This is a genomic window from Streptomyces sp. NPDC001536 (assembly GCF_042894505.1).
In the GTDB taxonomy this organism is placed as follows: Bacteria; Actinomycetota; Actinomycetes; order Streptomycetales; family Streptomycetaceae; genus Streptomyces.
Map to the genome: position 1 here is coordinate 169788 of NZ_JBIAVQ010000009.1, position 56736 is coordinate 226523.

General features: G+C 70.2%; 51 protein-coding genes (2 of these 51 running past the window's edge). 32 read left to right on the forward strand and 19 right to left on the reverse strand.

Annotation, left to right across the window (positions count from 1 at the left end):
* Window positions 1–2033, forward strand: partial view of an MMPL family transporter gene (locus ACFY0U_RS24780; RefSeq protein ID WP_388639621.1) — the 3' portion only. It extends 379 nt beyond the left edge of the window; only the last 2033 of its 2412 coding nucleotides appear in the window; its start codon lies off the left edge, out of view; it ends in the stop codon at window positions 2031–2033.
* A gap of 5 nt (window positions 2034–2038) precedes the next feature.
* Here the strand turns inward: ACFY0U_RS24780 and ACFY0U_RS24785 are convergent, their stop codons facing one another.
* On the reverse strand, window positions 2039–2761 hold the full coding sequence (locus ACFY0U_RS24785; protein ID WP_388639233.1) for a TetR/AcrR family transcriptional regulator: 723 nt from the start codon (window positions 2759–2761) through the stop codon (window positions 2039–2041).
* An 89-nt stretch (window positions 2762–2850) separates the two neighbouring features.
* Entirely contained in the window at window positions 2851–3261 is a 411-nt protein-coding gene (locus ACFY0U_RS24790; RefSeq protein ID WP_388639235.1) for a VOC family protein, read from the reverse strand.
* 131 nt (window positions 3262–3392) lie between these two features.
* On the opposite strand from ACFY0U_RS24790, the gene ACFY0U_RS24795 reads away from it, so the two are divergent.
* The 5 genes from ACFY0U_RS24795 (at window position 3393) to ACFY0U_RS24815 (ending at window position 8602) form a co-directional block, all read left to right on the forward strand.
* Window positions 3393–3827 (forward strand): hypothetical protein, encoded by a 435-nt coding sequence (locus ACFY0U_RS24795; protein WP_388639237.1) that lies wholly within the window; start codon window positions 3393–3395, stop codon window positions 3825–3827.
* A gap of 180 nt (window positions 3828–4007) precedes the next feature.
* The gene (locus ACFY0U_RS24800; protein ID WP_388639239.1) at window positions 4008–4400 is read left to right on the forward strand and encodes a hypothetical protein; all 393 of its coding nucleotides are present in this window, start codon (window positions 4008–4010) and stop codon (window positions 4398–4400) included.
* Window positions 4400–6874: a DUF4132 domain-containing protein gene (locus tag ACFY0U_RS24805; RefSeq protein WP_388639240.1), complete on the forward strand. Its 2475-nt coding sequence runs from the start codon at window positions 4400–4402 to the stop codon at window positions 6872–6874. Before ACFY0U_RS24800 ends, ACFY0U_RS24805 begins: the two co-directional genes overlap by 1 nt.
* Window positions 6875–6984: 110 nt before the next feature.
* Window positions 6985–7614, forward strand: a complete 630-nt coding sequence (locus tag ACFY0U_RS24810; protein WP_388639242.1) for a Uma2 family endonuclease — start codon at window positions 6985–6987, stop codon at window positions 7612–7614.
* Between the two features lie 226 nt (window positions 7615–7840).
* On the forward strand, window positions 7841–8602 hold the full coding sequence (locus tag ACFY0U_RS24815; protein ID WP_388639244.1) for a hypothetical protein: 762 nt from the start codon (window positions 7841–7843) through the stop codon (window positions 8600–8602).
* Here the strand turns inward: ACFY0U_RS24815 and ACFY0U_RS24820 are convergent.
* The 7 genes from ACFY0U_RS24820 to ACFY0U_RS24850 all read right to left on the reverse strand — a co-directional run bounded on the left by ACFY0U_RS24820 (window position 8599) and on the right by ACFY0U_RS24850 (window position 13804).
* Complete coding sequence (locus tag ACFY0U_RS24820) at window positions 8599–8907, reverse strand: hypothetical protein (RefSeq protein ID WP_388639245.1); 309 nt, start codon at window positions 8905–8907, stop codon at window positions 8599–8601. The genes ACFY0U_RS24815 and ACFY0U_RS24820 overlap by 4 nt on opposite strands.
* Complete coding sequence (locus ACFY0U_RS24825; protein ID WP_388639247.1) at window positions 8907–9512, reverse strand: hypothetical protein; 606 nt, start codon at window positions 9510–9512, stop codon at window positions 8907–8909. The genes ACFY0U_RS24820 and ACFY0U_RS24825 overlap by 1 nt, the downstream gene beginning before the upstream one ends.
* 121 nt (window positions 9513–9633) lie before the next feature.
* Complete coding sequence (locus ACFY0U_RS24830; protein ID WP_388639248.1) at window positions 9634–10395, reverse strand: succinate dehydrogenase iron-sulfur subunit; 762 nt, start codon at window positions 10393–10395, stop codon at window positions 9634–9636.
* Complete coding sequence (gene sdhA / locus ACFY0U_RS24835) at window positions 10395–12149, reverse strand: succinate dehydrogenase flavoprotein subunit (RefSeq protein WP_388639250.1); 1755 nt, start codon at window positions 12147–12149, stop codon at window positions 10395–10397. The genes ACFY0U_RS24830 and sdhA overlap by 1 nt, the downstream gene beginning before the upstream one ends.
* Window positions 12150–12171: 22 nt before the next feature.
* On the reverse strand, window positions 12172–12654 hold the full coding sequence (locus tag ACFY0U_RS24840) for a succinate dehydrogenase hydrophobic membrane anchor subunit (RefSeq protein ID WP_046261722.1): 483 nt from the start codon (window positions 12652–12654) through the stop codon (window positions 12172–12174).
* Window positions 12655–12659: 5 nt separating this feature from the next.
* Entirely contained in the window at window positions 12660–13040 is a 381-nt protein-coding gene (gene sdhC / locus ACFY0U_RS24845) for a succinate dehydrogenase, cytochrome b556 subunit (protein WP_266888806.1), read from the reverse strand.
* 188 nt (window positions 13041–13228) lie between these two features.
* Entirely contained in the window at window positions 13229–13804 is a 576-nt protein-coding gene (locus ACFY0U_RS24850; protein WP_388639252.1) for a 2-oxo-4-hydroxy-4-carboxy-5-ureidoimidazoline decarboxylase, read from the reverse strand.
* 209 nt (window positions 13805–14013) lie between these two features.
* On the opposite strand from ACFY0U_RS24850, the gene ACFY0U_RS24855 reads away from it, so the two are divergent.
* From ACFY0U_RS24855 to ACFY0U_RS24870, 4 genes are all read left to right on the forward strand, one after another.
* A complete protein-coding gene (locus tag ACFY0U_RS24855; RefSeq protein WP_388639622.1) occupies window positions 14014–15636 on the forward strand; it encodes a glycoside hydrolase family 20 protein in 1623 nt (540 codons plus the stop codon).
* Between the two features lie 118 nt (window positions 15637–15754).
* A complete protein-coding gene (locus ACFY0U_RS24860; protein WP_388639254.1) occupies window positions 15755–16438 on the forward strand; it encodes a DUF4328 domain-containing protein in 684 nt (227 codons plus the stop codon).
* 422 nt (window positions 16439–16860) lie between these two features.
* Entirely contained in the window at window positions 16861–17364 is a 504-nt protein-coding gene (locus ACFY0U_RS24865; protein ID WP_388639256.1) for a hypothetical protein, read from the forward strand.
* A gap of 74 nt (window positions 17365–17438) precedes the next feature.
* Window positions 17439–17987, forward strand: coding sequence for a hypothetical protein (locus ACFY0U_RS24870; RefSeq protein ID WP_388639257.1), 549 nt, complete (start codon window positions 17439–17441; stop codon window positions 17985–17987).
* Window positions 17988–18139: 152 nt separating this feature from the next.
* On the opposite strand, the gene ACFY0U_RS24875 is transcribed toward ACFY0U_RS24870, so the two are convergent.
* On the reverse strand, window positions 18140–18625 hold the full coding sequence (locus tag ACFY0U_RS24875) for a DUF1877 family protein (RefSeq protein ID WP_388639259.1): 486 nt from the start codon (window positions 18623–18625) through the stop codon (window positions 18140–18142).
* A 194-nt stretch (window positions 18626–18819) separates the two neighbouring features.
* Here ACFY0U_RS24875 and ACFY0U_RS24880 point away from each other — a divergent pair, with 194 nt between their 5' ends.
* A complete protein-coding gene (locus ACFY0U_RS24880) occupies window positions 18820–19197 on the forward strand; it encodes a hypothetical protein (RefSeq protein ID WP_388639260.1) in 378 nt (125 codons plus the stop codon).
* Window positions 19198–19274: 77 nt separating this feature from the next.
* Here ACFY0U_RS24880 and ACFY0U_RS24885 read toward each other — a convergent pair whose 3' ends face one another.
* Entirely contained in the window at window positions 19275–21881 is a 2607-nt protein-coding gene (locus tag ACFY0U_RS24885) for an FG-GAP-like repeat-containing protein (protein WP_388639262.1), read from the reverse strand.
* A gap of 319 nt (window positions 21882–22200) precedes the next feature.
* On the opposite strand from ACFY0U_RS24885, the gene ACFY0U_RS24890 reads away from it, so the two are divergent.
* From ACFY0U_RS24890 to ACFY0U_RS24915, 6 genes are all read left to right on the forward strand, one after another.
* On the forward strand, window positions 22201–22635 hold the full coding sequence (locus ACFY0U_RS24890; protein WP_388639264.1) for a hypothetical protein: 435 nt from the start codon (window positions 22201–22203) through the stop codon (window positions 22633–22635).
* Window positions 22632–23852 (forward strand): DUF4241 domain-containing protein, encoded by a 1221-nt coding sequence (locus ACFY0U_RS24895; RefSeq protein ID WP_388639266.1) that lies wholly within the window; start codon window positions 22632–22634, stop codon window positions 23850–23852. The genes ACFY0U_RS24890 and ACFY0U_RS24895 overlap by 4 nt, the downstream gene beginning before the upstream one ends.
* A 181-nt stretch (window positions 23853–24033) precedes the next feature.
* The gene (locus ACFY0U_RS24900) at window positions 24034–24651 is read left to right on the forward strand and encodes an RNA polymerase sigma factor (protein WP_361548314.1); all 618 of its coding nucleotides are present in this window, start codon (window positions 24034–24036) and stop codon (window positions 24649–24651) included.
* 51 nt (window positions 24652–24702) lie between these two features.
* A complete protein-coding gene (locus ACFY0U_RS24905; protein WP_388639268.1) occupies window positions 24703–25401 on the forward strand; it encodes a hypothetical protein in 699 nt (232 codons plus the stop codon).
* 297 nt (window positions 25402–25698) lie between these two features.
* Window positions 25699–26361, forward strand: a complete 663-nt coding sequence (locus ACFY0U_RS24910; RefSeq protein WP_388639269.1) for an RNA polymerase sigma factor — start codon at window positions 25699–25701, stop codon at window positions 26359–26361.
* Complete coding sequence (locus ACFY0U_RS24915) at window positions 26361–27404, forward strand: hypothetical protein (protein ID WP_388639270.1); 1044 nt, start codon at window positions 26361–26363, stop codon at window positions 27402–27404. The genes ACFY0U_RS24910 and ACFY0U_RS24915 overlap by 1 nt, the downstream gene beginning before the upstream one ends.
* Window positions 27405–27601: 197 nt before the next feature.
* On the opposite strand, the gene ACFY0U_RS24920 is transcribed toward ACFY0U_RS24915, so the two are convergent.
* Entirely contained in the window at window positions 27602–28408 is an 807-nt protein-coding gene (locus tag ACFY0U_RS24920; RefSeq protein WP_388639271.1) for a L,D-transpeptidase family protein, read from the reverse strand.
* Window positions 28409–28547: 139 nt separating this feature from the next.
* On the opposite strand from ACFY0U_RS24920, the gene ACFY0U_RS24925 reads away from it, so the two are divergent.
* Together ACFY0U_RS24925 and leuE are read left to right on the forward strand one after the other, a co-directional pair.
* On the forward strand, window positions 28548–30128 hold the full coding sequence (locus ACFY0U_RS24925) for a methylmalonyl-CoA mutase (protein ID WP_388639273.1): 1581 nt from the start codon (window positions 28548–28550) through the stop codon (window positions 30126–30128).
* 18 nt (window positions 30129–30146) lie between these two features.
* Entirely contained in the window at window positions 30147–30791 is a 645-nt protein-coding gene (gene leuE, locus ACFY0U_RS24930; RefSeq protein ID WP_388639274.1) for a leucine efflux protein LeuE, read from the forward strand.
* 19 nt (window positions 30792–30810) lie between these two features.
* Here leuE and ACFY0U_RS24935 read toward each other — a convergent pair whose 3' ends face one another.
* Complete coding sequence (locus ACFY0U_RS24935) at window positions 30811–32211, reverse strand: FAD-dependent oxidoreductase (protein ID WP_388639623.1); 1401 nt, start codon at window positions 32209–32211, stop codon at window positions 30811–30813.
* A gap of 86 nt (window positions 32212–32297) precedes the next feature.
* Here ACFY0U_RS24935 and ACFY0U_RS24940 point away from each other — a divergent pair, with 86 nt between their 5' ends.
* Entirely contained in the window at window positions 32298–32954 is a 657-nt protein-coding gene (locus ACFY0U_RS24940; protein WP_388639276.1) for a TetR/AcrR family transcriptional regulator, read from the forward strand.
* A gap of 62 nt (window positions 32955–33016) precedes the next feature.
* On the opposite strand, the gene ACFY0U_RS24945 is transcribed toward ACFY0U_RS24940, so the two are convergent.
* Together ACFY0U_RS24945 and ACFY0U_RS24950 are read right to left on the reverse strand one after the other, a co-directional pair.
* Window positions 33017–33904, reverse strand: a complete 888-nt coding sequence (locus tag ACFY0U_RS24945; protein WP_388639278.1) for a class I SAM-dependent methyltransferase — start codon at window positions 33902–33904, stop codon at window positions 33017–33019.
* A gap of 64 nt (window positions 33905–33968) precedes the next feature.
* Window positions 33969–35087, reverse strand: a complete 1119-nt coding sequence (locus ACFY0U_RS24950; RefSeq protein ID WP_388639280.1) for an acyltransferase family protein — start codon at window positions 35085–35087, stop codon at window positions 33969–33971.
* Window positions 35088–35307: 220 nt separating this feature from the next.
* Between ACFY0U_RS24950 and ACFY0U_RS24955 the strand changes: the two genes are divergently transcribed.
* Window positions 35308–36771 carry a glycosyltransferase family 29 protein gene (locus ACFY0U_RS24955; protein ID WP_388639282.1) on the forward strand — a complete coding sequence of 488 codons (1464 nt, stop codon included), beginning with the start codon at window positions 35308–35310 and terminating at the stop codon, window positions 36769–36771.
* Window positions 36768–39089: a glycosyltransferase gene (locus ACFY0U_RS24960; protein ID WP_388639283.1), complete on the forward strand. Its 2322-nt coding sequence runs from the start codon at window positions 36768–36770 to the stop codon at window positions 39087–39089. The genes ACFY0U_RS24955 and ACFY0U_RS24960 overlap by 4 nt, the downstream gene beginning before the upstream one ends.
* Window positions 39090–39139: 50 nt before the next feature.
* Here the strand turns inward: ACFY0U_RS24960 and ACFY0U_RS24965 are convergent, their stop codons facing one another.
* The 3 genes from ACFY0U_RS24965 to ACFY0U_RS24975 all read right to left on the reverse strand — a co-directional run bounded on the left by ACFY0U_RS24965 (window position 39140) and on the right by ACFY0U_RS24975 (window position 42585).
* A complete protein-coding gene (locus tag ACFY0U_RS24965; RefSeq protein WP_388639285.1) occupies window positions 39140–40117 on the reverse strand; it encodes a hypothetical protein in 978 nt (325 codons plus the stop codon).
* 138 nt (window positions 40118–40255) lie between these two features.
* Window positions 40256–41599, reverse strand: a complete 1344-nt coding sequence (locus ACFY0U_RS24970) for an alpha-2,8-polysialyltransferase family protein (protein WP_388639287.1) — start codon at window positions 41597–41599, stop codon at window positions 40256–40258.
* Window positions 41599–42585 carry a glycosyltransferase family 2 protein gene (locus ACFY0U_RS24975; protein WP_388639289.1) on the reverse strand — a complete coding sequence of 329 codons (987 nt, stop codon included), beginning with the start codon at window positions 42583–42585 and terminating at the stop codon, window positions 41599–41601. The genes ACFY0U_RS24970 and ACFY0U_RS24975 overlap by 1 nt, the downstream gene beginning before the upstream one ends.
* A 198-nt stretch (window positions 42586–42783) precedes the next feature.
* On the opposite strand from ACFY0U_RS24975, the gene ACFY0U_RS24980 reads away from it, so the two are divergent.
* From ACFY0U_RS24980 to ACFY0U_RS24995, 4 genes are all read left to right on the forward strand, one after another.
* Entirely contained in the window at window positions 42784–44106 is a 1323-nt protein-coding gene (locus tag ACFY0U_RS24980) for a DUF6716 putative glycosyltransferase (RefSeq protein ID WP_388639290.1), read from the forward strand.
* A gap of 140 nt (window positions 44107–44246) precedes the next feature.
* Window positions 44247–45467, forward strand: coding sequence for a cytidylyltransferase domain-containing protein (locus tag ACFY0U_RS24985; RefSeq protein ID WP_388639292.1), 1221 nt, complete (start codon window positions 44247–44249; stop codon window positions 45465–45467).
* Between the two features lie 14 nt (window positions 45468–45481).
* Window positions 45482–46423 carry an N-acetylneuraminate synthase family protein gene (locus tag ACFY0U_RS24990; RefSeq protein WP_388639294.1) on the forward strand — a complete coding sequence of 314 codons (942 nt, stop codon included), beginning with the start codon at window positions 45482–45484 and terminating at the stop codon, window positions 46421–46423.
* Window positions 46424–46482: 59 nt separating this feature from the next.
* Window positions 46483–47553 carry a hypothetical protein gene (locus ACFY0U_RS24995; protein ID WP_388639296.1) on the forward strand — a complete coding sequence of 357 codons (1071 nt, stop codon included), beginning with the start codon at window positions 46483–46485 and terminating at the stop codon, window positions 47551–47553.
* A gap of 33 nt (window positions 47554–47586) precedes the next feature.
* Here ACFY0U_RS24995 and ACFY0U_RS25000 read toward each other — a convergent pair whose 3' ends face one another.
* Entirely contained in the window at window positions 47587–48255 is a 669-nt protein-coding gene (locus tag ACFY0U_RS25000) for a class I SAM-dependent DNA methyltransferase (RefSeq protein ID WP_388639298.1), read from the reverse strand.
* 552 nt (window positions 48256–48807) lie between these two features.
* Here ACFY0U_RS25000 and ACFY0U_RS25005 point away from each other — a divergent pair.
* The 6 genes from ACFY0U_RS25005 to ACFY0U_RS25030 form a co-directional block, all read left to right on the forward strand.
* The gene (locus tag ACFY0U_RS25005; RefSeq protein ID WP_388639300.1) at window positions 48808–50028 is read left to right on the forward strand and encodes an amidohydrolase; all 1221 of its coding nucleotides are present in this window, start codon (window positions 48808–48810) and stop codon (window positions 50026–50028) included.
* A 285-nt stretch (window positions 50029–50313) separates the two neighbouring features.
* Window positions 50314–51351, forward strand: a complete 1038-nt coding sequence (locus tag ACFY0U_RS25010; protein ID WP_388639302.1) for a BMP family protein — start codon at window positions 50314–50316, stop codon at window positions 51349–51351.
* A gap of 243 nt (window positions 51352–51594) precedes the next feature.
* Window positions 51595–52647 (forward strand): BMP family protein, encoded by a 1053-nt coding sequence (locus tag ACFY0U_RS25015; protein WP_388639304.1) that lies wholly within the window; start codon window positions 51595–51597, stop codon window positions 52645–52647.
* A gap of 392 nt (window positions 52648–53039) precedes the next feature.
* The gene (locus tag ACFY0U_RS25020; protein ID WP_388639624.1) at window positions 53040–54686 is read left to right on the forward strand and encodes an ABC transporter ATP-binding protein; all 1647 of its coding nucleotides are present in this window, start codon (window positions 53040–53042) and stop codon (window positions 54684–54686) included.
* Complete coding sequence (locus ACFY0U_RS25025) at window positions 54683–55801, forward strand: ABC transporter permease (protein ID WP_388639306.1); 1119 nt, start codon at window positions 54683–54685, stop codon at window positions 55799–55801. Before ACFY0U_RS25020 ends, ACFY0U_RS25025 begins: the two co-directional genes overlap by 4 nt.
* Window positions 55801–56736, forward strand: the 5' portion of a protein-coding gene (locus ACFY0U_RS25030; protein ID WP_388639307.1) for an ABC transporter permease. 327 nt of this gene lie beyond the right edge of the window; 936 of the gene's 1263 nt are visible here — the first part of the coding sequence; its start codon is at window positions 55801–55803; its stop codon lies beyond the right edge, outside the window. Before ACFY0U_RS25025 ends, ACFY0U_RS25030 begins: the two co-directional genes overlap by 1 nt.

A 56736-nucleotide genomic window follows, 5' to 3' on the forward strand; every position in this document is an offset into this window, starting at 1 on the left:
TCGAGCAGGCCAACGCCGTACCCAAGGAGCTCGTCGAGGACGTCGTCGACACCGCGCAGGCGGCCGAACGCGACGGACTCCAGGTCGAGTTGGGCGGCCAGGCGATCACCCGGACCCAGGAGCCGCCGACCGGCATCGCCGAGATGGTCGGCATCGTCGCCGCGGCGATCGTGCTCTTCCTGGCCTTCGGCTCGCTCTTCGCGATGCTGCTGCCCCTGGTGGTCGCCATCGCGGCCCTCGGCACCGGCCTGATGGCGACCTCGCTGCTCAGCCATGTCACCGACGTACCCGAAGTCGCCCCGCTGCTCGGCTCGCTGATCGGCCTCGGCGTCGGCATCGACTACGCCCTGTTCATCGTGACCCGGCACCGCCGCGGCATCCTGCGCGGCATGAAGCCCGAGGAGTCGGCGGTCGTCGCGCTCAACACCTCCGGGCGCGCGGTGCTGTTCGCGGGCGGCACGGTGTGCATCGCGCTCGCCGGCATGCTCGTGATGAACATGCGGTTCCTGGACGGCGTGGTCATCGCGACCTCGCTGACCGTGGTGCTGAGCGTGCTGGCCGCGATCACCCTGCTGCCCGCGCTCCTCGGCTTCCTCGGCATGCGCGTCCTCAGCCGCCGCCAGCGGCGCAAGCTGGCCGAGGCGGGACCGGAGCCGGAGCACACGAGCGGACTCGCGGCGCGCTGGTCCTCGTACGTCCAAAAGCGCCCCCGCGCGGTCGCCGGACTGGCCCTCGTGGTCATGGTGATCCTGGCGCTGCCCGTGCTCTCCATCCGGCTCGGCGCCACCGACCAGGGCAACCACCAGGAGTCGACGACGACCCGGCAGGCCTACGACCTGCTCGCCGAGGGCTTCGGGCCCGGCTTCAACGGCCCGCTCCAGGTGGTCGTCTCCGAAGGCGACGCCCAGGGGCTGGTCTCGCGGATCGAGGCCACCGAGGGCGTGGCGCGGGTGGCCGCCGTGCCGCCCGCGAACGGTGTCACGCTGATCCAGGTCGTCCCGACGACCTCACCGCAGTCGGAGAAGACCGACCAGCTCATCGACCGGTTGCGCGACGACGTGATCCCCGCGTCCGGGGCCGAGGCCCATGTCGGCGGTGTCACGGCCGTCTTCAAGGACTTCGCGTCCGTGACCGGCGAGCGGCTGCCGTACTTCATCGCGGCGATCATCTCGCTGGGCTTCCTGCTGCTGCTCGTCGCGTTCCGCTCGCTGGTGGTGCCGCTGACCGCCGCCCTGATGAACCTGATCGCGGCCGCCGCGTCCTTCGGCGTGCTGGTGGCGATCTTCCAGTGGGGCTGGGGGACGGAGCTCATCGGCATCGGCAAGGAGGGCCCGATCACGGCGTTCCTGCCGGTCATCATGCTCTCCCTGCTCTTCGGCCTCTCGATGGACTACCAGGTGTTCCTGGTGAGCCGGATGCACGAGGAATGGGTGCACACGAAGGACAACGCGCGCGCGGTCCGGGTGGGCCTGGCGGAGACCAGCCGGGTCATCAACTGCGCGGCCCTGATCATGATCTGTGTGTTCTCCGCGTTCGTCCTCAGCGGTGACATGGAGGGCGCGATGGCGGGCATCGGCCTGGCGGCCGCGGTCGCCCTGGACGCGTTCATCCTGCGTACGGCGCTGGTGCCGGCCGCGATGCATCTGCTCGGCAAGTCCAACTGGTGGCTGCCGGACGGGCTGGAGCGGCGGCTGCCGCATCTGGCGGTGGAGCCCAGGGAGGAGGCCGTCGTGGAGGCTCCCGTGGCGGACGACGGCCCGTCCTCCGTCGTCCACGGCTTCGTCCGGGACACCGACGGCGAGCCGGTCGCGGGGGCGGCGGTGACGCTGCTGTCGAGGGGTGGCCGCCAGCTGGACCGGGTGGTGTCCCTGGCGGACGGCTCGTACATCGTGTCGGTGCCGGCCCCGGGAACGTATCTGCTGTCGGCCTCGGCGCCCTCGTACGGCTCGCGCGCGGGTCAGGTGGTCGTGGGGGAGGGGCCGCTGGTGTACGACGTGGAGCTGGCGGAGGGTGAGCTCGACGCCGTCAATTGAGGTGACTAGGGCTTCTTGCCGGGGTCGGGCAGCATCCTCGTCATCCCCGGCAGGAAGTCCGTGAACAGCTCGTGCACCTCGCGCACGAGCGGCCGCAGCACCCGGAACCGGGCGAGCGCGACACCGCGCGCGGTGAGCCGGGCACCGCGCTCGGCGAGCCGGTAGCTCCGCTCGCGCCCCTCGGTCCGGTCGAAGATCCAATAGAGCACGAGCCCCATCTGCGAGAGCCACATCAGCTCGGGCAGCACGTCCCGCAGATCCTCCGGCACCTTGGTCTTCGTCCCGGCCAGCACGTCGCGGTGCACGCTCACGGCCTCCACGCGCGCGTGCTCCGACTCGGGGGAGAACGGGCTGAGCGGGCTGTCCGGGTCGGCGGCGTTCTTGAAGAACTGCACCGCGAACTCGTGGTACGGCGTGGCGATGTCCAGCCACGCCCGCAGCACACCCGCGAGCCGCGCCTCCAGATCGGTCTCCCGCTCCAGGATCTCGCGGACGGCCACCTGGTGCTCGGCGGCGATCCGGTCGTAGAAGCCCTGGATCAGGTGTTCCTTGCCCTCGAAGTAGTAGTAGGCGTTCCCTACGGAGACGCCGGCCTCCTTGGCGATGGCCCGCATGGTCGTCTTGTCGTAGCCGCGCTCCTGGAACAGCCGCATGGCCGTCTCCAGGATCAGGGCGCGGGTCTGTTCGGACTTGCTGGGCGTACCGCCCTCTTCGTTGTTCGCGGGCACGCGATGAGCCTAACCAGTCGCGCGGACCGCGCTGCCACGTGCTCCGGCTCAGCGTGCGGGGCCTGCAGCGCGGGAGGGCGCGGGCCGTGTCACGGTCGGCGTCCCAGCTCCGGCCGCTTGCGGTAGTCCGTGAACCCCAGGACGTTGCCCCACGGGTCGGCGATCTCGACGGTCCAGCCGGTGGCCGTGGAGAAGGGCCCGTCGAGCAGGGCGATGTCCGCGTTCCGCAGTTCCCGTGCCGCCACGCGCGCGTCCGGCACCTCCAGCCACACGCGCGGGGAGGGCCACGGCGGCGGACGGTGCCCGAACCCGTCCTCCCGCCTGAGCAGGATCCCCGGCGTCTCGCCCCCGACCCTCAGCACCGCGATCCCGGCCTCGTCGAGCCGGAACGCCACCGCGAACCCGGCGCGCTCGTAGAAGCCGACGGCTTCGGCGAGGTCGCCCACCGGCAGCAGGACGTTGTCGAAACCGAGCAGCTCGTACGACTGTTCATCTGACATGCCATCACATTAGGTGCGGGGCCGACGGTTGCCCGGCGGGCTTTCCGCGGGGTCACTCATTGGGCCGAGACAGGGGTCCTCGCGTCGGTACGCTGAGCCGTCTTCAGTGCCGCGTGGCGTAGGGGGCGGGAATGGTTGTGGGAACAGAGGCCTTCCTCGACGAAGTGCGAGTGGCTTTCGCGGACGTCGCCGGGAGACTGGGCCTGAGCGGCCCCGGCGAGGGGGAACGGGACCGGCACCTCGCCGTCGCGACCTACACGGGCTCCGGCGTGCGGTACCGGATCGTCCTCGGGCTGTGGGACGGCGACGTCGAGACGCACGCCTGCCGCGAGACGGGACCGACCGAGTGCAAGGTCGGCATCGGGAAGCTGGCGCTCGCCGCGGGGGTGGCCGACAGCCGGGTCTCCTTCGGCGCCCGCAGTCTGCGCCAGCTGAGGAAGTCGCTGGCCGGGCAGGTCCGTTGCGTCGAGCTGGTGCATCCGCTGGTCTCGGGGGAGCCGGAGGCGGCGGTCGCGCTGATGCGGGCGGCGGGGGCGCGGGAGTGGAGCAGGCCTGCGCTGCGGTGACGGGCGGAGCCGGAGCCGGGGGCGGGTGGCGGGGGGTGCCGGACGGGTTCGGGAGCGGGGCGGCGTGCGGTGCCGGACGGGCCCGGAGCGGGGCGGCGTGCGGTGCCGGGCGGGCCCGGAGCGGGGCGGCGTGCGCCGGCGCCGGGGCCGTTGTCAGTGGTGGGTCGTACTGTCGGCGGCATGGGAATCGTGACGTTCGTCGACGAGACGACAAGCGGGGGCCGTAGCGACGGCTGGGGGCTGGAGATCGCCGAGGAGCGGCTCAGCGTACGGGAGTTGATCCGGCGCCGGGTCTTCCAGGAGGTCGCCGAGTACAACGCCCGTACGCCGGAGGTCTTCCACGGCCTGGTCCAGCCCGAGGACACCGAGCGCGTCCTGAACGGCTACGCCCTGCGCACACCCCGCCGCATAGACCCCGAGAAGCAGACCGCGCTGGCGCTCAAGGCGTTCGCCGGCAACGGCTTCCTGGTGCTCGTCGGCGACCGCCAGGTCACCGAGCTCGACGAGGAGATCGAGCTGGTGCTCGGCACGGAGGTCACGTTCCTGAAGCTCGTCGCGCTGGTGGGTGGCTGATGGTGGGGAACGTCCAGCGGTACAAGGACCTGATCGGCAAGCGCTCCGCCGACGGGCAGCCGGAGGCGCTCGCCGCCGACATGCTCAAGGCGGCGGTCGTCAACAACGGCAACTGGACCGGCCTGTGGAGCGGCGTCCTGGACCGGCTCTGCGAGCTGCCGCCCGAGACGCGGGCGCGGGTCGCCGACGGCCTGGTGACGCAGTACCACTCGCAGGAGGCCGGCCCGGACGCCCGGAGCAATGCCCTGGCGCTGCTCGGGGTCGTCTCCCGAGGACTGGAGCCCGACGACCGGCTCACGGCCGAGCGCCTGAAGCGGCTCGACGACCTCGGCCGGCAGCACTCCTTCTGGTACGGATCGCGCTACGAGGGCCTGGTCGAGGCCGAGTTGGCCGCAGGCCGCCCGCTCGCACCGGCCGTGGTGGCCGTCTTCCGGCGTACGGCCTCCAGCACCACGTACCGGGACGCCACCCTGAGCAAGGTGGTCAGGAAGCTCACCCACCCCGCCCTCAACGTCGGCGAGGAATGGGCCGAACAGGCCCTGAGCGACGCCGGGGACGACGCCGACTGGCAGGCCCTGCTCGCCCACGTCGCCACCGCCACCAGCGCCAAGCCCACCGCGAAGTGGGACGCGCCGGCCCGCGCGCTCATCGAGGCCCTCGGAGCCGACCGCGTCCGCGAGGCGGCCCTGTCGTGGCTCGCCCTCGTCGGCCGCCCCCGCACCTTCCCGCTGGAGGGCTGGGCGTACGGACCGGACGTCAACGGCGCCTACGACCCCTACAACGCCGACGCCCTCCGCGGCCTCGCCTGGCTGCTCTCCCTGCTCCCGCCCCACCCGGACACGGCCCGGGCCCTCGGCGCCCTCGTCGAGACCTCCCTCAAGAAGGTCGCCGGCCTCGGCCCGCGCAACCCCAAGGTCGCCAACGCCGGCGTCACCGCCCTCGCCCGGATCGACAGCGAGGCCGCCCTCGCCGAACTGGCCCGGCTCGCCACCCGCGTCACCTTCAAGGGCACACTGAAGCTGCTCAACGGCGCCCTGGACGCACGGGCCGAGGCGATGGGGCTCAGCCGCGAGGAGATCGAGGAACTGGCGGTGCCCGCCTACGGGTTGACGGAGGTGGGACGGGCCGAGCACCCGCTCGGGGACGTCACATGTCTGGTCGAGGTCCACGGCACCAAGGCGGTGCTGAGCTGGCGCAACGCGAGCGGCAAGGCCGTCAAGAGCGTGCCCGCCGCCGTCCGCCGGGACCACGCCGACGACCTCAAGGATCTCAAGGCGGCCGTCAAGGACATCGACAAGATGCTCTCGGCCCAGAGCGAGCGCCTGGACCGCCAGTTCCTGGCCCGCCGCACCTGGCCCTACGCCGCGTGGCGTGAGCGCTACCTCGACCACCCCTTGGTAGGCACCCTGGCCCGCCGCCTCCTGTGGAAGGTGGACGGCAGGACGGCCGGCTACACCGACGGCGCCCTGCGCACCCTCACGGACGACCCGGTGGACAGCGGCACCGAGGTCTCCCTCTGGCACCCGGTCGACCACGAACCCGCCGAGATCGTCGCCTGGCGCGACTGGCTGGAACGGCACGGCATCACCCAGCCGTTCAAGCAGGCCCACCGCGAGGTGTACCTGCTGACGGACGCGGAACGCGCGACGGGCACCTACTCCAACCGCTTCGCCGCGCACTTCCTGCGCCAGCACCAGTTCCACTCCCTGGCGGCGGTCCGAGGCTGGCGCAACAAGCTCCGCCTCAGCGTCGACGACGAGGCGCCCCCGGCCACCCGCGACCTCCCGCAATGGGGCCTGCGCGCCGAGTACTGGATCGAGGGCGACGGCGGCGAGCACTACGACGACATCACCGAGTCCGGCAGCTTCCTGCGCCTGCGCACCGACCAGGTCCGCTTCTACCCGATCGACGCCCCGGAGAACTCCGCGCACTGCTGCGGCGGCGAGTACCGCATGTGGCTGCGCGACGGCCAGGACCCGGTCGAGGCCCTGCCCCTGGACTCGATCCCCCCTCTCGTCCTCTCCGAAGTCCTGCGCGACGTCGACCTGTTCGTCGGCGTGGCCAGCGTCGGCAACGACCCCACCTGGCAGGACGGCGGCCCCGACGGCCGCTTCCAGGAGTACTGGACCTCGTACGGCTTCGGCGAGCTGGGCCAGAGCGCGGAAACCCGGCGCGTCCTCCTGGAACGCCTCATACCCCGCCTCGCCATCGCCGACCGCTGCACCCTGGAGGGCCGCTTCCTCCAGGTAAAGGGCGACCGCCACACGTACAAGATCCACCTCGGCTCCGGCAACATCCTCCGCACCCCGAACGACCAGTACCTCTGCATCGTCCCGAAGTCCAACGCGTCTGCCCCACAGGCGGGTTACCTCCCTTACGAGGGGGACCGCATGCTGGCGGTGATCCTGAGCAAGGCGATGATGTTGGCGGCCGACACAAAGATCACGGACCCGACGATCCTGAGCCAGCTCTGAGACGGGCGCCGGGAGGTAAGGCATCGGATCACTCGTCTAGGTGAGGCAGCTGTCATTTGCCCCTGGGTACGCTGAATCGTCAGGCGAGACTCCGTCCCATGGGAGCACCGATGAGCGCCGTATCCGACGACGAGCAGGACGACGAGTCGGCGTACCGCTGGCCGATCCCGCCCCCCGAGGGCTGGACCGCTGACGACCTCGACCGGATTCCGGGCCTCCCGCCGCACACGGAGTTGATCGACGGGAGTCTCGTCTTCATGAGTCCGCAGACCGCATTCCACGCACGCTGTATGCGTCTGATGGAGAACAGCCTTCTCGAGTGGGCACCGGATCACCTGGATGTAATGCGGGAGATGGCGATCAAGTTGGACGCGAAGAACCGGACTGAGCCGGACGTCCTGGTTTTCCCGCTGGAGGCGAACACCGGATCCAAGCAGACCTGGTACAACGCCGACGACATCCTCCTCGCAGTCGAGGTCGTCTCCGCCGACTCCCGCGAGCGCGACCGCGAGGTCAAACCCCGCAAGTACGCGGCAGCGGGGGTCCCGAACTTCTGGCGCGTGGAGGAGGACGACAGCAAGGGCCTCCCCGTCGTCTACGTCTACGAACTCGATCCCGCCACCAAGTCCTACGGACTCACCGGCATCTTCCACGACCACCTCAAGGTCTCCGCTCCGTTCGACATCGAGATCGACCTCACGGCGATCGATCGACGCCCTGGCGGCTCATCGAGCGGATGACCGCACCCTCCCTCCACCTCGTTTGACAGCGCGCCTCATACTGAACACCGCATAGGGGCGTATGGGGAGGGTGGGCTTCGTGCGAAGGGCGCTGGCGGTGCATTTCGCGCCGTGCGCGCTGTTCGTCACGGGGGTGCTTGCGCTGGTGCGGGCGGGGAGCTTTTCGAGAGGGAGCGATTGGGGAGCCGTATGGCCGCAGAGTCCGAGCGCGGCACTCGGAACACTCGTGACGATCGCTGCCTGTGCCGCATTGCTGGGTCTGTTGCTGCAGCCGTTCCAAGTCCGCGCGGTGCGGGTGCTGGAGGGCTACTGGGACCGGTGGTCGCTCACCGCCCGACTCGCGGGGGCGCTTGTCAGAGTGCAACGCAGGCGGTGGCAGGCGTTGCGACGGCGGGCCGACAAGCCGCCGGCCGGGGAAACGGAATTGCGGGTAGGGGCTGATGCTCACCGGCGTCTCGCCGCGCATCCGCCGGTGGGAGTCCTGCTGCCCACGGCCCTGGGAAACGCCTTGCGCGCTGGAGAGTTGAGCGCCGGTGAGCGTTACGGGCTGACGACGTTGACCTCCTGGCCGCGCATTTTCCTCCAGGTGTCCGACCGTATGGCCGACGTACTTCGGTCGACCCGCGATGCCCTCGACAGCGCTGTGAATCTCTGCTGGGCCTTTCTCGCGCTCGCCGGGATGGGCGTCGCGGCCTTGTACGACGATCCGTCCGCCTGGTGGTGGTGCGGCGCTTGTCTGGTGCTGGCGGCTGTGTCGTACAAGGGCGCGGTGATCGTGGCGCAGACGTACTCCGGTCTGATGCACGTGGTGTACGACCTGCACCGCTTTGATCTGCTCGACGCGCTGCACTATCCGCTTCCGGAGGATCCGGACAGCGAGGAGGCCGTGTTTGCCGAATTGTCGGACGAGTTCGACGGGTATCGGCGGCGCGGGCGTTCGTACGGCCATGTATCCAGACCCGATCGGAAAGATCCGACGGAGAACTAGCAGTCGTCGAGGACGGCCTTGACCTGCTTGAGTCGGTCGATGAGCCCTTTGTCCCGGCATAGTGCCACCACGGCGGGCGGCAGACACCCGAGGGGGCAGGCGGGTTTGTGCCCCACGTCACCGGCCCCGGACGCGGCCAGATGTGCTGTGACTGCGGCCTTCATGTCCCCGTGCTGCTCGAAGATCGCGTCCCATTTCGCGACGTCCTTTTGCGTGTAGGAGCCCTGGAAGGTCACCTGGCAGTCGATGTGAGGACACTTGTAGGTCGGTGTCTTGTGACCCGGCAGCGTCACGTCGTAGAGCATCAGTCCGTGCCTCCGTCCAGTGATTTCGGCGTGGGTTTCGGATCGGGCGGCTCGTACGTCTCCTGAGAGAGGCGGTAGATCCACCAGGCCTCGACGACGGCTCCCGCCAGGGCGAGGCCAACGGAGATCCACCGCACGACGTCGCCGTTGTCGCGGGGCAGCAATGCGCTGGTCACGGCAAGGGTCAACAGCATGGTCCCGGTGTTGAAGGCGATCACTGCCCGGCGGACGCGAATCGTCCACTCGCCGAAGTGTTCGCTGCGTTCCTCCCAGTCCCGGGTGGCCTTGGCGGATTCGCCGTACCAGGCTCTGATCGTTTCCTCGTTGTACAGATACTGGCGGGCGTTCGCGCCTATCTGGATGGTCGCGATCAACGCAATGGACGCCGTGAGGACGAGGAGCAGTGTCACCTCGGGCCACTTGAAGTGCTTTTCGCCCTCCACTATGAGCACGCCGAGCAATGCGAGCGACGCGCCCGCGAGCAGAGGTGCGGCCACCGTCTGCGTCGATGTGGTCGCCTCCGCGTAGCCGAGGGGATAAGGCGCCCTCGGCAGCAATGTTGGTTCCACGCTCTTCGACATGAACCGCCCCCAGGCCTTGGGCATTTGTGCACGGAGCATGACAGGCGGAGCCAGTGGTTCAGTAGGCGGGAAATCCAGCCAAAAACACCAGAGGGCCCCGTTCCCGAAGTGACGGAAACAGGGCCCTGAGGCAGACCTGCGAAGATCAGAACCGGCGCGTGATCAGTGCCTTCTTCACCTCGGCGATCGCCTTCGTGACCTCGATGCCGCGCGGGCATGCGTCCGTGCAGTTGAAGGTCGTGCGGCAGCGCCACACGCCGTCACGGTCGTTGAGGATCTCCAGGCGCTGCTCCCCGGCCTCGTCGCGCGAGTCGAAGATGAAGCGGTGGGCGTTGACGATGGCGGCCGGGCCGAAGTACTGGCCGTCGTTCCAGAAGACCGGGCACGAGGACGTGCAGGCCGCGCAGAGGATGCACTTCGTCGTGTCGTCGAAGCGCTCGCGGTCCTCCGCGGACTGGAGGCGCTCACGCGTGGGCTCGTTCGTGTCCTTCGTGATGAGGAAGGGCATGACGTCGCGGTACGCCTGGAAGAACGGCTCCATGTCGACGACCAGGTCCTTGAGGACCGTCAGGCCCTTGATGGGCTCGACCGTGATCGGCTTCTCGGGGTTGATGTCCTTGATCAGGGTCTTGCAGGCAAGGCGGTTCTTGCCGTTGATCCGCATCGCGTCCGAGCCGCAGATGCCGTGGGCGCAGGAACGGCGGAAGGTGAGCGTGCCGTCCAGGTCCCACTTGATCTTGTGGAGGCCGTCGAGGACGCGCTCCTTGGGGTCGATCTCCAGCTGGAAGTCTTCCCAGGTCGCCTCGGCCGAGATCTCCGGGTTGAAGCGACGCACGCGGAACGTGACCGTGATGTAGGGAGAGGCCGCGGACTCCGCCTCGACCTTGTCCAGAACAGGGGTTGCCATCAGTACTTACGCTCCATCGGCTGGTAGCGGGTCTGGACGACCGGCTTGTAGTCGAGACGGATCGACTCGGCGCCGTCGTCGCCCACCTCGCGGTACGCCATGGTGTGGCGCATGAAGTTGACGTCGTCGCGGTTGGGGTAGTCCTCGCGGTAGTGACCGCCGCGCGACTCCTTGCGGGCCAGGGCGGAGACCGCCATGACCTCGGCGAGGTCGAGCAGGTTGCCGAGCTCGATCGCCTCCAGCAGGTCCGTGTTGAACCGCTTGCCCTTGTCCTGGATCGCGACGTTCTTGTAGCGCTCGCGCAGCTCCGCGATCTTCTCGACCGCCGTCTTGATCGTCTGCTCGGTGCGGAACACCATGACGTTGGCGTCCATGGTCTCCTGGAGCTCGCGACGGATCACGGACACCCGCTCGGTGCCCGTCGACGCGCGCAGCCGCTCGACCTGCTCGACCACGAGCGACGCCGGGTCCTCCGGCAGCTCGACGAAGTCCGCCGTCTGGCTGTACTCCGCCGCCGCGATGCCCGCCCGACGCCCGAACACGTTGATGTCCAGGAGCGAGTTCGTGCCCAGACGGTTGGCGCCGTGCACCGAGACGCACGCCACCTCGCCGGCCGCGTACAGACCGGGAACCACGGTCGTGTTGTCGCTCAGCACCTCACCCTCGACGTTCGTCGGGATGCCGCCCATGGCGTAGTGCGCGGTGGGCTGGATCGGGATCGGGTCCGTGTACGGCTCGATGCCCAGGTAGGTGCGGGCGAACTCCGTGATGTCCGGGAGCTTCGCGTCCAGCTGCTCCGGGGGAAGGTGCGTCAGGTCCAGGTAGACGTGGTCACCCTCGGGGCCGCAACCCCGGCCCTCGCGGATCTCCGTGTAGATCGACCGCGATACGACGTCCCGGCTCGCCAGGTCCTTCATGACCGGCGCGTACTTCTCCATGAAGCGCTCGCCGTCCTTGTTGCGGAGGATGCCGCCCTCACCACGGGCGCCCTCCGTCAGCAGGATGCCCATGCGCCAGATGCCGGTCGGGTGGAACTGGAAGAACTCCATGTCCTCCAGCGGCAGACCGCGACGGTAGACCGCCGCCTGACCGTCACCGGTCAGCGTGTGCGCGTTCGACGTCACCTTGAAGAACTTGCCGGTGCCGCCGGACGCGTAGATCACGGCCTTCGCCTGGAAGACGTGGATCTCACCGGTGGCGAGCTCGTACGCCACGACACCGGCCGACTTCTTGACGCCGTCGACCTCGGTGATCAGCTGGTCCAGGACGTAGAACTCGTTGAAGAACTCCACGCCCTCCTTGACGCAGTTCTGGTACAGCGTCTGGAGGATCATGTGGCCGGTGCGGTCCGCGGCGTAGCAGGACCGGCGGACCGGGGCCTCACCGTGGTTGCGGGAGTGACCGCCGAATCGGCGCTGGTCGATCGTCCCGTCGGGCGTCCGGTTGAACGGCAGGCCCATCTTCTCCAGGTCGAGGACCGCGTCGATGGCCTCCTTCGCCAGGATCTCGGCGGCGTCCTGGTCGACCAGGTAGTCACCGCCCTTGACCGTGTCGAAGGTGTGCCACTCCCAGTTGTCCTCCTCCACGTTGGCCAGCGCGGCGGCCATGCCGCCCTGCGCGGCGCCCGTGTGGGAGCGGGTGGGGTAGAGCTTCGTGAGCACGGCGGTACGGCTGCGCTTCGTCGACTCGATCGCGGCGCGCATGCCGGCGCCGCCCGCGCCGACGATGACGGTGTCGTACTTGTGGATCTTCATCAGGAATTCCTCAGCCCCGTGCCTAGCGGATGTTCGGGTCGAAGGTGAAGATCACCAGCGTGCCCAGCAGGATGGTGAACACCGTGGCGGTGTAGAGCAGGCCCTTCAGCCAGAGCCGGGTGTTCGCGCGCTCCGCGTAGTCGTTGATGACCGTGCGCAGGCCGTTGGCGCCGTGCAGCATCGCGAGCCACAGCATCAGCAGGTCCCAGACCTGCCAGAACGGGGACGCCCAGCGGCCGGCCACGAAGGCGAAGCCGATCTTGGAGACGCCGCCGTCGAGCACCAGCTGGATCAGCAGGTGGCCGAGGACCAGGACGACCAGCACGATGCCGGACAGGCGCATGAACAGCCAGGCGGCCATCTCGAAGTTGCCGCGGGTGGACCGCGGGGTCTTCTTGGTGCGCTTGCGCGGGGCCTCGATGAGGGGAGCCGGGTTGTCGACGTCGTAGAGGGACTCGCCCTCGACGGGGCCGATACCGGACGCGGTCTTCTCGGTGATGGACATACGCGTCAGCTCCCGAACAGTTCACGAGCGGCGTGACCGAGGACGGGGTAGATCGCCCCGATCATCAGCACGACCCACAGGCCGACGACCGACCAGAGCATCTGCTTCTGGTAGCGCGGGCCCTTCGACCAGAAGTCGACGGCGATGACGCGCAGGCCGTTGAGTGCGTGGAAGAGGATGGCGGCGACGAGGCCGTACTCCAGACACGCGACGAGCGGGGTCTTGTAAGTGGCTACGACCCTGTCGTAGTCCTCGGGGGAGACACGGACGAGAGCAGTGTCCAGCACGTGAACGAACAGGAAGAAGAAGATGAGGACGCCGGTGACTCGATGAGCCACCCAGGACCACATTCCTTCCCGGCCGCGGTACAGCGTTCCAGCCGGCACGGAAGTCCCTCCGGGAGCGGGGATTGGGGCCGCCGGCTTGTGCTGTCGGTCTGGCCCGGCCGGGTACGGTCCACCGGCCCCCAGCATGTTATCGATGCGGCGGTGTCTGGCTTACGCCGGGCCTATCGGTGTGATCAAAGTGGCACGCGGATGGGTGAGTGGTGCGGCTAATGGGGTGGGGTGTCCTGTTATTTGCCGGGTGCGGGCTCGTTGTGGCTGGTCGCGCCGTTCCCCGCGCCCCTAAGTGCTTCTGCCAACCGTCCTTTTGCAAGGCGCCGCAGTTCCTCCGCCGCCACCACCCGCTCCTCCTCCGGATCGTTTGTCAATCGTGACCGGATTCCTGCCAGTACGTGGTCCAGGGCTTCGCCCTTTGACAGGCCGTCCAGGCAGATGACGAAGGAATGGCCGAACTTCGCCTCATATGCCGCGTGTGCCGCGCTCAGGGCCATATGGGCGGCTTCGTACATTCCGTCCGGCAGTGACGGCAGCGTTTCTCCCGCCAGCGCCTCCGACAGGTCGCCCGGGGACAGGTCGTACGCCGCCTCGTCCGACGCGGCCTGCAAGGACTCCAGGTCCGGGTACGGGCGGTGGTCTGCGACCCGGCGGGCCCAGCGCAGGCTGCGGAGGCATGCCAGAAGGAGGCGGTGGGCTTCGTCGGGGGACGCGGTGTTGAAGGCGTCCAGCAGAGTCGGCGACCGTGGGGTGCGGGTCTGCTCGGGCAGGGCCGGTATGGCGACTCGGCCGGGAAGGTGTGTGGGCGTCACGTGTGTTTCGGCAGGGGAAGCTGTGTGAGGTGTGGCGTCACGTTATCGAGAGTGGGCATGACGTGTCTGACGGACAACCGAATTTCACTCGAACGGCAGAGTTTCGGAACGTCGGGTGGACACTTCCGGCCACCCCTCATGTCTAGGTTGGCCACGTGAGCCAGCACAGGCGCCGGCCGTCGGCGGAGAAGGTACGGCAGACACGGCAGATGAGGACACGCGTGGTCGTCGTCGCCGCGGTGGCGGCGACCGTCACGGCGGGGGTGGGGCTCGGGCTGTGGGCCTCCGGGGACGACGGGGCCGGCGGGCCCGCGGGATCCGCGCTGCCGACGTCCTCCGTCGGGGCCTCGGCGGCCGCGCCCAGCGCTCCCCGGGAGACACCCAGCCCGTCCCCCACCCGCTCCTACGCCCTCTCGCGGACCCCGCGCACGATTCCCGCCGTCCAGGCCCACACCCCGGCGCGCGGCCCCGGCTGGCGGCCGCAGCGCGGGGCGCGGGTCGTGGTGAGCGACGCGGGACTGGCGGAGGAGGGGCGGCTGGTCGCGGGTGAGCTGGGGCTGACGTACGCGGGGGAGCGGGGTGACGACAAGGCCGGAGACCTGCGGCTGGCCCTCGACGAGGGCGAAGGGGGCGATCCGGAGTCGTACACCATGACCGTGCGCGGGGGGCGGGTCAGCATCAGCGGGCCCGCCGACTCCGGGGTCTTCTACGGGACCCGCACCCTCAAGCAGGCGGTGCACGGCGGCGGTACGGCGCCGGAGGGCGTCGTACGGGACGCGCCGGCCAAGCCGGTGCGCGGGTTCTCCCTCGACATCGCGCGCAAGCACTTCACCGCGGGCTGGATCGAGGACCGGGTCCGGGAGCTGGGCGATCTGAAGTTCAACCAGCTGCAACTGCACTTCTCCGACGACCAGGGGTTCCGGATCGAGTCCGACTCGCACCCCGAGATCGTGTCCGCCCAGCACCTCACCAAGGCCGAGGTCCGGAAGATCGTCCAGCTCGCCGCCCAGCGGCACATCACCGTCGTACCGGAGATCGATTCCCCCGGACACCTGGGTGCCGTGCTCGCCGCGCATCCCGAACTGCAACTGCGGAACGTCTCCGGGGTCGCCACGCGCGGCGCGATCGACATCTCCAAGGAGGGGTCCGCCGCGATCGTCGACGATCTGCTCGACGAGTACGCCGACCTGTTCCCCGGCGTGCCCTGGCACCTCGGCGGCGACGAGTACCAGGCGCTGGTGGTGAGTGACCCGGAGGCGTCCTACCCGCAGCTGGCGGCCGCCGCGAAGGAGGCGTACGGGGCCGGCGGGACCGTCGCCGACCTCACCACCGGCTGGCTCAACGACCGCGCCGACACCGTCCGCGCCCACGACAGGACCCCGTTGGCCTGGAACGACGGCTTCTTCCGGGGGACGTCCGTGCAGCCCGACGCCGACATCCAGGTCGCCTACTGGACCGGCAAGGAGATCGGGGCGCGGCAGCCCGTGGAGTATCTGAGCGCGGGGCGTGAACTGGTCAACTACAACGACGAGTTCCTCTACTACGTCCTCGGGCAGCCCAACAACTTCGTCTATCCGACGGGACAGCGGATCTACGAGCTGTGGACGCCGCGGGTGGTGCGGGGCACGCTGGCGGTCCCGGCGAGGTACGACGACCAGATCCGCGGCGGGTACTTCGCGGTCTGGTGCGACCTCGCGAACTCCCAGACCCAGGAGCAGGTCGCGGCCGGTGTCCGGATGCCGCTCAGGGCGCTGACCCAGAAGCTGTGGGACGAGGGGAAACCGGCGCTGTCCTGGGCGGACTTCAAGGCGCTGGCCGATCGGCTGGGCTGAGAGTGACGAGTGGACTTACGGGGCTGGTGAACCGTATCTTCCGCTTGCCGTGCGTGAGGCTCTGGGGAGGGCTGGGTGCGGCGTTCCGTTTTCTCAGTACTCGGGGGGCAGCCTCACCATGATCGAAAATCCGCATGCCCGGCTCGACGCCGTACCGGCCGTCTGGCTGCGATCGCCGATCGGGCTCGGACGGGCCGCCGTCGCGGGGCTCGGTGTCGTCATCGCCACCGACCTGTTCGCGGTCTGGGCGGACGTCGTCATGCGCGACGTGACCGGTGACCTGGCGAGCGGCGTGGCGGTCGGCGACCGCGCCGACCGCGCGGACCGGCTCTACTCCGTCGCCGGCACCGCCCAGACGGTCGCGCTGCTCACGACCGCCGTGCTGTTCCTGTGCTGGTTCCACCGGGTGCGGGTCAACGCCGAGGTGTTCCGGCCGGACGGCCACAGCAAGACGCGGAGCTGGGCGGTCTGGGGCTGGATCGTGCCGATCGTCAACCTCTGGTTCCCGCGCCGGATCACCCTCGACATCTGGGACGCCAGCAGCCCCTGGGGCGCGCCCCGGCCGCACGGGCTGGTCAACACTTGGTGGACGTTCTGGGTCATCTCCCTGCTCTCCGGACGGGCCGCGTCCCGTGCGTACACCCGTGCCGAGAGTGCCGAGGAGATCCAGGAGGCGGCGGGGCAGATGCTGTTCGCGGACGTCATCGACATCGTGGCCGCCGCGCTCGCGATCGTGGTCGTCCTGCGGCTGACACGGATGCAGAACGAGAAGGCCCACGAGGGGCCGCCGGTCTTCGCCTGAGACACGGGCTCGCGCCGCCGCCCGAGGGGCTGGCTCGCGGCGGCGCTGGGGGGCCGGGCTCGCGTCGCGGGCTGAGGGGCTCGCTTCGTCGCCGGATGGGCTGGCCCTCGGCTCCGCCCGGAGGGGCGCCCCGTCCCCGACTGGGGCCGCGGCCTTCGTCTACGTCTGAGGTGCCTTTCCCCACCAGCCTGAGGCATCGACGCTCGTCGCCGGGCCCGTGCCCGTCTCCGGCTGGGGGATCGGCGCCCGTCTTCGGCCGAGGGGCCCTCCGCCCCGCCTGACGTGCCGGTCCTCGTGGCCGCCTGAAAGGCCTGCACATGTGCATGTCTCAAGGGGTGGATTGTCCGATACGGCTGCGAACTGCCGTACGACTGTGGTGTATTCGGCCCGAGCCGCAGCCGAGACGCCGGGGGGAGCCGGAGATGGGCTACTGGGGGTATTTCGTGGTGGGTCGCAGTGAGCGGCCATTGGGGGAGATGGAGGCTTTGGCGGGGGCCGAGGGGCTGAGCCTGCGGGTGGAGGCGTCCGGGGGATGGCAGGTGTGGGAGTACCCGAGCGGGGAGGGGGACGTCGGGTCCATGAACTCCCTGGCCCGGGAGACCGGGGCGCCCGCGCTCTTCGGGTACGTGATGGACAGCGACTGTGTCGTCGTGGAGGCGGCCGGGCCGCGGAGCGGGGCGTGGACGACGTGTCTGGCGCGGACCGCGATGGCCGAGTACATCGGCGGCGGCAAGGAGGGACTCACGCTGGAGGACTACTTCCTGGAGCCGCCGGACGCCGCCGAGCGAGCCGTCTCCTGGGCCGAGGAGGCCGGGCACGACGTGGCGGCCGAGCGGGTGCTGGAGGTGCTGACCGCGGACCCCGACCCGTTGGCCGAAAACCTGTTCTTCCGGCTGCTCGACCGACTCGCCGTGGTGCCCCTGTGACACTCCGGCGCCGTCGCACGCAGTAAGGGGAAGTGCGGGCTCCGTCAGGGAAGCCGCAGGCGAGGGAGGCGTGGATGAGTCTGGTGGAGCTGATCGCTCAGGCCGACGAACGCGGACTGGCCGCCAGCGGGTTGGCTTGTTTGGATCGGTGCGTGCCTCTGCTGGGCGGTGACGACGAGCTCCTGAGACCGCTGTGGGCGAGCCTCGCCGACACCGGCGACTGGGGTGCGGGTCTGGAGGTCGCGCGCGGCAAGCTCGGGGGCGGGGAGGAGTCCGCCGAGGACGAGGCCGCGGCACTCGCCCGCCGGATGCTCGACGCCGCGCCCGCCGCGCCGGACGCCGCCGAGGTACGGGTGTGGGCCGACGCCTGCTCCGTCGCCTCGCTCCAGATCCACCGGCTCCTGGACCCCGTCGCCGCCGACGCCCCGCTCGGCGCCTGCCGCGAAGGCCGCACGCAGGGCATGCCCCCGCTCGTCGCCGCCGAACTGCGCCGCCAGGTCACCGTCCTGGAGGTACTCGCCGGGCACGGCACGGCGGGATTGCGGCGGGCCCTGGAGGTGTCGGTGGAGGGCCGGCGGGTGCTGCGGGCGGTGGTGTCGCGGCGGGCTCGGGGGCGGAGCTGATGCTCTGAAGGGTGAACGGCCCGGCCACTTGGCCGCTGCGAGGCTCGACGGGTCGGCCCCCCGGTCACCCAGCCCCACCAGCCCCCGGTCACCCCGCCCCTGGTCACCCGACCCCCGGTCCCCGGCCCCTGGTCACCCGACCCCCGCGCAGCTCACAACACCAGCCACTTCACCACCGCATCGCCATACTCCGCCGTCTGCCCATAGAACGCCGTCAGATCCCGGTGCGCCGCCGCGAACGCGCCCCGCAGCTCCGGCTCCGCGTCCTGCCCGTCGTACGGCTTCAGGAGGTCGTCGCGCGCGTTGCGCCACAGCGTCTCGAAGTCGGCGGTGGCGAGATAGGTGGCGACGCGGTTCGTCTGGGCGGCGGTCAGCAGCAGGAAGGGGGGTGAGGAGGGGTCGCGGTGCGGTATCCGGCGGCCGCCGAGGATCACCTGGGTGTGCGGGCCCTCGCCGGTCAGGGCGTCGGCGTACAGGTGGTCTTGGTCGAGGTAGCCGCCGTCCAGCACCTCCTCGCGGTGGCGGCCGATCCGCTCCCGTACGGCGTCCCAGTCGTCCTCGAAGAGCTTCTCCAGCCAGGCCGGGCTGTTGCGCAGAGCGGCGGGCGGAATGGCGCGGAAGTGGAAGTACATGCTCATCAGTGACAGGAGCGCACGGGAGCGGCGAACCGTCACTCCCGGGCAAAACGCGCACCTGAGAGCGGACTGTGTCCGTCGTGGGGCGGAGGTGGGGCGGTCCTGCGCCGGTATCGGGGACCGGGCCGGAAACGGGTGACGAACCGGCACCCCCGCACGCTCATGGGAGTGTGACGACCCATGTGACGACACAGCAGATGACCAGGCCCCCGGCGGCGACGAAGCCGATGCGATGGGCGGCGGACGCGGTGGCGACGATGCGCGAGGGCGCGCGGGTGCGGCTCGACTACTCGGCGCAGAGTCTGTGGCGCGTCGACCGGATGGTCGAGGACCTGCGGCGCGAGGGCACGCCGTACGACGCCGTCGAGGCGGTGCTGCGCGGCTTCGGCGCGTACGCCGGTGAGGTGATCGTCCGTCAGTCCGGTGCCGAGTGGTGGGCGAGCGGGGGTGACCACTGGATCCGTACGCCTGACGGGCTGCTGTGGGATCCGATGGACGAGGCCCGGCGGTGCTTCGCCGGGCACGGCTCGCTGCGGTTGCTGTGCCGGGACGCGACGGGCGCCGCCCGGCCGTAGGGCCGTTCCTGGGACCGCTTCCCGAGACTGCCGGGGCCCCGCCCACTGCACGGGGCCCCGGCTGTCGTTCCGGTGGCCTACGGCGCCAGCGTCTGGCCCAGCCGCGCGTCGGTCGGTGTCGCCAGTGTCGTCTTGCTGTAGATCACCGCGTCCGCGTACCCGAGGCCCGTGCTGTTGCTCGGGAGGTGCAGGAGGATGCCGTCGCCGGCGTCCTCGTTGTCGGCGCCGAAGGTGAGGTCGGCGCGGCCGTAGCCGGACAGGTCGGTCAGCGAGACCGAGGAGCCGAAGCGGTCGTCGGTCTCCGTGGACCCGGGGATGCCCGAGGTGTCCTGCGAGACCGCCACCGAGCCGGCGCCGGTGAGGCCCGACGCCGTGCCCTTGACCAGGATCGCGTTGCCCGCGTTGGTGCGGTTCACCCCGTCGCGGACCAGGTCCTCGCCGGGGGCGCCCGCGAGGACGTCCGCGTAACCGTCGGCGTTGAAGTCGCCTACGGAGACCGAACTTCCGAGCGCGTCGCCGGACTCGTTGCCGCCGGGGACGGACGCCGTGTCCTGGTGGATCACCGTCATGCCCGTGGTCGTGAAGCCCGTCGAGGTGCCCGGCACCATCGTGATCTGGCCGCCCGACTTCCCGCCGGACTCGGAGGCGATCGGCTGGCCGATGACGATGTCGTCGTAGCCGTTGCCGTTGACGTCACCGGCGGCGATGGACCGGCCGCCCTTGACGGAGATCACGCCCGCCTTGGTGAGACCGGTGGCCGAACCCGCGAAGCGGACCACACGGCCGATGCCTGCGCTGTCGCGGTAGTTGAGGGCGATGTCCGCGTAGCCGTCCCGGTTGAAGTCGCCGGTCGCGGCGTCCAGGTAGGCGACCGCGCCGGTGGCGGAGGTGAGCGTGCCGTACGTGTACTTCCCGGTGCCCAGCCGCACGTTCCAGTTGCCGCCCTTGCCGGTGCCCGCCGAGAAGACGTCCGCCTTGCCGTCGCCGTCGAAGTCACCCACGGCGACTGTCGAACCGAGCTTGGCGCCGGCCGCGGTGACGCCCGAAGTGGTGTACGAGAAGCCGGTGTCGAGCGCCGGTCCGTACATCACCGTGACGTTGCCCCGGTCGGCGTTGCCGCTGGTGTCGTCCTCGCCGGGGGAGCCGACGGCGAGGTCGGCGTAGCCGTCGCCGTTGACGTCGCCCCAGGCGGTCGAGGTGCCGAAGGCGTCGCCGGTCTCGGAGGAGCCGGGGACGCCCGGGCTGTTCTGTGTGAGCGTCACCTTCGCGGCCGTGGCAGGTCCGTCGACGCCGCCCGGGATCACCTTCACCGCGTTGGCCTTCGGCACGCCCGCGACCAGGTCGGTCACGCCGTCCCGGTTGTAGTCGGAGGTGGCGAGGGCGTGGGAGACGCCCGGTGTCTTCGCGAGCGAGGCGATCTGCGGCAGCTTCGCGTAGAGGTTGGCGCCGGGGCAGGCCGTGGCGTTGGTGTCGCGGTGTCCGAAGACCCGGGGCAGCGTGATCGAGGTCCCCTTGGCGACCTTGTTGCCGTCGACGCCCGCGGCGCTGCCGGAGACCAGGGTGACCTTGCCGGTCGGGTCGATGCCGTACATCCCGAACTTCCACGCCACGATCCGCGCGATGGCGTCGAGCGCGGCCTTGCTCGGCTTGGCGCTCTCGTAGTTGCCGATGTACGAGATGCCGACCGTGTTCGTGTTGAACCCGACGTCGTGCGCGCCGATCACCGGCAGGTCCATGCCGCCGCTGCGGCCCTCGAAGATCTGGCCGCACTTGTCGACGACGAAGTTGTAGCCGATGTCGTAGTAGCCGCGTGCGAAGTGCTCCTGCTGGATGGAGCGCAGCCGGGCCCGGGAGTCGGCGCAGGACAGGGTGTTGTCGCTGTCCATGCCGGTGTGGTGGATGACGGCGGCCTTGATCTCGGTGCCGTAGCCGGGGGTTCCGTCGTAGTCCGTGGACGCGCCCCACTCGGCCTGGGTGATGACCGGGGGCTTCACGACCGTGGAGGGGCGGGGGGCCGGGACGGTGGGGGTGGGGGACGGGGAGGGGTCGGCCGAACCGGACGGCGACCCCGACGCGGAGGGTGACGTCGAGTCAGAGGGCGACGCCGGCACGGAAGGCGAGGCCGAGTCAGAGGGCGAGGCCGAGTTGGTGGGCGAGGCCGAGTCGGACGGTGACGCCGACGCTGTGCCCGTCTCCGCCACGAACGCCGCCGGTTCCACCCCACCCCCCTCGGGATCCGTACCGGGATCGAGCAGCTTGACGTCCATCCCGGCCGGCTGCCCACCCGCCTCCGTGCCGTCCGCGTTCACGACCCGTACCTCGACACCGTCGGAGTCACCGGTCCACAACGACTCCGTACCGCCCCGCAGCGCGGCCCGCTCGCCCTCGGCCCCGTCGGCCTGGCTCGGGTCGTCCTGGAGCTTCTGCCAGCCCGACCACGTGCCCGACTCGGCGTCCCGGGTGCGTACTTCGGCGGTGCCGGGGGACTTCGCGTCGGGGTCGTCCCAGGTGACGAGGACCGCGCTGAAGCGGTCCGTCTCCCGCCGGTCGAGCCCCTTGCGGCCCGAGCCCTCGCTCTGGAGCTTGAGCGTGTGGACGGCCGACGCACGGCTCCCGGCCTTGCCGTCGGACTGCGCGCTCGGATCGGCCATGGCGTACGTGACGATGCCCGCACCGCTCAGCACGACGGCTCCGGCGGTCAGCCAGGCCCGTCTTCTGAGACTGAGCGGTCTGTACGCACGGCTGCTGCGAGGACTCAAGAATCCCACCCCTGAAAGATGAACACGGTCGTATCGGCCGCCACTTGGGCAGCACCTACACACAGCGCACACCTCTGGCCAAACATCACGGGTTGCGTCACCGACGACGTACGAGAAAACAAAAGGTTGCACGGATCTTGTGAGGCATCTGTGTGGGAAGGGCCACGCCCGCGACCCGTGATGTTCCTGGGGCGGCATCCGCTGGGACAGCGGGGAGTGCAAGCCGAACGAAGGGGTGGGGCCCATGGAGAAGCAGGCCGAACGGGTGCCGTGCGCGAGCGGGATGCGGGCGCGGGCGGCGGAGTTCGTCGCCGGGATCACCGCCCGCAACCGGCTGCCTCTGGACTACTCCGTGGCCAGTCTGCGGGTCGTCGACTTCCTGGTCGACGGCTTGCGCAAGGGGGGCGCCGACCAGGAGCGGGTGCGCGGACCGCTGCTCGCGCTGGGTGCCTACGTCGGTGAGGTGCTGGTGCGCCGGGCGGGCGCGGTGTGGGTCGACCTGGACGAGGCGCAGCGCGGGTACTTCGGTCAGCCGGTCGGCGTCCGGATGCCCGACGGCCGGGTCTGGAACCCCCTCGGCAAGGTCCTCAACCGCTTCGAGGCGGGCGGCCCCGAGGAATCCCTCCAGACCTTCTACCTGACCCTGCACGGCCGGGCCCGGCGAAGGAGCGCGGCGTGAGGCGCACCATCGAGGTCGCGTACGGCATGGGCTGGGACGCCGGGTCCGTCCTGGGGGCGATCGGTCCCGGGGCGGCGGCCGAGCGGGACGCGGCGGGGCAGCCGTACGCCGTCGTCCTGCGGGAGACCGGCAGCCCCGAGGCCGTCGTGGCACAGGTGGCGCGGGCGCGGAACCACCTCGGTATCGCGGTGTACGACGCGCAGGGGCGGCGCTTCCTGGAGGTCGACCTGCGGCAGCTGGACGCGGACCGCCTCTTCCTGCGGCGACGCAGTGCGTGGGCCTACCCGGACGACCTGGCACCCGAGTTCGCGCCGGACGCGGGGCGGGTCACGGTGACGCTGTGGCCGGACGGACGGGGCTCCGAGGTCGTCGAGCCACAGGGCGACAAGGGCGTCTCGCGGCACACGGTCCCCCAGGTGCCGGACGAGCAGCGGTGGTTCGAGGTGCCCCGATTCGGGTGCTGGGAACGGCTGTTCGCGCCGCTGGGCATCGAGGGCGCGGACGGCGTCGAGCTGCGGGAGATCACGGACGTAGCGCAGTCCGGGACCGTCGAGCCCAACTGGCGGGCGCCCGAAGGGATGCGGCCGCGCCATCTTGCCGAACTCTTCGTCGCGGGCACCCGGTTCTCGTCGCCCGACGGCGAGTACACCGTGCGGGAGCCGATCGAGGCGGGGACGCTGCTGCTGCCCAGCGGACGGCTGGTGGCGAAGGACCCCACGTACGGGGCGAGCGACGAGGACGCCGGGTTCACCGTGACGGTGGCGCCCGGGAGTTACCCCGTGCAGATCGCCCGCGCCGCCGCGAAGTTCGAGGAGTACGTCGCCGCGCGCGTCCTGGTCCGCGACCGGCCGGCCGTGCGCTGGGAGGCCGCACTGCTCGACGGGCAGGACGAACGGCTGCTGGGCGAGGGCGAGTTCTACGGTTTCGGGGTCGACGCCGGTACGGCCGCCTTCACCGACGCCACCGCCGCCCCCGACCTCGGGCGCCGGTACTGGGACGGGCTGGTCGCCGGTACGCAGGAGGAGGACGTCCACGGGGTCGCGGTCGTCGACGACCCGGCGAACGGCACCAATCTCATCGCCTACCCGAGCGGCCGGGGCGACGGCTCCTACCCGGTGTGGGTGGGCCGGGACCGGGAGGGCGAGGTCACCTGCTTCGTGGCGGACATGCTCGTCCTGCACCGGGCGGAGCCGCGCACCGAGGAGGCAGCCACCTGACCAGGCCGTGGACGCGGCGGTCCGGGGAAGCCCGCCGTGTCCACGGCCGTCCCCCGCGACACGCGGGGCCCAGTGACACATCTGTGGCGTCCGGCGCTGTTGACCGTGGGGGCAGCCCCGCAAGGGCGGTCAAGGCGAACGGTGTCGAACCGCTACGAAACGGTACGGACGAGGACAGTTCTTGGGTCGAGGAGGGGAACCCCGCCGCGTGCAGGCGTACGACGGGGAGCTTGGCGCGGCTGTCGCGCGGGCCCAGGAAGGCGACGAGGCCGCCTTCGCGGTCGCGTACCGGCTCGTGCAGCCCGGCCTGCTCGGCTACCTTCGCGGGATCGTCGGCGACGACGCCGAGGACGTGGCCTCCGACGCCTGGCTGGAGATCGCCCGCGACCTCGGCCGGTTCCGGGGCGACGGGGCGGGCTTCCGCGGCTGGACCGCCACCATCGGGCGGCACCGGGCGCTGGACCATCTGCGCCGGCTGAAGGTGCGGCCCCGGTCGGCGGCGCTGGAGCAGGACGTACTGGATCTGCCGGGCCCGCACAGCACCCACGACCAGGCGCTGGAGTCCATCTCCACGGACCACGCCCTGGAGCTGGTCCGGGGCCTGCCCCGCGACCAGGCGGAGGCCGTGCTGCTGCGGGTGGTCGTCGGTCTCGACGGCCCCGCCGCCGCCCGCGTCCTCGGCAAGCGGCCGGGCGCGGTGCGCACCGCCGCCTACCGGGGCCTGAAGCGGCTGGCTCAGCAGCTGGGCGTCGAGAGTGTGACGGATGACGATCCCCGAACGCTGGGGGAGTCGAAGTAGTGAACGGCGACGACGGCGGCAGGCCGGACAGGGACAGGGACGGGAACGGACATGGGTGAAGGGCGGAGCGGCAGCGGGGTCCCCGGCCGTCGGCATGTGCACCCTGGCGGCACCGGTTCCCCGAACGCCGACGGGGCCGACGGTCTGGAGAAGCTGCTCGCCGCCGCCGTGCGCGAGGACGTCGCCCGGCACGAGGGCCGCGCCGGTGACGCCGGGGAGCGGCAGGCCCTCGCCGCGTTCCGGGCCGCCCGCGACACCGGGGCGCATCGGGCCCGCACCCGCCGCCGGGACGACTGGCGGCCCCGGGAGCAGCGCCGGCTCTCCCGCTCGCTGCGGACCACGCTCTCGGTGTTCCTGGCCAGCCTCACCCTCGGCGGCGTCGCGTTCGCCACGATCGGCACGGACGGCTCGTCGCCCGAGGCGGAGAAGAAGGACTCGCCCCGGCCGCAGACGTCCGCCCCCGTGCGGCAGCCGAGCACCACCGCCCCCGCCACCGAAAGCCCTTCCGCGCAGCCCGACCGCCCGGTCACCGCCCAGGACACCGAGGCCCACTGCCGTGCCTACGAGAAGGTGCGGGGTCGCGGCAACGCGCTGAACTCCACGGCCTGGCGGCGGCTCGTGGAGGCGGCGGGTGGCGAGGGGAACGTCGCGCGGTACTGCGCCGACCAGGTGGCACAGGGCCAGCAGGCGGACAAGCCCGGCAAGAGCGAGAAGAACGCCGACGACAAGGCCGGCAAGAAGAAACAGTAGCCCCGCAGGGCCCCGCTGCCAAAGCAACGGCCGGGGCCGCCACCCCCCACAGGAGAGGCCCCGGCCGTCGCGCGGCACGGGCCGCGCGGCGACCCGTACTTCCTACAGCGCCATGGATGCGTTTTCTGTCACACCCGGGGGAGTACCCACCCCATCACGAGGTAGTTGCATCTTGTACGGACATGGACGAGCAGCGGTTTCAGGTCGTAACGTGCCTTTCGCGCCGAGCGCGGAAGCGAGAGATCACCGCAATCGCAGGCGGCCTCGGGGCCGCGACCATCGACTGAGGAACCATGCGTGCTGGGGGATGACGCGGAGCTGACCGCCGCGGTGCTTGCGGCACAGGACGGGGACGAGACCGCGTTCCGGACTGTGTACCGCGCCGTGCACCCACGGCTGCTCGGGTACGTCCGGACGCTGGTCGGTGATCCGGACGCCGAGGACGTCGCCTCCGAGGCGTGGTTGCAGATCGCGCGGGACCTTCAGCGGTTCAGCGGGGACGCGGACCGCTTTCGCGGCTGGGCCGCCCGTATCGCCCGCAACCGCGCCCTGGACCACATACGCATGCGCGGCCGCCGCCCCGCCATCGGCGGCGACGAGACCGAACTGACCGCGAAGGCCGGCGAGTCCGACACCGCGGGCGAGGCCATCGAGGCCCTGGCCACCGACAGCACCCTCTCCCTCATCGCCCGCCTTCCGCAGGACCAGGCAGAGGCCGTCGTGCTGCGGGTCGTGGTGGGCCTCGACGCCAAGACCGCCGCCGAGACACTGGGCAAGCGGCCGGGGGCCGTACGGACCGCCGCGCACCGGGGTCTGAAGAAGCTCGCCGAACTGCTCGGCGCCGATCTGGAAGCCGACGGTGTGCTCGACGCGCTCCCTCCCCAGCGAGAACCGCACGCTCGTGCGGTGTCGTCCGCGAGTGTGACGCATACGCGTCCGCGGACGCAGAAGGACATGTGATGGCCGACAAGCAGTACGGGTGGCTGGACCGCGAAACGGCGGAGCGTTTGCTGCGCGGCGAGTCACTGGACAACGCTGTCGACCCCGCCGCCCGCGACGACGCCGAGCGCCTCGCCAAGACCCTCGGTGCGCTCTTTGCCGAACCCCCGATGAGCGCCGCCGAACTCCCCGGCGAGGCCGCCGCCCTGGCCGCCTTCCGCAAGGCGCACGGGGACCACGAAACGGCTGCCGGCTCCGCCCGCGCCCCCTCCCGCCACACCCCCTCCGCCGACGCCGGGCTCATCCGCATCGGTCCCCCCGGCCACCCTGCCCCGCGTCCCCGTCACCGGCGGCCCGTGCGGCTGGGGCTGGCTGCCGCGGTCGCCTTCGGGATGGTCGGCGGAGTGGTCGTCGCGGCCGCGACCGGGGTGCTGCCGAGGCCGTTCGGGGAGGACCAACCGCGGCCCGGTGCCTCGGTGTCGGCCGCCGTGACGCCGGACCGTCCGCTCGTGTCGCCGTCGCCGGACGACGCCGCGCAGGGCGAGCCGTCGCCCGACGGGTCCGCCGGCGCGTCCCCCGAGCAGGGCACCCCGCGCACCGACGCGGGCGTGGCGCCCAGTGCCACCCCCGGCGCCGACGGAAAGGGCCGCACGGGCGGCTTCGGCTCCTGGTGGGACGGGGGCCCTTCGGCCTGCCGCGACCTGCGCGACGGCAGGCAGCTGTCCCCCGACCGCAGACGCGCCCTGGAAGGGCAGGCGGGCGGCTCCACACGGGTGGGGAAGTACTGCGAGGGCGTACTCGAGACCTCGGACGGTCCGGCCGGTCCGGAGGACGACCGCAAGGACTCGGGCAAGGACCGGGACGGCAGCGGCGGCCGGGGCGGTGACGACGAAAGCCACCACGGAGCCCCCGGCGGCAACGGCCACGGCCACGGCAACGACCACCACCAGAACGGGGGCTTCACCACCCCCTCGCCGTCCCCGTCGGACGACACCACGCCGCAACCGAAACGGGCCGCCGCCGTTCCCGAACCGTCGCCGAACCCGTCGTACTCCGCCCTCTGACCTGCACTTTCATAGAGCGTTGAACTTTTTTCGCGACGGGTGTGACATTTTCGGCCGCGGTGGCGCTGAGATGAGTGAGCCGACTGGTCATCGGCCGTCGCACAGAGCCGGGGTTCCCCCCGTACTCACGGCTCGTGCACCTCGGCGCGGGGGGGGGCCCGGGCCCCCCCCCCCCCCCCCCCCCCCCCCCCCACAGGTCACCAGTACACGACGACCTTGTCGCCGCTGCGCACCTCGTCGAACAGCTCCGCGATCGCCGCCTCGTCCCGCACGTTGACACAGCCGTGCGAGGCACCCGCGTAACCCCGGGCCGCGAAGTCGGACGAGTAGTGCACCGCCTGGCCGCCGCTGAAGAACATCGCGTACGGCATCGGTGAGTCGTAGAGCGTCGAGACGTGGTGGCGCGACTTCCAGTAGACGCTGAACACGCCTTCGCGGGTCGGTGTGTACTCCGAGCCGAACCGCACCGGCACCGTGGTCACGGTCCGCCCGTCCACCATCCAGCGCAAGGTGCGGCTCGACTTGCTGATGCACAGCACCCGGCCGGTCATGCAGCGCGCGTCCGGCGCGGCGGCCGGCTGCCCGCCCATCAGATACAGCTCCCACTTGCCCGGCTCGTGCGTCATCCTCAGCAGCCGCTGCCAGGTGACGGTGTCGGTCTCGCCGGTCTTCGGAAGCCCGCGCTTGCCCTGGAACCCCTTGACGGCCTCCTCGGTCGTCCCGTCGTACGTCCCCGTCGGCCCCTCGAAGATCCAGGCGACCTGCCGCAGCCGGGCCTGGAGCTCACGGACGTCACGGCCGGTGTCGCCGGGGGCGAGCAGCACCTTCGGCGGGGTCTTCGTCGGCTTCGGGCTGGGCTTGTCGTCCTCGGCGCCGGCCGGGGAGGAGGGGGAGCTCTTGGGCAGCTCGACCCGCACCGGGCTGTCCCCGTCGCCCTCCGCCGCCTGCACGGTGCAGCCGCCCACGGCCGCCACCGCCACCAACGCGGCGATCACTCTCCTCATGCCCTCTGTACGCATGTCCGCCCCCGCCTTCTCACCACTGGTGTCACCAGAGATGGCTTCCCGCGGATGACTGGTTGCGAACGGCACGGCATTGTTGTGAGGAACCGGCGAGTGAATCCTCAGCGGGAGGCGGCACACCATGGCGCGCGAGTCGGAGTCCGGACTGCCCATCGAACCGGTCTACGGTCCCGGCGACCTGGACGGCTGGGACCCCGCCCAGAAGCTGGGCGAACCGGGCGCGTACCCCTTCACCCGAGGCGTCTACCCGTCGATGTACACCGGCAGGCCCTGGACCATGCGCCAGTACGCCGGCTTCGGCACGGCGACCGAGTCCAACGCCCGCTACCGGCAGCTGATCGCCCACGGCACCACGGGCCTGTCGGTCGCCTTCGACCTCCCGACCCAGATGGGCCACGACTCGGACGCCCCGATCGCCCACGGCGAGGTCGGCAAGGTGGGCGTCGCCGTCGACTCGGTCGACGACATGCGGGTCCTGTTCGACGGGATCCCGCTGGACCAGGTCTCCACGTCGATGACGATCAACGCGCCCGCGGCCCTGCTGCTGCTGATGTACCAGCTGGTGGCGGAGGAACAGGGCGTACCCGCACGGCAGCTGACGGGCACGATCCAGAACGACGTGCTGAAGGAGTACATCGCGCGGGGGACGTACATCTTCCCGCCGAAGCCCTCGCTGCGGCTCATCGCCGACATCTTCAAGTACTGCCGGACCGAGATCCCGAAGTGGAACACCATCTCGATCTCCGGCTACCACATGGCGGAGGCGGGTGCCTCGCCCGCGCAGGAGATCGCCTTCACACTGGCCGACGGCATCGAGTACGTCCGCACCGCGGTCGCGGCCGGAATGGACGTCGACGACTTCGCCCCGCGGCTCTCCTTCTTCTTCGTGGCCCGTACGACGATCCTGGAGGAGGTCGCCAAGTTCCGTGCCGCCCGCCGGATCTGGGCCAGGGTGATGCGGGAGGAGTTCGGCGCCCGCGACCCCAAGTCGCTGATGCTGCGCTTCCACACCCAGACGGCCGGGGTCCAGCTGACGGCCCAGCAGCCGGAGGTGAACCTGGTCCGGGTCGCCGTCCAGGGCCTCGCGGCGGTGCTCGGCGGCACCCAGTCCCTGCACACGAACTCCTTCGACGAGGCGATCGCCCTGCCGACGGACAAGTCGGCGCGGCTGGCGCTGCGCACCCAGCAGGTCCTGGCGTACGAGACGGACGTGACCGCGACGGTCGACCCGTTCGCGGGGTCGTACGCGATCGAGAGGATGACGGACGACGTGGAGAGGGCCGCGCTCGACCTCATGCGCCGGGTCGAGGACCTCGGCGGCGCGGTGGCGGCCATCGAGCACGGCTTCCAGAAGAACGAGATCGAGCGCAGCGCCTACCGCATCGCCCAGGAGACGGACGCGGGCGAACGGGTCGTCGTGGGCGTCAACCGCTTCCGGCTCGACGAGGAGGAGCCGTACGAGCCCCTGCGCGTCGACCCGGCCATCGAGGCCCAGCAGGCCGAGCGCCTGGCCCGGCTGCGCGCCGAGCGCGACCAGAGGGCGGTGGACTCGGCCCTGACGGCCCTGAAGAAGGCCGCCGAGGGCGAGGACAACGTCCTGTACCCGATGAAGGAGGCGCTGCGGGCCCGGGCCACCGTCGGCGAGGTGTGCAACGCACTGCGGGAGGTCTGGGGGACCTACGTTCCGTCGGACGCGTTCTAGCGTGCGAGACTCCCTCTCATGTTCGGCGTCATCGACCTCCCCACCTATCTCGCGGGCCTTGTCCTGATCGTCCTCCTCCCCGGGCCCAACTCCCTGTACGTGCTCTCCGTCGCCGCCCGGCGCGGGGTCCGGGCGGGGTACACGGCGGCGGCCGGGGTGTGGTGCGGGGACGCCGTGCTGATGACGCTGTCGGCCGCGGGGGTCGCCTCGCTGCTCCAGGCCAACGCCGTGCTGTTCGGGATCGTGAAGTACGCGGGCGCCGGGTATCTGACCTGGCTGGCGTTCGGGATGCTGCGGGCCGCGTGGGCGATGTGGCGGGCGCGGGGCGAGACGAGCGCGGTCGCGGAATCCGGTACGGCCGACGAACGGCCCTTCCGCCGCGCCCTGGTCGTCAGCCTGTTCAACCCCAAGGCGATCCTGTTCTTCGTCGCCTTCTTCGTGCAGTTCGTCGACCCCGGGTACGCCTACCCCGCGCTGTCTTTCGTGGTGCTCGGGGTGTTCGCGCAGGTCGCGAGCTTCCTGTACCTCAGTGCGCTGATATTCGGCGGGACGCGGCTGGCGGAGGCGTTCCGGCGCCGGAGGCGGTTGTCGGCGGGGGTGACGTCGGCGGCGGGGGCGTTGTTTCTCGGGTTCGCGGTGAAGTTGTCTCTGGCCAGTGCGTGATGGCGGCTGCGGGCCACCCCTAAAGAAGGCCTGCTGCGGTGAGGTATTTCTGCAAGCCCACCGGCGTCTCCCCTGCCCAGCCCACATAGCCGTCCGGGCGCACCAGGAAGAGGCCCGTTCCGTACGACTCCTGCGCCTCTCCTCGTACGACCTTGATCGCCCCCGGCACCTCCGGCGCCTCCGTGCCCACCGCCACCAGCGTCCAGTGCGGTCCCCGGAACGCGTCGAAGAGGCGTGTCCCGCCCAGCAGTCCGTCAGGTGCGCGGTCGCCCGCGCGTACCCCGGTCACCGCCTCCCTCGTCTCCTGGGTGAGGGACGAGTCCCGGTACCCCAGCCCCAGCTGACGGGTCGCGTCGCCGCGTCGGGTCTCCCCGCGGTGGACGCTGGCCGTCAGGCCGAGCATGTCCGCGGCGATGGGGCGCCGCTCCTCCTCGTAGGTGTCCAGCAGGGTTGCCGAGGCGTCGCCCCGCAGTACCGCGCCCAGCTTCCAGCCCAGGTTGTAGGCGTCCTGGACGCTGGTGTTGAGGCCCTGGCCGCCCGCCGGCGAGTGGATGTGGGCGGCGTCGCCGGCGAGGAAGACCCGGCCTGAGCGGAAGCGGTCGGCGAGGGCCATGCGGGGGCGGAAGTCGGAGGCCCAGCGGACCTCCGTGACCGCCGAGGGGTCGAGGTGGGAGCGGGTGGCGATCACCTTGCGGACGCCGTCCAGTGACAAGTCGACCGTGGTGTCGGCCGGGAACTGGGCCGCCACCTGGAAGTCCTCCGTACCCGCGAGCGGGCAGATCGCCAGGAAGCCGTCGCCCTCCCCGTTCGGCGGGAAGGCGTGCCAGTGGTCGCGGTCCAGGCCGGTCAGGCGTACGTCCGCCACCAGCGTCGGCTGCGGGTCCACCGTCTCGCCCGTCATGCCGATGCCGAGCGCGCGCCGCACCGCCGAGCGGCCGCCGTCCGCCGCCACGAGATACCGGGCGCGGATGTCCTCGCCGTTCGTGAAGTGAGCGGTCACTCCTTCCTCGTCCTGGGTGAGACCGGTCAGCTCGCGTCCGAAGGCGACCTCGCCGCCGAGCTCCGTCAGCCGTGCCGCCAGGATCCGCTGGGTCCGCCACTGCGGGACCATCCACGGCTCGTTGTAGGGGGAGTCCTCCGTCGCCTCGGCCGGGTCGAACATCTGGTGCTCGCCGACCTGCTTGCCGTCCTGCCAGATCATCCCGACCGGGTAGCCGCCGCCGGCGGCGCGGATCGCGTCGAGGACCCCGAGGTCGTCGAAGACCTCCATGGTGCGCGGCTGGATGCCCTTGCCCCGCGAGCCGGGGAAGAGCTGCCCGGCCTTCTCCACCACCTGGGCGTCCACCCCGCGCCGGGCCAGATCGACACCGAGGGCGAGGCCGGTCGGGCCCGCGCCCACGATCAGTACATCGGTGCGCATATCCGTACGCATGCGGATCACTCTCCTTAACGCTGTTAAGTGCCGTCGCTCATGAGCCTGCCCTTAACGCCGTTAAACTGTCAAGCGTGACTACGGAACGACGCGCCCCCCTCGACCGCACCCGGGTCGCGGACACCGCCCTGAAGCTCCTGAACGAGGTGGGCCTGGACGGTCTGACCCTGCGTGCCATCGCCAAGGAACTCGACGTCAAGGCACCCGCCCTGTACTGGCACTTCAAGGACAAGCAGGCGCTGCTCGACGAGATGGCGACGGAGATGTACCGGCGCATGGTCGCCGGGACCGACCTCGACGCCGGCGACACCTGGCAGGAGCGGCTGCTGAAGGCCAATCGCGGGCTGCGCGCCGCCCTGCTCGGCTACCGCGACGGCGCCAGGGTCTTCAGCGGCTCACGCTTCACGAGCCTCGTGCACGTGGAGCAGATGGAGGACAACCTGCGCCTCTTCACGTCCGCGGGCCTCACCCTCTCCCAAGCGGTCAGGGCCTTGTCGACGACGTACCTCTACACCCTCGGGTTCGTCATCGAGGAACAGGGCGTCGAGCCACTGCCGGGCGAACGCCACGAGGGCTACGACATCGACGAACGCGCCCGCCTGATGGCCGACTATCCGTTGTCGGCCGCGGCGGGCGCGGAGATCTTCGCGGACTATGAGAGGCACTTCGAGGAGGGCTTGGCGCTGGTGATCGCGGGAATTGAGGCACGGTACGTCAAGAACGCCGGGTAGGGCCGCGCCCCGAAGGGGCGCGGGGAACTGCGCGACCAGCCACCACGGGCCCGCAGCCGAAATCAGACCTGACGAGCCCGCACCCTGCGCACGGCCCGCGTGACGACCGGCGGCAGCAGATCCACCGCGATACGCCGGGCCGGCGACCGGCGAGGCGCAGGCGCGCGGACGGGCTCCACCACCGGCTCCACGTAATGCCGAGACTTGGGAAACTCCGGCGCCCGCATCCCCTGCGCCCGAGCCCGAACCAACCGATGCCCCGCCGCATGCTGCACACTCAACCCGCAGTCCGCCCGCCCCCGCAGCATCTCCAGCAACTCCTCCTGCACGGACGAAGGATCACCCCACGTCCCGTACAGCTTCTGCGTACTGAGACAGATCGGCCGCAACCCCCGGTTCAGCACCGCCTCCCACGCCGCGACCGACACCCCCGGCGTGTGCTCGGACCGGAAGTCGTCGAGGACCACCACACCCTCCGGCAGCAGGATCTCCCGAGCCGCACCGATGTCGTCGCGGACATGCTCGTACAGATGCGAGGCGTCGATGTGGACGAAACGGCAGCTCCCCGCCGCGACCTCGGAGGAGATGACGGAGCTCGGCGCCTCGATCACCCGGGGCAGCTCCTCATGGAAGGAGAGGTAGTTCCGCTCGAAGGACTGCCGGGTGAGGGAGGCGTACGACTTCGCGGTCTCGGCCTTGTTGGCCCCGTCCGGCGCGTCGCCGCCGAAGAGGTCGCAGACCGTGAACCGCTCGCCCTCCGCCAGGTGCCGGCCGAGCAGGATCGCGCTCTTGCCCATGTAGGCGCCGAGTTCCAGGAGGTCGCCGGAGAAGCCCCGGCTCCGCTGCCGGTCGAGGAACCAGGTGAACAGCACCTGGTCGAGAGGCGGGAACCAGCCGGGTACGTCGCCTAGTTCGCCGGGGTACGTGTACGTCTGCTGTGCGTTGGCCATGGAGCATGTCTGCTCGCTGGAGCCCGCCCTAACTTTCCCCGCGCTGAACGTCCGGTGAACAACCTCAGCGAGCCTTGGCCAAGGCCGAACGCAGCTTCGGGGTCAGCGGCTTCTCGACGTACCGGTTCATCAGCCAGGCCAGCAGCAGCATCGAGGCGACCGTCAGCGCGAACGTCTCCGCCGACGGCAGCCCGAGCCCGATGTGCAGCCCGTGGATCACCACCCAGCCGAGGTGCTCGTGGACCAGGTAGAAGGGGTACGTCAGCGCCCCGGCCACCGTCAGCCAGCGCCAGTTCGCCCGGTTCAGCCAGCCCAGCGCGATCGCGGTGACGGCGAGGAAGCCGAAGGCGACGACGGCCACGATCCCGAGGGTGGTGCGGTGGGCGAAGGCATTCGGGTCGGCGGCGTTCCACAGGCTGCGGACCGCGTAGTGCTGGCCGATCAGGAAGCTGACGGCGACGATGCCCCACGCGTAGACGTCCCGCCGGTCGCGGTGGACGAGGTAGAGGCCGACACCGCCGATGAAGAAGGGCGCGTACTCGGGCATCAGGACGATGTCGAGCAGCGGTTCCTTCGAGGCCTGCGCGATCGCCGCGGCCAGCGTCCAGCCCGCGCAGAACATGATCACCCGGCGCCGGGAGGCTCCCGGCAGGACCACGCACAGGGCGAACAGGGCGTAGAAGCGGACCTCCGCCCACAGCGTCCAGCACACGCCCAGCACCCGGTCCACGCCCAACGGCTGCTGAAGCATCGTCATGTTGACCAGCGCGTCGCTCGGGGCGACCGCCTTGAAGGCGACCATCGGCAGCGCGAACACCGCCGTGACCAGGACGACCGCCACCCAGTACGCGGGCAGCAGCCGGGACGCGCGGGACGCGAAGAACGACTTCAGGGGTCTGCCCCAGCCGCTCATGCAGATCACGAATCCGCTGATCACGAAAAAGACCTGCACACCGAGACAGCCGTATGCGAAATACCCGCTCAGCGTCGGGAACTGGTCTTTCGCGGAACTTCCCCAGGCCGTCGTGACCTCGCCGCCGCGGCCGCCGTAGTGGTAGGCCGCCACCATCAGCGCGGCCACCAGCCGCAGCCCGTCCAGGGCCCGCAGCCGGGTCTCGCGGGGAGCGGTCCGCTCCGGCCGCCGGGGTGTCTCGATCACCTGGCGGACCGTCGTCGTGGTCACGGATATCCCCTCGATACAGCTGTTCCTACGGGTGCACACAGGCACATTAGTCCGAATCACAGGGATGTCTTGGTTGACGAGCCAACGATTAGCCGCACGGTCCCGGTGAGTTCACCTGAATGTCGTTTTGGCTTCCTAAATTCCCTCAGAATCCCCCCACACAAGCGGTAAAGCCCAAGAACTCGCCTGACCTTTGGTAAGAAGACAAAACAGGAGTGCCATGACGACGGTCCAGAAGAGACGTGCACGTGCGCGTGGAGGGGAGCTGGACGACTGCCTGCGCGCCTGCGCGGTGCACAGCGGAAAGGTCGTCGGCAGTATCGACCGGCGCCGCGTCGAACTCGCCGAGCAGCTGCGCAAGCTGCTCGTCGTATGGGGCACGACCGCCACGTCCGCCCCCGCGCCCGCCGCGGCCGGCGGCGCCGCCGCCCTGCTCAAGCGGGCCGTCAAGGGTGCCGCCACCCCGGCCTCCGCCATCCCCAACGAGCTCCTCGACGCGCTGCTCGCCGTCGCCAACAAGGCGCTCGAATGCGGCTACGACGACGAGCTCGACCTCGCCCTCGTCATCAGCGACACCGTCCTCGCCCAGCGCAAGAACTCCCGCGCCGGCTGGCGGCTGCGCGCCCGGCTCCTGGAGGCCCTCGGCGAGGAGACCGAGGCCGTCGAGGCGTTCGAGAAGTACCTCTCCCTCACCGACGACGACGGCTTCGGCGTCCGCGCCAAGATCGCCGGCCTGCGGGCCGCGGCCGACAAGGAGCGGGAGCTGCTGGCGCTGCTGAAGCGACAGAGCCCGCGCGCCGCGGAGTTCACCGGCCGCGCCGCCACCGACGTCTGGGCCGAGGGCCTGGCCGCCCACGCGGTGGGGGACTGGACCGAGGCCGAGCCGCGCCTCGTGGGAGCGCTCCTGACGCTGGCCGCCGAGGACGCCCCGGTCGCCGACCGGCAGGAACTCCTCAGCCAGTACCTCGACCTGCGCACCACCGAGTCGAGCGACCTCGCCGCCCTCACCGAGGCCCTCGCCCTCTACGCCGAGCAGCGCCGCAACCGGATGCGCGGCCCCGTCGCCGACCCCACCGTCGGCGGGGTGCAGTGGATCAGCCTCGGTGAGTTCCGCAACCGGATCGCCGGCAAGTCGATCTGCCTGATCGCCAACTCCGGGCGTGTGGGCTCCAGTTCGATGGGCGCCGAGATCGACGCGTACGACCTCGTCGTCCGCTTCAACTCGTACAAGATCGAGCCGAAGCACACGGGCTCGCGCACCGACATCCACGCCACCATCCACAAGCACGGCTTCAACTGGGACCAGCGGGTCGACACCCGGCTCGTGTTCGGCGGCATCTCCGGCGACTGGAAGTACTCGCTGCGCAACCGGCTGGTCCCCGGCGCCCAGACCTTCCTCGGCGACGAGTCGCTGCGCTGGCCCGTCCGCAACATCGGCAAGCTCGGCACCGACGTCTGGTCCGGCATCCCGACCACCGGCTTCAACATGCTGTACCTGCTGGACTTCCTGGACGTCAGCCCGACCCTGGACCTGATCGGCTTCGACTTCTACGAGAGCGGCGCCTACCGCGTCCAGGAGGCGATGAAGCTCGCGATCACGTCCGTGCACGAGTACACCAGCGAGAAGTCATGGGTCATGCAGCGGGCCCAGAGCGTGACCGACATGAGGATCTCCCTGCGATGACCACTGCCCTGCCTGCGATACAGGCCCCCGCCACCGACGCCCACGCGCTCACCGGCAAGCGCCGCATCGCCTTCGCGTCCTACGTGGACGAGAACTACCTGCCCGGCTTCCTGACGCTGCTGCGCAGCCTCGCCCTGTCGAACCCGGGCGTGTGCGAGGACTTCGTCGTCCTCTACGACGATCTGCGCCCCGGCTCGATCGCGCGGATCCGCGCCCTGCACCCGCGGATCGTCCTCAAGCGCGTCGGCGACACGCACTACGACTCGTACAAGAAGGGCGACCAGGACAACTACCTGGTCCGCAAGGCGTACTTCATCCTCGACGTGTTCAGGATCCGCGAGTACGACACGATCATCACCCTCGACACCGACATGGTGGTCCTGGGCGACCTGGGTGAACTCCTGCGGCTGCGCGAAGGGCTGGCGGCCGTCCCGCAGTTCTTCTACGGACAGCACAAGCTCAACTCGGGGCTGCTGGTCATCCAGCGCGAGTACCTGAGCGACGAGTTCTGCGCGAAGATCGACCGCTGCGGCCGCAACGGCGACTACGAGCTCGACAAGCACGACCAGGGCATCCTCAACGCCGTACTCGACGGCGACTTCGTGCGCCTCGACCCGCGCTACAACTTCGTCAAGCGGCGGCTGTCCGGAGACCTCCCGGTCCCCGAGGACACCGCGATCCTGCACTTCACCGGCCGCCACAAGCCCTGGCAGGGCGGCGAGGCCGGGTACAGCCAGGCGGAGGACCGCTGGCGCGAGTACGAGCTGTCGGACGCCGACTTCCAGAGCGCCTACCTCGCCTCCAGCGGCGGCCTCCACCACGACCTGGTCGTCCACTTCGGCACCCCGCACGTCAAGCGCACCGGTGACGTCGAGGTGGCCCGCAAGGTCGCCGCCGCGCACATCGCCTCCGGCGACTACCAGGACGCCGTCGACGTCCTGAGCAGCGTCCGGATCCCGCTCGACGAGGCCTGGCCGCACGAGGTCCTCGGCCACGCCCTGATGAGCGTCTCCCGCTACGAGGAGGCCAAGGCCCAGCTGCTGCTGGCCACCGCCGCCCCCAACCGGGCCGCCACGGCGTACGCCCGGCTCGCCCAGATGGCGTGGGTGCACGGCGACAACGCGGAGGCCCTGAAGCACGCCACCGCCGGGATCACCGTCGACCCGACCCACCGCTCCAGCCGGCTGTGGGCGCAGCGCGCGGCCGCCGTGCCCGCGCAGGAGCGGGGCAGCGCCGAGGACCAACTCGCCCACGTCGCCTTCTACATGGACCGGCAGGGCAACGCGGGCGACAAGCTCCTCCCGGAGACCGTCCGGCTCGCCTTCGGCCCGGACACCACCTCCCGCCGCTGGCACTCGGTCCACGCCCACCGCCTCTTCGACGAGGCCGCGCTGGAGCGCGTCAACGCCCGGCGGGGCCTGGTCATCGGCGGCGGCGGGCTCTTCATCCCGGACACCATGCCCAACGGCAACAGTGCCTGGCAGTGGAACGTCCCGGACGCGCTCCTGAACCGCATCGACGTACCGATCGCGGTCTTCGCCGTGGGCTTCAACGCCTTCGACGGCCAGTCCTACCGGGCCAACCGCTTCCGCGACTCGCTCCTCCAGCTCGTCGAGCGCTCCGCCTTCTTCGGACTGCGCAACCACGGCTCGATCGAGAAGGTCCGCGCGATGCTGCCGTCGCACCTGCACGACAAGGTGCGCTTCCAGCCCTGCCCCACCACGGTCATGCGCCAGCTGGTCGACGGCTGGCAGGACCCGGCGCGGCGCGAGAACACCATCCTCATCAACGCGGCCTACGACCGCGCGGGGCTGCGCTTCGGCCACGACTACGGCTACTTCCTCGCCCAGATGGCCCAGGCGGTGAGGGACTTGGGCGAGCTGGCGGACGTCCAGTGCGTCGCGCACTCCCTCGACGACGAGAAGATCGCCTTCGATCTGCGCCGCGAGCACGGCATCTCGCTGCCGGTCGTCCCGATGTACGACTTCGAGAACGACCAGATCCGCGAGCTGTACGCCCGCACCAAGCTGGTGATCGGCATGCGCGGCCACGCCGGGATGATCCCGTTCGGCGTCGGCACGCCCATCATCAGCCTGATCTCGCACCCGAAGATGGCGTACTTCCTGCGGGACATCGAGCGCCCGGAGTGGGGCGTCTCGGTCCACGACCGCCATCTCGCGGCCCGCCTGGTCGAGCGTGCGAAGGACCTCCTCGCCGACCACACCAAGACGGTCGCCGACGTCCACGGCCGCCAGCAGGAGCTGTGGAAGGTCACCGAGGCCAACGCGGCCGACCTGCGGGTGATCCTGGGCGGTTGAGCACATGAGCGGGCCCCCACGGCCTGACGGTCGTGGGGGCCCGTCGCTGTCTAGCGGCCGACGGCCCTGTGCAGCAGCCGGGTGAGCTTCGAACCGCTCGGCGGCTCCTTCTCGTACGCCTTCTTCAGCTGTTCGAAGTGGTCGGCGCGGGTGCGGCTCAGGTACTCGTCGGAGGTCAGCGGCTTGGCGATCGACCAGGCCCGCCGGTGCTGGCCGTCGTAGTGGGCGACATACGCCTTGGACAGCTCGAGGACGGACTTGAAGGGGATGCCGCCGGTGTGGTCGCGGTCGATCTCCTCCTGGACGGCGGAGATCAGGGCGAGCTTCTCGTCGACCGTGTAGTCGTCCTCGGTGATCCGCTTGAGGACGTCCGCGGGGATCGGCTTCGTCACCTCGAAGGCGAGGGTGGAGCGGATCGGCGGCCCGGCGATCTCGATGTACGGCAGCAGCGCACCCGTGCTGTGGTGCAGCCACGGCAGCCGGGGCCCGGCGAAGTCCTGGTGCAGGACGACCGTGCCGGGCCGCATCCGGGTCAGGAACCGCTCCGACACACACCGGAACACCCGGGCCGTCTTGGCTATGTCGATGTGCAGGAACTCCACGGGGCTGGTGTCCTCGGGATCCGAGGTCTGCCACAGGTCACCGGCGTGGATCTCCAGGAACGGCAGGAAGGGCTCCAGGCGGCCCTTGAAGTCGTCCAGGAAGGAGTTGTCGTCCACCGGCTTGTGACCGGAGTCGAAGAACTTCTCGGAGGCGAACGTGCCCTTGCCGACCCGGAAGAAGTCGTACGCGTGCAGCCGCCCGGTCTTCTGGTCGAACACGGGGCTCTCGCTCAGGCCGAGCGCGAGCGCGTACGTCGATCCGCCGCCCCCCGAGCCCAGTTCGACGATCCGGTCCCGGCCCGTGAGGTGGTGCCGGCCCACCAGGTACAGGAACTGCAGCTCCCAGGTGCTGCACTGGGTGTAGGGCAGATTCTCCGGCAGCGTGACGCTGTCGAAGAGGGAGTAGAGCCGGCCGAGCTTCGTCATGAGTGCCTCACGGGATTCGGATAGGCGGTGCCCGTGATCCTAGGGACCTGGACACCGCTTCACCATTGAATCAACGGAGTAGCTCGATGGTTGGGCTGTATTTCCACGGCCTTTCCAGGGAGTTCATCCCTCATTCGCTCAGCGCTTCACGGCCTTCTTCAGAGCCCGCGCCTGTCGTACGACCCGTCGGGCCGTGGAGTTGTGCGGCAGGAACGCCAGGCGCTCCGGGATGCCGCCGGGCAGCCCGAGGGACGTGAGGCGCTTCTTCTTGAAGTACCGCTGGGTGCGCGGGCGCAGCTGCTTGGCGAGGTACTTCTCCGCCGCCTCGCGCCGGCCCGGGTAGATCCGGTCCTGCTGGGTGAAGCCGACCGCGGTGACCAGACCGTTCAGCTCGTCCGAGGGGAGCGGGTCCTCGCCGCCCCGCTGCTCCAGGTCCGGCAGCACCGCGTCGGCCAGCACCGTCGGGACCCGGTTGCTGTTCTGGTACGGCGTGAGCCGGTCCAGGAGCGGCTCGGTGCCGATGCGGGCGACGGGAAGGTCGTAGAAGACCGACGCCGTGAACAGTGCCGTCGAGAAACAGCCGACGACCAGCCCCGGCCGGGCCTTCTCGAAGAGCACCTCGGCGAGGACGGGCGTGTCCAGCACGGTCAGGTCGACGCCCAGCTTCCCGGCCTCGGTCTCCAGGACGCGGCTGAAGCGGGCCGGCGCGGTGGGGTGCGGCTTGAAGACGATGCTGCGATGCCCGCGCTCGACCGCGCCGCGCATCATCCGTACGTGCAGATCCTCCTCCTCCTTGGCGGAGAGGATGTTCAGCGCGGACAGATACTGGCCGAGGAGCAGCGCCGAGTTCTCCGGCAGGACCGGCAACTCCGGTACGGCCGCGCCGAGTTCGCTCAGCACCTTCAGGAACGCGCCCGTGGGCACGACCTGCGCCGGCACGTCGAACTCGGTCAGCAGCATCGGCGTGAGTCCCGGCACCAGGTCCAGGTGGAGCAGCCGGCGCACCCGCGTGCCGACCAGCGGGTCGAGCTTGTTGCGGGTGGGGCCGTAGCTCATCAGGCCGTCCGCGTAGACATGCACGGGGGCGCCGGTGAACAGCTGGGCCACCGTGAGCGCGGGGGTGACCTGGATGGACTCCAGGACCAGCTCGACACGGTCCTCGCCCAGGCCCCACAGCAGCCGCAGATAACGCTCGAAGAGCGGGATGTCGTCGGCGCGCGGTGTCCAGGAGCCGGGGTGGAAGGGGCGGATGGCCTCGTTCCACGACAGCACGTCGTCGAAGTGGTCGCGCAGGGGTTCGAAGCCCGGCATGTCGTCGACCGCCGGAGTGGTCTCCGGGTTCGCCGAGTTGTTGAACACCAGCAGCACCCGGCGCTCCGCCTCCTCGAAGAGGTCGGAGTCGATCGCGGCGGCCAGGGTGGCCACCCCGTACAGCGTGGAGGCGCAGAAGATCTGGGTCGTACGACGGGGGTGGGGGGACATCAGGCAGCCGCCTTCGCTGTGGTGACCCGGCGCCGCAGCCGCCGCAGCTTGGACGAGCGGCGCAGGTCCATCGTGTCGAGTACGTCGCCGAGGGCGTCCTGCGGCATCCGCTTTATGGCCGCCGCGCTCATCGCCTGGAGCTGCTTGGCCACGCCCGGCTCCCACTTGGCCTGGTCGGAGAGATGGTGGGCGATGATCGCGCAGTAGGTGCGCACCGCCTTCGGGAGCAGCCGGGCGGCGTCCCGGTCGGTCGCCGTCTCCTCGACGACCTGGTCGAAGGCGCGGATGAAGTCCAGCTGACGGGCGTCACCGATCTGGGTGAGCGAGGAGGCCACCCCGCGCCGGTAGAACACCCCGAGCAGGCTCACCACGGCGAACGACTCCGCCTCGCGGTGCAGCTTCCAGATCCACGGCCGGTCCTCGGCCGTGCGCAGCCCGTCGGTGAAGTGCAGCAGGCCCTTGTCCAGGAGCCGGCGGTGATAGGCACCGGCCCACGCGTACGCGTAGTCGACGGAGGTCGTCCGGTCGGCGGGCAGGATCGCCTCGCGCGGGTTCAGCACCTCCCCGCGCAGGCCCACCGGCGCCCGGTGCACGGACCGGGCGCGGGCGGTCGCCTGGACGTGGTCGGTGCGGATGAAGTCGCAGCCCAGGTCCTCGATGGCGGCCACCAGCTCGGCGAGATAGCCCGGCGCGAGCCAGTCGTCGCCGTCGAGGAAGGTGAGGTACTCGCCCGTCGCCGCGTCCAGTCCGGTGTTCCGGGCGGTGGCGAGACCTCCGTTCTCCTCATGGCGGATATATCTCACCTGCGCGACATCCGAAAGCGATTCGGCCGCCCGTTCGAGAATGGCCGGTGTTTCATCCTTGGATTTGTCGTCGACCAGGATGAACTCGAAGTCGCTCCGGGCGTTGAGCCGCAGACTTCTGAGGGTGTCCGGGGCGTATTGCTGCACGTTGTAGAACGGCACGATCACGGAAAGCTTTGGCACCTGCGAAACGCTAGAAGGCCGCCCGGCAGGGGAACTGGACGGTGATGGTACGGGGGGTGAACTCAATGTGTCGGAACGGTGCATCCCATGTACTTCCCGGGCTTTGGCGGGCCAGTTCGGCTCTCGGTGGGCTGTTGTTAACTTTTCGTTGATTCGCGGTTGGGCCATACCTAGAAATTGCTTCCTAGCGTCTAGGACGTGCCAGCAAGTACAACGACGCCGACGCGAATCGCGGTCCTAGCGGACTCGGACACCCGCTGGAAATGGGGTGCCCTCACAGCTAATCGCATCGCCCCGCGCGAGGATGCGCAAGGGCCCCTCGCCCTGAGCGGTTTCCTGCTGCGCGGCCGCGCCACCCCCACCCCGCGCCAGCTGGCGGAGGTCGGCGTGCACGCCGACTCGCTGCGGGAGGTCACCTCCGTCGAGTTCCTGCGCGCCATGGCCGAGGAGGAGTACGACGTGGTCGTCGTCGCCCTCGTCGGCGGCGGCGTCCAGGCCATGCTGCACGGCCTCAAGCGCGTGTGGGAGGGCCGCGAGAAGCGTCCCGTCGTCGTCACCGGATACGTCGGTGTCGTCTACGAGAAGCTCGCCGACGGTCTGCTCCTGCGCCACGGCGCGGACCTGGTCCTCGCCAACTCCCGCCAGGACGCGGAGCGTTTCCGGGCCGTGTACGAGGGGGTCGGCGCCGACGCCTCGTCGGTGACGGAGGTGGCGCTGCCGTTCCTCGGCGGGGCCGCCTACGAAGGCGAGCACGACCCGTACACCGTGGTCTTCGCCGTACAGCCGTCCGTCCCGGACAGCCGCAGGGACCGTACGTACCTGCTGAACCGGCTGATCCAGCACGCCCGGCTGCACCCCGAGCGCGAGGTGCTGCTGAAGCTGCGCTCCAAGCCGGGCGAACACACCACGCACATCGAGGAGCAGCCCTACCAGAAGCTGGTCCAGCGGCTCGATCCGCCGGCCAACTTCCGCCTGGTGTACGGGAACATGGGCGAGGTCCTCGACCGCACCGACCTGCTCGTCACCATCAGCTCCACGGCCGCGCTCGAATCCCTGCACCGCCGGATCCCGACGGTCGTCCTGACCGACCTCGGGGTGCGCGAGATCCTCGGCAACCACCACTTCGTGGGCTCCGGCTGCCTCGCCTCCTGGGACCAGCTGGACGCGGGGCACCGGCCGGTGGCGGACGCGGAGTGGGTGGCCCGGCAGGGGGTCGTGGCGGACGGCTCGTACGAGACCGCGTTCGATGCGGCGCGGGAGCGGATCGCCAAGCTGCGGGCCCGTCCCGGGGGGTTGGCGCCGCTGACCCCGTACTACACGCCCGCCACGGCTCCTGGTTATCTGCCCGGCATTCTGGCCCGCCATCACCTCGGTCCCGACGGCAGTCCGCTGCCGGGGGCTCCCGCCGCGGACAAGGAGCCGGGGCCTGTCCGGCAGATCGTGCGGCGGGCGGCTCGGGGGGCTTATCGGCACGGGGTGCAGCGGGTGGCGCCGGTTATTCGGCGGATGGGGGAGCTTTGAGCGCCTTCGAGAGTGCCGCGACGGGTCCATTTGCGGCTGCTGCGCCGTCGGGGCTTGTCGCGCAGTTCCCCGCGCCCCTGGAGGGCGGCTGCGCCGGCCCTCCCTCTACCTCTGTGAACCCTGCGCTAGGAGTGCAACCCATGCCCGATTTGCCGGCCGGTGTACGTCGTGTGCTCGCCGTCATCCCTGCCCGCGGTGGCTCCAAGGGGGTGCCCGCGAAGAACCTCGCCCCCGTCGGCGGTGTGCCGCTGGTGTCCCGGGCGGTGCGGGAGTGCCTGGCCGCCCGGCTGGTGACGGATGTCGTCGTCTCCACCGACGACCAGGCCATCGCCGCCGCGGCCCGCGAGGCCGGTGCGGAGGTCGTGCTGCGGCCCGCCGCGATCGCGGGGGACACGGCGACCTCCGAGGCCGCGGTGCTGCACGCGATGGACACCCATGAGGCGCTGCACGGCGCGGCGGTCGACGTGGTGGTCTTCGTGCAGTGCACCAGCCCGTTCCTGGTCCGCGAGGACATCGACGGGGTGGCGGGCGCGGTCGTGGAGAGCGGTGCCGACACCGCGGTGACCGTGGCCCCCTTCCACGGGTTCATCTGGCGCGACGCGGACGACGAGGACACCGGCGGCGGCCACGGCGTCAACCACGACAAGTCCTACCGCCCCCGCCGCCAGGACCGCCCCCAGGACCTCCTGGAGACCGGCGCCGCCTACGCGATGGACGCGGCGGGCTTCCGCAAGCACCAGCACCGCTTCTTCGGCCGCACGGAACTCGTCCGCACGGACGCCGCGCGCGTGCTGGAGATCGACGACCCGCACGACCTCGCCAGGGCACGGGCACTCGCCCCCCTGTTCGACGCGGACCGCCCCGGTTCGCTGCCGACCGCCGACGACATCGACGCGGTCGTCCTGGACTTCGACGGCACCCAGACCGATGACCGGGTGCTGATCGACGCCGATGGAAAGGAGTTCGTCTCCGTGCACCGCGGAGACGGCCTCGGCATCGCCGCCCTGCGCAACAGCGGCCTGAACATGCTGATCCTCTCCACGGAGCAGAACCCGGTCGTCGCCGCCCGGGCCCGGAAGCTCAAGCTCCCGGTCCTGCACGGCATCGACCGGAAGGACCTCGCACTCAAGCAGTGGTGCGAGGAGCAGGGCATCGCGCCCGAGCGCGTGCTCTACGTCGGCAACGACGTCAACGACCTCCCGTGCTTCGCCCTCGTGGGCTGGCCCGTGGCGGTCGCGAGCGCCCACGACGTGGTACGCGGCGCCGCCCGTGCGGTCACCACCGTCCCCGGTGGCGACGGCGCGATCCGAGAGATCGCCAGCTGGATCCTCGGCCCCTCTCTCGACTCCCTCACCAAGTAAGGAAATTGCCTGCCATGAGCACCAACTCCCGTCTGCGTTCCTTCGGTTCCGAGCGTCTCGCCGGCCCCGGCCAGCCCGTCTACATCTGCGGCGAGATCGGCATCAACCACAACGGTGAGCTGGAGAACGCCTTCAAGCTCATCGACGTGGCCGCCGAGGCCGGCTGCGACGCCGTGAAGTTCCAGAAGCGCACCCCCGAGATCTGCACCCCGCGCGACCAGTGGGACATCGAGCGCGACACCCCCTGGGGCCGGATGACCTACATCGACTACCGCCACCGCGTGGAGTTCGGCGAGGACGAGTACCGCCAGATCGACGAGTACTGCAAGAGCAAGAACATCGCCTGGTTCGCCTCCCCGTGGGACACCGAGGCCGTCGCCTTCCTGGAGAAGTTCGACGTCCCGGCCCACAAGGTCGCCTCGGCCTCCCTGACCGACGACGAGCTCCTGCGCGAGCTGCGCGCCACCGGCCGCACGGTCATCCTGTCCTCCGGCATGTCGACCCCGAAGCAGATCCGCCACGCGGTCGAGGTCCTCGGCTCGGACAACATCCTGCTCTGCCACGCCACCTCGACGTACCCGGCCAAGGCCGAGGAGCTCAACCTCCGCGTCATCAACACCCTCCAGGAGGAGTACCCGAACGTCCCGATCGGCTACTCCGGCCACGAGACGGGCCTGCAGACCACCCTCGCGGCGGTCGCCCTCGGCGCCACCTTCGTCGAGCGCCACATCACCCTCGACCGCGCGATGTGGGGCTCCGACCAGGCCGCCTCCGTCGAGCCCCAGGGCCTGACCCGCCTGGTCCGCGACATCCGCACCATCGAGGCCTCCCTCGGCGACGGCGTCAAGAAGGTCTACGACTCCGAGCTCGGCCCGATGAAGAAGCTGCGCCGCGTCGCGGGCGTCGTCGCCGAGGCCGAGATCGCCGCCGCGGCGGGCGAGCCCGTCTCGGTCTGAGCCTGAGGTTCCAAGGCTGAAGTTCTGAGTCGAATCACTTAGGGGACGGTCCTACGTCGATGAGCCGCCGCGCCGGGTCCACCGGCAGCAACTCCACTCTCGCGTTCGTCGAGAGCCCGGTACAGCTCCTGAACGTGCTGGAGTGGGCGCATGCCCACGCACCCGGCGCGGGGCTCACCCTCGTCGTGCTGTCCCCGACCGACCCCATGACCCGCGGCCAGCTCCGCCGGATGGCCGAGCTGGCCCGCGAAGAGGGTCACGCGGTCCGCTGGGAGGAGGCCCGGGGCGGTCCCGCGGCCCCCTTCCAGACCATCGGGGGCCTGGCGGGCACGCTCCGCAGGGCGGACCGGGTCGTCCTGGGCGACCCGTTCTCCCGTTACGTACAACTGCTGCTGACGATCACCCGCGCGGCCGAGCTGGTCGTCGTCGACGACGGCACGGCCACGATGGAGTTCGTGGCCCAACTCGCCCGTGGGGAGAGGCTGGTCCGCTGGCACCGCAAGGGCGGCCGCCCGGGCCCCCGGGACCTGATCTTCGCTCCGGTGTCGTCCTCGGCCCGCAAGCGGCTGACCCCGAGCGAGCGCCGACGGGTGCAGATCTTCTCGTCCATGCCGATGGAGGAGACCCCGGCGGGGGTGACGGTCTCGGCCAACACCTTCGCCTGGACCCGCGCCCGCTTCGGCCCGCCCCGCATCACCAAGGGCGCCGACATGGTCGGTACGTCGTTGGTGGAGACCGGCGTGGTGGACGGTGAGCGGTACCTGGAGGCGGTCCGCACCCTCGCCAAGGCCCACGGCACCACCCGCTACTTCGCCCACCGCCGCGAGAGCACGGAGAAACTCCACCGCCTCGCGGTCGAGACCGGTCTGGAGATAGTCCGCCCGGACCTCCCCCTGGAGCTGATCGCCCGCCGGGGCCCGATCGGCCGCACCATCCTGAGCTTCCCCTCGACGGTCGTCCACACCCTGCCCCTGGCCCTGGTCGGCACCGAGGTGCGGGTCGCCGTCTGCGACATCGACCCGAGCTGGCTGACGGAGAACGCCTCACCGCGGGCGCAGGGGTTCCTGTCGGGGGTGACGGGGACGGCGCGGGACGTGCATCGGTTGCCGTCGGTGATCGCGGTCGTCTGAGGGGCCGCGGTGGCAGGGCGTGCGGGGCCTTCCCTAGCCGTCCTTGCGTGCCAGGAGAAAGGCGCGCGGGCGTACCTCGCCCTCCTGCGGCTCGCGCAGCACCCGGGTGTGCAGGCGGAAGCCCGCCGTGGCGAGACGGCCGACCACGGCGTCCGGGTCGCGCCAGTAGTAGTCGAGCGAGATGTCGTGTCCGAAGCGCTCGGCCAGGTGCAGGTGTTCGGTGCCCTCCTCCGCCCCGGCCTGGAAGGCGAGGAGCAGGTAGCCGCCGGGCACCAGGACCCGGCGGAACTCCGCGAGCGTCGCGGGCAGATCCTCGTCCGGGACGTGGATGATCGAGTACAGGGCGGTGATCCCGCCCAGCGTCGCCTCCGGCAGGTCCAGGGACGTCATCGAACCCACGTGAAACCGCAGGCCAGGGTGGTTGCGCCGGGCCAGCTCCACCATCCGCGGGGAGACGTCGACACCGAAGACGGACAGGCCGAGCGTGTCCAGATGGGCGGTGATGTGTCCGGGGCCACTGCCGAGGTCGGCCACGGGGGCGGTACCGGTCGCCCGGACGAGTTCGGCGTAGGCGGTGAAGAGGGCTCGTTCGAGGGTGAGGGCGGTCAGGCCGTCTTCGGGGAACTGCTTGTCGAAGGCCTCGGCGATCGCGTCGTACGAGGTTCGGGTGGTCTGTATGTAGGGCGGGGGCTCGGAAGTCACGGGGGCACCCTAGACGGTGAACATCCGCAGGGGTGGGGATGGTTGAGCGCGTCGCTGGGGGCCACCCGCTTCTTCACCGGGTCCGCTCGGCGGCCGGCCGCCGCCTTTCGTGGCGTGCGCCGGGACGGGTCCGCGCATCGCCGCGACGGGCCCCGTCCCGTGGCCGCCCGCCCCTCGGGTGGTCGCTCCGCGTGGCGGAAACGTCGCTCGGCGGTGATGATTCCGGGACCGGAACAAGCGTCTCAGTGGAGGCAGGGTGGAATTACGGGGCGGTGCGGTCCCGACAGGTGAACAGACCCGACGGGGTGGCACCGCGCGTGGTATCCGTGGAGGGAGGAGTGGATGAGTGACGGGTGTGGCCGGATGTCTTCGGCCGGGTCTCTCTGGGGATTTCATGATCCACTCGGCCGGAAAGCCGGGCGAGTTTACCCATCCCAATCGATACGTATGCGTCGAGCGGCCGGATTTTCTTCCCCTAACGGGTTGAACTTTTGTTGATCGAGGGGCAGTTGGTCGGCCAGGCGTCCTACCCTTCAGAGGGTGAAGCAATTGATGTCCCTAGAGTCCGAGGCCGATCTTCCCGCGGAAGCTCCGCTTCCCGGCACGCTGCCGGAGTCGCTGCGTGCCGAACTTGTCGCGTTCCGGCGTGACTTGCACATGCATCCGGAGCTCGGCAACCAGGAGTTCCGTACGACCGCCGCCATCAAGGCGCGGCTCGAGAAGGCCGGGCTGCGGCCGCGTGTGCTCGCGATGGGTACCGGGCTCGTCTGTGACATCGGGGACTGGGGTGCGGGCCACCCCGCGCTCGCGTTGCGGGCCGACATCGACGCCCTTCCCATTCCGGACACGAAGAGTGACTGCCCGTACCGCTCGACCGTGCCGGACCGGGCCCATGCCTGTGGGCACGACGTGCATACGACGGTGGTGCTCGGGGCCGGCCTCGTGCTGGCCGACCTGCATCGGCAGGGGCTGCTGCCGCGGCCCGTACGGCTGATCTTCCAGCCGGCCGAGGAAGTGCTGCCCGGTGGTGCCGCCGACGCCATCGACTGCGGGGTGCTGGAGGGGGTCGGGCGGATCGTCGCCGTGCACTGCGACCCGCGGGTGGACGCCGGGCGGATCGGGCTGCGGGCCGGTGCCATCACCTCCGCCTGCGATCGGCTGGAGATCTCCCTGGGCGGACCCGGCGGGCACACCGCCCGGCCGCATCTGACCACCGACCTGGTGACCGCCGCCGCACGTGTCGTCACCGACGTGCCCGCGATCGTCGCCCGGCGGATCGACACCCGTGCCGGGCTCGCCGTGACCTGGGGGCGGATCGAGTCCGGACACGCGCCCAATGTCATTCCGCAGCACGCCGAGCTCTCCGGCACCGTGCGCTGCCTGGACATCGAGGCCTGGCGCCAGGCGCCCGACGTCGTGGTCGCCGCGATCGACGAGGTCGCCAATCTGTATCGCGCCAAGTCGGAGATCAACTACGTGCGTGGAGTGCCACCCGTGGTCAATGACCCGGCCGTCATCGATCTGCTGCGCGACGCCATGACCGCCCGGCGCGGAGCCGCCTCGGTCGAGGGCACCGAGCAGAGCCTCGGTGGCGAGGACTTCTCCTGGTATCTGGAGCATGTGCCGGGCGCCATGGCCCGGCTCGGGGTCCGTACCCCGGGGGAGCGGACCGTACGGGATCTCCACCAGGGTGACTTCGACGCCGACGAGTCGGCGATCACGGCGGGCGTGGAGCTGTTCACCGCCGCCGCGCTGCTCGATGGGGCTTCCTGAGGGGTTCGTAGAAGATCTTGTGAAGGGGTGGCCGGTTTGGCACCCCTTCGTCCCCTTGTGTCACCCGGGTGTAACCGGCGGGCGGCGAACGTAACCCGAAGTCGGCACGGTTCGATAACGGCCACGAGGAACCCCGTTCCCCTCCTCTTCTACGCGCGTTACTGTGCGCCGAAATGGCCACCATCGGCGGCGCATTGGGGTAGCGGGCCGTTCGACGGGCCGTGGGATGAAGGGGTGCTTGCTGTGCGTTCCATATCTCGGAGGACCAGGTTCTCCCAAGCAGTGGTGGCCGTTTCGGTCATCGCGCTCGCGGCCGTCGGCTGTGGCGAGTCCAGCACGAAGGCCGGCAGTGACGAGTCGTCGGCGTCGGCGTCCGGTAAGTACAACGGCAAGGGCATCGGCCTGGCGTACGACATCGGCGGCCGTGGCGACCAGTCGTTCAACGACGCCGCCTACGCCGGCTTCGAGCAGGCCGACAAGGAATTCAAGATGGGCGGCCGGGACGTCCAGCCCAGCGACGGCGAGTCCGACGCGGACAAGATCCAGCGTCTGACCGAGCTGGCCAAGGCCGGCTACAACCCGGTGATCGGCGTCGGCTACATCTACGCGCCGGCCGTCAAGGAGGTCGCCGAGAAGTTCCCGAACACCACCTTCGGTGTCATCGACGACGAGCAGGTCAAGGCCGCCAACGTCGCCGACATGGTCTTCTCCGAGGAGCAGGCCTCCTACCTCGCGGGTGTCGCCGCCGCCAAGGCCTCCAAGGCCAAGCACGTCGGCTTCATCGGTGGTGTGGACATCCCGCTGATCCACAAGTTCGGCGCCGGCTTCGAGCAGGGCGTCAAGTCCGTCGACCCGAGCATCAAGATCGAGTCGCAGTACCTGACGGAGACCCCCGCCGAGGGTGGCTTCTCCAGCCCGGACAAGGGCAAGGAGGCGGCCAGCGGCCAGATCGAGAAGGGCGCCGACGTCATCTACCACGCCGCCGGCCTGTCCGGTCAGGGCGTGATCTCCGAGGCGGCCGCCAACAAGATCTGGGCGATCGGCGTCGACTCCGACCAGTACAACCAGTCCGCGCTGAAGGACTACAAGGACTACATCCTCGGCTCGGCGCTGAAGAACGTCGGCGGCGCGGTCTACGAGCTCGCCAAGTCGGTCTACGAGGGCAAGCCGCTCACCGGCGTCGTCCGCGGCGACCTGAAGTCCGGCGGCGTGGGCTTCGCCGACTCCAACCCGAAGTACAAGGCCATGACGGACGTCGTCGAGGCGGTCGACGCGGCCAAGCAGGACATCATCGACGGCAAGGTGACGGTGAAGACCTCGTAAGGGTCGCCCACCTCTCGCCGTAAGGCCGTAAGGCCCCTTTCATACGCCCTCTCGGGCAGCGTTGCAGCTCGTACGCCCCTTGCATCCCGCAAGGGGCGTACTGCTGTCCGTAGTCTGTCCACCAACTGTGGCCACAGCTCGGTAACGGACCGGACAGAAGGGGTTTTCCGTCTGGTCTACGCGCGTTACGCTGCGGCGGAACCAGCGCCTGGTTTGGGCGCTTGCACAAAGGAGTCTCGTTCCATGCGCCGGGTGTCCCGTATCGCGGTTGCAGGCGTTGCAACCGCAGCTCTTGCCGTGACCGTTTCCGCTTGCGGAAGCTCGTCCACCTCCTCCTCGTCCTCCTCCAGCAGCGACAAGAACCTGGGCCTCGCGCTCGCGTACGACGTCGGCGGCAAGGGCGACCAGTCCTTCAACGACGCCGCGACCGCCGGCCTGGACAAGGCCGACAAGGAGTTCGGCTACAAGTCCACGGCCGTCGAGCCGCAGGACGGCGAGTCGGACGCGGACAAGGTGCAGCGCCTGGAGAACCTCGCCAAGCAGGGCTACAACCCGGTCATCGGCGTCGGCTTCGCCTACGCGCCGGCCGTCAAGGAGGCCGCCGAGAAGTACCCGAAGACCACCTTCGGCATCGTCGACGACGAGCAGATCAAGGCCGACAACGTCGCCGACCTCGTCTTCCACGAGGAGCAGGCCTCCTACCTGGCCGGCGTCGCCGCCGCGCTGTCCACCAAGTCCAACGTCGTCGGCTTCGTCGGTGGCGTGGACGTGCCGCTGATCCACAAGTTCGGCGCGGGCTTCAAGCAGGGCGTCGAGGACACCAAGAAGGGCGTCACGGTCAAGGAGCAGTACCTGACCGAGACCGCCGCCGAGGGTGGCTTCTCCAGCCCCGACAAGGGTGAGAGCGCCGCCGAGGGCATGATCGACGACAAGGCGGACGTCATCTACGCCGCCGCCGGTCTGTCCGGCCAGGGCGTCATCAAGGCCGCCAGCGCCGCCAAGATCTGGGCGATCGGCGTCGACTCCGACCAGTACAAGCAGGACGCGCTGAAGGCGTACAAGTCCTCGATCCTGACCTCGGCCATGAAGAACGTCGAGGGCGCGGTCTTCGAGCTCGCCAAGTCCGTCCACGACGGCAAGCCGGAGACCGGCGTCGTCCGCGGCAGCCTCTCCAACGGTGGCGTGAGCGTCTCCAACTCCAACCCGGAGTTCGCGAACAACACCAAGATCCAGGACGCGATCAAGAAGGCGTCCGAGGGCATCATCAACGGCACCATCACGGTGAAGACCTCCTGACCCTTCCGGGTAGAGGCCTTGGCCAGAAGACCGCTGTAATGACAGCGTTACGGCCACGGAACGGGGCGCGGAGAGGATGGCTCCTCGCGCCCCTGCCGTCGATCTCCCGCCTGCCGCGCGACGCCTGGCACGCACGTTCGCCGCGTTGCCGAACCGCCCATGTGGCTCCGCCACGAGGGCGCTCCGGCGCCTTGCGACCGCACGCACCAGACGCCGCGCGGCCCGCCCTCCGGGCGGACGACGGGAGATCGACGGCAGGGACGCGCGCCCCGTTCGCGCGGCAGAATGCTCGGAACGGATCGTCCGTCAAAAAAGAACGATCAGGTCCGGGCACTATTTAAAGCAGGGGCGCTACGCGCGTAGAGTGGCCCCTTTCCCAAGGAGAGTGCGCCATCGACGCGACCAGCAGCCCTCCGCTCAGCGAACAGTCGACGATCGCGGTCGAGCTGACGGGGATCACCAAGCGGTTCCCAGGTGTCGTCGCCAACCACGACATCCACCTGACGGTCCGCAAGGGCACCGTGCACGCCCTTGTCGGCGAGAACGGCGCCGGCAAGTCGACCCTGATGAAGATCCTCTACGGCATGCAGAAACCGGACGAGGGCACCATCGCGGTCGGTACCGAGCAGGTGACCTTCTCCAGCCCCGCCGACGCGATCTCCCGCGGCATCGGCATGGTCCACCAGCACTTCATGCTCGCCGACAACCTCACGGTGCTCGAGAACGTGGTGCTGGGCAGCGAGAAGCTGCACGGCATCGGTGGCGGCGCCCGCAAGAAGATCAAGGAGATCTCCGACCGCTACGGCCTCGGCGTCCGCCCCGACGCCCTGGTCGAGGACCTCGGTGTCGCCGAGCGCCAGCGCGTGGAGATCCTCAAGGTCCTCTACCGCGGTGCCTCCACCCTGATCCTCGACGAGCCCACCGCCGTCCTCGTGCCGCAGGAGGTCGACGCGCTCTTCGACAACCTGCGCGAGCTCAAGTCCGAGGGCCTGGCCGTCATCTTCATCTCCCACAAGCTGGGCGAGGTCCTCTCCGTCGCCGACGAGATCACCGTCATCCGCCGCGGCACGACGGTCGGCACCGCCGTACCGTCCGAGACCACCCCGCGCCAGCTCGCCGAGATGATGGTCGGCAGCGAGCTCCCCACCCCCGAGACCGCCGAGTCGACCGTCACCGACCGGGCCGTCATCGAGGTCAAGGACCTCACCGTCTACTCCTCGGGCGCCCTCTCGCTCGGCGAGTCGTCCGCCTCCCTGCTGATGGACGACGTGAACCGCACCGAGGTCAAGAAGGTCCTCGACGACGTCTCCTTCACCATCCACGCCGGTGAGGTCATGGGCATCGCCGGTGTCGAGGGCAACGGCCAGACCGAGCTCATCGACGCCCTGATCGGCACCAAGAACGCCGACTCCGGAGCCATCTTCTTCGAGGGCGAGGACGTCACCTCCTGGGCCACCCGCAAGCGCCGCGAGTCCGGCGTCGGCTACATCCCCGAGGACCGCCACCGCCAGGGCCTGCTCCTGGAGGCCCCCCTCTGGGAGAACCGCATCCTCGGCCATGTCACCGAGACGCCCAACGCCAAGGGCTTCTGGCTGACCCCGAAGGCCGCCCAGGCCGACACCCGCCGCATCGTCGAGGAGTACGACGTCCGTACCCCCGGCATCGACGTCACCGCGGCCTCCCTGTCCGGCGGCAACCAGCAGAAGCTGATCGTCGGCCGCGAGATGAGCCACAACCCCAAGTTCCTGATCGCCGCCCACCCCACCCGCGGTGTGGACGTCGGCGCACAGGCCCAGATCTGGGACCGCATCCGCGAAGCCCGCCGCGAGGGCCTGGCCGTGCTGCTGATCTCCGCGGACCTCGACGAGCTCATCGGCCTGTCGGACACCCTGCGCGTGATCTACAACGGCAGGCTGGTCGCCGACGCCGACCCGGCCACCGTCACCCCGGAGGAGCTCGGCTCCGCCATGACGGGTGCCGCCACCGGACACCTTGAGCACGTCGAGGACGAGAGCGCCCCGGAGGACGAGGCCCGATGAAGAAGTTCGACAAGGAGCGCCTGCTCCTCGCCGTGGCCGGCCCGGCCCTGGCGCTCGTCGCGGCGATCCTGCTGACCTCGGTCGTGCTGATCGCCTCGGGCAAGAGCCCGATCGAGCCGTACACGCTCATGCTGGAGCAGGCCGGCTTCTCCGACGTACAGGTACTGATCATCAACCAGGCGTCGATGTACTACATCGCCGCCCTCGCGGTCGCCCTCGGCTTCCGGATGAACCTGTTCAACATCGGCGTCGACGGCCAGTACCGCCTCGGCGCCATGATGACCGCGGTGGTCGGCGCCCACGTGGCGCTGCCGTCCTTCCTCCAGGTCCCGCTGCTGCTCCTGGTCGGCGCCCTAACCGGCGCCATGTGGGCCGGTATCGCGGGCATCCTGAAGGTGACCCGGGGCGTCAGCGAGGTCGTCGCCACGATCATGCTGAACTCCATCGCCACCAGCCTCATCGGCTACCTCACCCTCACCGACAACTGGGGCGTCCCGCTCGGCGACAACGTCACCACCGGTGTGATGAAGGAGTCCGGCTGGGTGCCCGGCATCAACCTGGGCGCCGACGTCGGCGAGATCTACGGCCTGGTCTTCCTCGCGGCCGCCATGGGCATCGGCTACTGGGCCGTCCTCAACCGCACCCGCTTCGGCTTCGACCTGCGCGCCACCGGCGAGTCCGAGACCGCCGCCGCGGCCTCCGGCGTCAACGCCAAGCGCATGGTCCTCACCGCGATGCTGATCTCCGGCGGTGTCGCCGGCATCTCCGGTCTGCCGCTGCTGCTCGGCGACACCCACACCTACAGCCTCAGCTTCCCGGCCGGCCTCGGCTTCACCGCCATCGGCATCGCGCTGCTCGGCCGCAACCACCCCGGTGGCATCGCGCTGGCCGCGCTGCTGTGGGCCTTCCTCGACAAGGCGTCCCCCGCTCTCGACTACGCGACTCCCGAGCCGTACGAGAAGGAGATCGCCACGATCATGCAGGGCCTGATCGTCTTCGCGGTCGTCATCTCCTACGAGGTCGTCCGCACCTGGGGCCTGCGCCGCCAGCAGAAGCGCGTCGGCGAGGAGCTCGCCGCGGCCGCCGCCAACACCAAGAAGGAGGTGGCGGTCTGATGACCACCGCGACCATCGTCAAAGCGCTGGCCAAGCGGCCCGGCAACGGCAGCCGGCGGATGTCGCTGCCCGTCGTCCTCCTGATCATCTCGGGCGTCCTGATCCTGACGTCCGTCGTCCGCCTGATCACCGGCGCGGACGGCATCACCTCCACCGGCCAGATGTCCACCGCCCTGCGCGCGGCCGTGCCGATCGGCCTCGCGGGCCTCGGCGGTCTGTGGGCCGAGCGCGCGGGCGTCGTCAACATCGGCCTCGAGGGCATGATGATCCTCGGCACCTGGTTCGGCGCCTGGGCCGGCTACCAGTGGGGCCCCTGGACCGGCGTGATCGTCGGCATCATCGGCGGCGCGCTCGGCGCCGTGCTGCACGCCATCGCCACGGTGACCTTCAACGTCAACCACATCGTCTCCGGTGTGGCCCTGAACATCCTGGCCCTCGGCACCACCCGCTATCTGTCGAAGTTCACCTTCGAGGACGCCCCGCAGGGCTCCTCCAAGCAGTCCCCGCCGATCGAGTCGCTGGGCACCTTCGACGTCCCGGGCCTCTCCAGCTGGCTGGAGACCCTCAACGAGAAGCACTGGTTCCTGATCTCCGACATCGCCGGCCTCGTCGGCGGTCTGATCACCAACCTGTCGCCGCTCACCGTCGTCGCCGTGGCCCTCGTACCCGCCTCCTGGTACATCCTGTGGCGCACCCCGTTCGGTCTGCGGCTGCGCTCCTGCGGCGAGAACCCGATCGCGGCGGAGTCCCTCGGCGTCAACGTCTACAAGTACAAGTACATCGCCGTGATCATCTCCGGCGGCTTCGCCGGCCTCGGCGGTGCCTTCCTGTCGATCGTGTCGTCCAACGTGTACCTCGACGGCCAGACGGCGGGACGCGGTTACATCGGTCTCGCCGCGATGATCTTCGGTAACTGGATGCCGGGCGGACTCGCC

Excerpts from the sequence above, each read along its gene's own strand:
- ACFY0U_RS24805 (WP_388639240.1), top strand. The coding sequence starts at position 4,400 with ATGGTGGGGAACGTCCAGCGGTACAAGGACCTGATCGGCAAGCGCTCC.
- ACFY0U_RS24870 (WP_388639257.1), top strand. The coding sequence starts at position 17,439 with ATGAGTCTGGTGGAGCTGATCGCTCAGGCCGACGAACGCGGACTGGCC.
- sdhA (WP_388639250.1), bottom strand. The coding sequence starts at position 12,149 with ATGAAGATCCACAAGTACGACACCGTCATCGTCGGCGCGGGCGGCGCC.
- ACFY0U_RS25025 (WP_388639306.1), top strand. The coding sequence starts at position 54,683 with ATGAAGAAGTTCGACAAGGAGCGCCTGCTCCTCGCCGTGGCCGGCCCG.
- ACFY0U_RS24790 (WP_388639235.1), bottom strand. The coding sequence starts at position 3,261 with ATGTCAGATGAACAGTCGTACGAGCTGCTCGGTTTCGACAACGTCCTG.
- ACFY0U_RS24875 (WP_388639259.1), bottom strand. The coding sequence starts at position 18,625 with ATGAGCATGTACTTCCACTTCCGCGCCATTCCGCCCGCCGCTCTGCGC.
- leuE (WP_388639274.1), top strand. The coding sequence starts at position 30,147 with ATGTTCGGCGTCATCGACCTCCCCACCTATCTCGCGGGCCTTGTCCTG.
- ACFY0U_RS24915 (WP_388639270.1), top strand. The coding sequence starts at position 26,361 with ATGGCCGACAAGCAGTACGGGTGGCTGGACCGCGAAACGGCGGAGCGT.
- ACFY0U_RS24830 (WP_388639248.1), bottom strand. The coding sequence starts at position 10,395 with ATGGCAACCCCTGTTCTGGACAAGGTCGAGGCGGAGTCCGCGGCCTCT.
- ACFY0U_RS25005 (WP_388639300.1), top strand. The coding sequence starts at position 48,808 with ATGTCCCTAGAGTCCGAGGCCGATCTTCCCGCGGAAGCTCCGCTTCCC.
- ACFY0U_RS24880 (WP_388639260.1), top strand. The coding sequence starts at position 18,820 with ATGACCAGGCCCCCGGCGGCGACGAAGCCGATGCGATGGGCGGCGGAC.
- ACFY0U_RS24955 (WP_388639282.1), top strand. The coding sequence starts at position 35,308 with ATGACGACGGTCCAGAAGAGACGTGCACGTGCGCGTGGAGGGGAGCTG.
- ACFY0U_RS24855 (WP_388639622.1), top strand. The coding sequence starts at position 14,014 with ATGAGGACACGCGTGGTCGTCGTCGCCGCGGTGGCGGCGACCGTCACG.
- ACFY0U_RS24820 (WP_388639245.1), bottom strand. The coding sequence starts at position 8,907 with ATGCTCTACGACGTGACGCTGCCGGGTCACAAGACACCGACCTACAAG.
- ACFY0U_RS24935 (WP_388639623.1), bottom strand. The coding sequence starts at position 32,211 with ATGCGCACCGATGTACTGATCGTGGGCGCGGGCCCGACCGGCCTCGCC.
- ACFY0U_RS24920 (WP_388639271.1), bottom strand. The coding sequence starts at position 28,408 with ATGAGGAGAGTGATCGCCGCGTTGGTGGCGGTGGCGGCCGTGGGCGGC.
- ACFY0U_RS24905 (WP_388639268.1), top strand. The coding sequence starts at position 24,703 with ATGGGTGAAGGGCGGAGCGGCAGCGGGGTCCCCGGCCGTCGGCATGTG.
- ACFY0U_RS24825 (WP_388639247.1), bottom strand. The coding sequence starts at position 9,512 with ATGCCCAAGGCCTGGGGGCGGTTCATGTCGAAGAGCGTGGAACCAACA.
- ACFY0U_RS24925 (WP_388639273.1), top strand. The coding sequence starts at position 28,548 with ATGGCGCGCGAGTCGGAGTCCGGACTGCCCATCGAACCGGTCTACGGT.
- ACFY0U_RS24995 (WP_388639296.1), top strand. The coding sequence starts at position 46,483 with ATGAGCCGCCGCGCCGGGTCCACCGGCAGCAACTCCACTCTCGCGTTC.
- ACFY0U_RS24965 (WP_388639285.1), bottom strand. The coding sequence starts at position 40,117 with ATGACGAAGCTCGGCCGGCTCTACTCCCTCTTCGACAGCGTCACGCTG.
- ACFY0U_RS25015 (WP_388639304.1), top strand. The coding sequence starts at position 51,595 with ATGCGCCGGGTGTCCCGTATCGCGGTTGCAGGCGTTGCAACCGCAGCT.
- ACFY0U_RS24800 (WP_388639239.1), top strand. The coding sequence starts at position 4,008 with ATGGGAATCGTGACGTTCGTCGACGAGACGACAAGCGGGGGCCGTAGC.
- ACFY0U_RS24840 (WP_046261722.1), bottom strand. The coding sequence starts at position 12,654 with ATGTCCATCACCGAGAAGACCGCGTCCGGTATCGGCCCCGTCGAGGGC.
- ACFY0U_RS24990 (WP_388639294.1), top strand. The coding sequence starts at position 45,482 with ATGAGCACCAACTCCCGTCTGCGTTCCTTCGGTTCCGAGCGTCTCGCC.
- ACFY0U_RS24860 (WP_388639254.1), top strand. The coding sequence starts at position 15,755 with ATGATCGAAAATCCGCATGCCCGGCTCGACGCCGTACCGGCCGTCTGG.
- ACFY0U_RS24810 (WP_388639242.1), top strand. The coding sequence starts at position 6,985 with ATGAGCGCCGTATCCGACGACGAGCAGGACGACGAGTCGGCGTACCGC.
- ACFY0U_RS24890 (WP_388639264.1), top strand. The coding sequence starts at position 22,201 with ATGGAGAAGCAGGCCGAACGGGTGCCGTGCGCGAGCGGGATGCGGGCG.
- ACFY0U_RS24865 (WP_388639256.1), top strand. The coding sequence starts at position 16,861 with ATGGGCTACTGGGGGTATTTCGTGGTGGGTCGCAGTGAGCGGCCATTG.
- ACFY0U_RS24960 (WP_388639283.1), top strand. The coding sequence starts at position 36,768 with ATGACCACTGCCCTGCCTGCGATACAGGCCCCCGCCACCGACGCCCAC.
- ACFY0U_RS24945 (WP_388639278.1), bottom strand. The coding sequence starts at position 33,904 with ATGGCCAACGCACAGCAGACGTACACGTACCCCGGCGAACTAGGCGAC.
- ACFY0U_RS24795 (WP_388639237.1), top strand. The coding sequence starts at position 3,393 with ATGGTTGTGGGAACAGAGGCCTTCCTCGACGAAGTGCGAGTGGCTTTC.
- ACFY0U_RS24985 (WP_388639292.1), top strand. The coding sequence starts at position 44,247 with ATGCCCGATTTGCCGGCCGGTGTACGTCGTGTGCTCGCCGTCATCCCT.
- ACFY0U_RS24970 (WP_388639287.1), bottom strand. The coding sequence starts at position 41,599 with ATGTCCCCCCACCCCCGTCGTACGACCCAGATCTTCTGCGCCTCCACG.